This window comes from Vibrio sp. YQ_11, from assembly GCF_043103065.1.
Taxonomy (GTDB): Bacteria; Pseudomonadota; Gammaproteobacteria; order Enterobacterales; family Vibrionaceae; genus Vibrio; species Vibrio parahaemolyticus.
The window spans coordinates 1-57,671 of sequence record NZ_JBICJM010000013.1; the positions used below are offsets into that span (position 1 = coordinate 1).

Annotated in this window: 52 protein-coding genes, 1 tRNA gene and 1 riboswitch (1 of these 54 running past the window's edge); of the genes, 16 read left to right on the top strand and 37 right to left on the bottom strand. The window is 44.3% G+C overall.

Annotated elements, in window-relative coordinates; translation table 11 throughout:
* Positions 1-48: 48 nt before the first annotated feature.
* On the bottom strand, positions 49-1,686 hold the full coding sequence (locus ACF8EG_RS10045) for a methyl-accepting chemotaxis protein (protein WP_029803422.1): 1,638 nt from the start codon (positions 1,684-1,686) through the stop codon (positions 49-51).
* Positions 1,687-2,475: 789 nt separating this feature from the next.
* On the opposite strand from ACF8EG_RS10045, the gene ACF8EG_RS10050 reads away from it, so the two are divergent.
* Positions 2,476-3,012, top strand: coding sequence for a helix-turn-helix domain-containing protein (locus ACF8EG_RS10050; RefSeq protein WP_069505371.1), 537 nt, complete (start codon positions 2,476-2,478; stop codon positions 3,010-3,012).
* Positions 3,013-3,299: 287 nt separating this feature from the next.
* Here ACF8EG_RS10050 and ACF8EG_RS10055 read toward each other — a convergent pair whose 3' ends face one another.
* From ACF8EG_RS10055 to ACF8EG_RS10075, 5 genes are all read right to left on the bottom strand, one after another.
* On the bottom strand, positions 3,300-3,860 hold the full coding sequence (locus ACF8EG_RS10055) for a hypothetical protein (protein WP_069505369.1): 561 nt from the start codon (positions 3,858-3,860) through the stop codon (positions 3,300-3,302).
* 95 nt (positions 3,861-3,955) lie between these two features.
* Positions 3,956-5,089: a site-specific integrase gene (locus ACF8EG_RS10060; RefSeq protein WP_069505366.1), complete on the bottom strand. Its 1,134-nt coding sequence runs from the start codon at positions 5,087-5,089 to the stop codon at positions 3,956-3,958.
* 82 nt (positions 5,090-5,171) lie between these two features.
* A tRNA-Ser gene (locus ACF8EG_RS10065) sits at positions 5,172-5,259 on the bottom strand.
* Positions 5,260-5,403: 144 nt separating this feature from the next.
* Entirely contained in the window at positions 5,404-5,853 is a 450-nt protein-coding gene (locus ACF8EG_RS10070; protein ID WP_005459815.1) for an L-alanine exporter AlaE, read from the bottom strand.
* A 456-nt stretch (positions 5,854-6,309) separates the two neighbouring features.
* Positions 6,310-8,730, bottom strand: coding sequence for a hybrid sensor histidine kinase/response regulator (locus tag ACF8EG_RS10075; protein ID WP_069505364.1), 2,421 nt, complete (start codon positions 8,728-8,730; stop codon positions 6,310-6,312).
* 53 nt (positions 8,731-8,783) lie between these two features.
* On the opposite strand from ACF8EG_RS10075, the gene ACF8EG_RS10080 reads away from it, so the two are divergent.
* Positions 8,784-9,395 carry a YecA family protein gene (locus ACF8EG_RS10080; protein ID WP_005459839.1) on the top strand — a complete coding sequence of 204 codons (612 nt, stop codon included), beginning with the start codon at positions 8,784-8,786 and terminating at the stop codon, positions 9,393-9,395.
* A gap of 72 nt (positions 9,396-9,467) precedes the next feature.
* On the opposite strand, the gene ACF8EG_RS10085 is transcribed toward ACF8EG_RS10080, so the two are convergent.
* The 21 genes from ACF8EG_RS10085 to aspS all read right to left on the bottom strand — a co-directional run bounded on the left by ACF8EG_RS10085 (position 9,468) and on the right by aspS (position 28,891).
* Positions 9,468-10,634: a glutathionylspermidine synthase family protein gene (locus tag ACF8EG_RS10085; protein WP_017448283.1), complete on the bottom strand. Its 1,167-nt coding sequence runs from the start codon at positions 10,632-10,634 to the stop codon at positions 9,468-9,470.
* A 2-nt stretch (positions 10,635-10,636) separates the two neighbouring features.
* Positions 10,637-11,206, bottom strand: a complete 570-nt coding sequence (locus ACF8EG_RS10090; RefSeq protein ID WP_068865476.1) for a DUF1190 domain-containing protein — start codon at positions 11,204-11,206, stop codon at positions 10,637-10,639.
* Positions 11,207-11,214: 8 nt separating this feature from the next.
* Entirely contained in the window at positions 11,215-11,631 is a 417-nt protein-coding gene (locus ACF8EG_RS10095) for a DUF350 domain-containing protein (RefSeq protein WP_005459831.1), read from the bottom strand.
* Positions 11,631-12,674 carry a potassium channel protein gene (locus ACF8EG_RS10100; protein WP_005495816.1) on the bottom strand — a complete coding sequence of 348 codons (1,044 nt, stop codon included), beginning with the start codon at positions 12,672-12,674 and terminating at the stop codon, positions 11,631-11,633. The genes ACF8EG_RS10095 and ACF8EG_RS10100 overlap by 1 nt, the downstream gene beginning before the upstream one ends.
* Positions 12,675-12,792: 118 nt before the next feature.
* Entirely contained in the window at positions 12,793-13,854 is a 1,062-nt protein-coding gene (gene nadA / locus ACF8EG_RS10105) for a quinolinate synthase NadA (RefSeq protein ID WP_005459805.1), read from the bottom strand.
* A 211-nt stretch (positions 13,855-14,065) separates the two neighbouring features.
* Positions 14,066-14,821, bottom strand: coding sequence for a tol-pal system protein YbgF (gene ybgF, locus ACF8EG_RS10110; RefSeq protein ID WP_020904002.1), 756 nt, complete (start codon positions 14,819-14,821; stop codon positions 14,066-14,068).
* Positions 14,822-14,836: 15 nt separating this feature from the next.
* The gene (pal, locus tag ACF8EG_RS10115) at positions 14,837-15,361 is read right to left on the bottom strand and encodes a peptidoglycan-associated lipoprotein Pal (protein WP_005459802.1); all 525 of its coding nucleotides are present in this window, start codon (positions 15,359-15,361) and stop codon (positions 14,837-14,839) included.
* A 30-nt stretch (positions 15,362-15,391) separates the two neighbouring features.
* Complete coding sequence (gene tolB, locus ACF8EG_RS10120; protein WP_005459807.1) at positions 15,392-16,744, bottom strand: Tol-Pal system beta propeller repeat protein TolB; 1,353 nt, start codon at positions 16,742-16,744, stop codon at positions 15,392-15,394.
* Between the two features lie 10 nt (positions 16,745-16,754).
* Positions 16,755-17,816 carry a cell envelope integrity protein TolA gene (gene tolA, locus ACF8EG_RS10125; RefSeq protein WP_069505362.1) on the bottom strand — a complete coding sequence of 354 codons (1,062 nt, stop codon included), beginning with the start codon at positions 17,814-17,816 and terminating at the stop codon, positions 16,755-16,757.
* Between the two features lie 12 nt (positions 17,817-17,828).
* Complete coding sequence (locus ACF8EG_RS10130; protein ID WP_005485411.1) at positions 17,829-18,272, bottom strand: ExbD/TolR family protein; 444 nt, start codon at positions 18,270-18,272, stop codon at positions 17,829-17,831.
* Positions 18,273-18,275: 3 nt separating this feature from the next.
* A complete protein-coding gene (tolQ, locus tag ACF8EG_RS10135; protein ID WP_005485405.1) occupies positions 18,276-18,974 on the bottom strand; it encodes a protein TolQ in 699 nt (232 codons plus the stop codon).
* On the bottom strand, positions 18,964-19,383 hold the full coding sequence (gene ybgC / locus ACF8EG_RS10140) for a tol-pal system-associated acyl-CoA thioesterase (protein ID WP_005483618.1): 420 nt from the start codon (positions 19,381-19,383) through the stop codon (positions 18,964-18,966). Before ybgC ends, tolQ begins: the two co-directional genes overlap by 11 nt.
* Before the next feature lie 172 nt (positions 19,384-19,555).
* Entirely contained in the window at positions 19,556-19,858 is a 303-nt protein-coding gene (ybgE, locus tag ACF8EG_RS10145; protein ID WP_005495828.1) for a cyd operon protein YbgE, read from the bottom strand.
* Positions 19,851-19,958 (bottom strand): cytochrome bd-I oxidase subunit CydX, encoded by a 108-nt coding sequence (gene cydX / locus ACF8EG_RS10150; protein WP_000270284.1) that lies wholly within the window; start codon positions 19,956-19,958, stop codon positions 19,851-19,853. Before cydX ends, ybgE begins: the two co-directional genes overlap by 8 nt.
* A gap of 12 nt (positions 19,959-19,970) precedes the next feature.
* Positions 19,971-21,107 carry a cytochrome d ubiquinol oxidase subunit II gene (gene cydB / locus ACF8EG_RS10155; protein WP_005483614.1) on the bottom strand — a complete coding sequence of 379 codons (1,137 nt, stop codon included), beginning with the start codon at positions 21,105-21,107 and terminating at the stop codon, positions 19,971-19,973.
* A gap of 17 nt (positions 21,108-21,124) precedes the next feature.
* On the bottom strand, positions 21,125-22,711 hold the full coding sequence (gene cydA / locus ACF8EG_RS10160) for a cytochrome ubiquinol oxidase subunit I (RefSeq protein ID WP_005457265.1): 1,587 nt from the start codon (positions 22,709-22,711) through the stop codon (positions 21,125-21,127).
* A gap of 460 nt (positions 22,712-23,171) precedes the next feature.
* On the bottom strand, positions 23,172-24,176 hold the full coding sequence (gene ruvB / locus ACF8EG_RS10165; protein ID WP_005495833.1) for a Holliday junction branch migration DNA helicase RuvB: 1,005 nt from the start codon (positions 24,174-24,176) through the stop codon (positions 23,172-23,174).
* 21 nt (positions 24,177-24,197) lie between these two features.
* The gene (ruvA, locus tag ACF8EG_RS10170) at positions 24,198-24,812 is read right to left on the bottom strand and encodes a Holliday junction branch migration protein RuvA (protein WP_005495842.1); all 615 of its coding nucleotides are present in this window, start codon (positions 24,810-24,812) and stop codon (positions 24,198-24,200) included.
* 78 nt (positions 24,813-24,890) lie between these two features.
* Positions 24,891-26,342: a methyl-accepting chemotaxis protein gene (locus ACF8EG_RS10175; protein WP_025611103.1), complete on the bottom strand. Its 1,452-nt coding sequence runs from the start codon at positions 26,340-26,342 to the stop codon at positions 24,891-24,893.
* A gap of 120 nt (positions 26,343-26,462) precedes the next feature.
* The gene (ruvC, locus tag ACF8EG_RS10180) at positions 26,463-26,984 is read right to left on the bottom strand and encodes a crossover junction endodeoxyribonuclease RuvC (RefSeq protein WP_005457261.1); all 522 of its coding nucleotides are present in this window, start codon (positions 26,982-26,984) and stop codon (positions 26,463-26,465) included.
* A 128-nt stretch (positions 26,985-27,112) separates the two neighbouring features.
* Positions 27,113-28,891, bottom strand: coding sequence for an aspartate--tRNA ligase (aspS, locus tag ACF8EG_RS10185; RefSeq protein ID WP_005483110.1), 1,779 nt, complete (start codon positions 28,889-28,891; stop codon positions 27,113-27,115).
* A gap of 273 nt (positions 28,892-29,164) precedes the next feature.
* On the opposite strand from aspS, the gene ACF8EG_RS10190 reads away from it, so the two are divergent.
* The 7 genes from ACF8EG_RS10190 (at position 29,165) to ACF8EG_RS10220 (ending at position 35,822) form a co-directional block, all read left to right on the top strand.
* Entirely contained in the window at positions 29,165-30,046 is an 882-nt protein-coding gene (locus ACF8EG_RS10190) for a DUF72 domain-containing protein (protein WP_069505376.1), read from the top strand.
* Between the two features lie 143 nt (positions 30,047-30,189).
* Entirely contained in the window at positions 30,190-30,927 is a 738-nt protein-coding gene (gene cmoA, locus ACF8EG_RS10195; protein WP_020840344.1) for a carboxy-S-adenosyl-L-methionine synthase CmoA, read from the top strand.
* Between the two features lie 112 nt (positions 30,928-31,039).
* Positions 31,040-32,011, top strand: a complete 972-nt coding sequence (cmoB, locus tag ACF8EG_RS10200) for a tRNA 5-methoxyuridine(34)/uridine 5-oxyacetic acid(34) synthase CmoB (protein WP_005483112.1) — start codon at positions 31,040-31,042, stop codon at positions 32,009-32,011.
* Positions 32,012-32,232: 221 nt separating this feature from the next.
* Positions 32,233-32,979, top strand: coding sequence for an ATP-dependent zinc protease (locus ACF8EG_RS10205; protein ID WP_025630855.1), 747 nt, complete (start codon positions 32,233-32,235; stop codon positions 32,977-32,979).
* Positions 32,980-32,990: 11 nt separating this feature from the next.
* Positions 32,991-34,496, top strand: a complete 1,506-nt coding sequence (locus ACF8EG_RS10210) for an inactive transglutaminase family protein (RefSeq protein WP_005457220.1) — start codon at positions 32,991-32,993, stop codon at positions 34,494-34,496.
* A gap of 3 nt (positions 34,497-34,499) precedes the next feature.
* Entirely contained in the window at positions 34,500-35,468 is a 969-nt protein-coding gene (locus ACF8EG_RS10215; RefSeq protein ID WP_005457241.1) for an alpha-L-glutamate ligase-like protein, read from the top strand.
* A gap of 201 nt (positions 35,469-35,669) precedes the next feature.
* Entirely contained in the window at positions 35,670-35,822 is a 153-nt protein-coding gene (locus ACF8EG_RS10220) for a hypothetical protein (RefSeq protein ID WP_005457235.1), read from the top strand.
* Positions 35,823-35,989: 167 nt separating this feature from the next.
* Here ACF8EG_RS10220 and mukB read toward each other — a convergent pair whose 3' ends face one another.
* The 4 genes from mukB to cmoM are packed head-to-tail and all read right to left on the bottom strand — an operon-like array spanning position 35,990 to position 43,293.
* The gene (gene mukB, locus ACF8EG_RS10225) at positions 35,990-40,453 is read right to left on the bottom strand and encodes a chromosome partition protein MukB (RefSeq protein WP_069505373.1); all 4,464 of its coding nucleotides are present in this window, start codon (positions 40,451-40,453) and stop codon (positions 35,990-35,992) included.
* Between the two features lie 2 nt (positions 40,454-40,455).
* On the bottom strand, positions 40,456-41,181 hold the full coding sequence (mukE, locus tag ACF8EG_RS10230; RefSeq protein ID WP_005483111.1) for a chromosome partition protein MukE: 726 nt from the start codon (positions 41,179-41,181) through the stop codon (positions 40,456-40,458).
* Positions 41,162-42,499, bottom strand: a complete 1,338-nt coding sequence (gene mukF, locus ACF8EG_RS10235; RefSeq protein ID WP_005483103.1) for a chromosome partition protein MukF — start codon at positions 42,497-42,499, stop codon at positions 41,162-41,164. Before mukF ends, mukE begins: the two co-directional genes overlap by 20 nt.
* 2 nt (positions 42,500-42,501) lie before the next feature.
* Positions 42,502-43,293 (bottom strand): tRNA uridine 5-oxyacetic acid(34) methyltransferase CmoM, encoded by a 792-nt coding sequence (gene cmoM, locus ACF8EG_RS10240; RefSeq protein WP_005495865.1) that lies wholly within the window; start codon positions 43,291-43,293, stop codon positions 42,502-42,504.
* 114 nt (positions 43,294-43,407) lie between these two features.
* Here cmoM and elyC point away from each other — a divergent pair, with 114 nt between their 5' ends.
* A complete protein-coding gene (gene elyC / locus ACF8EG_RS10245; protein WP_005457224.1) occupies positions 43,408-44,193 on the top strand; it encodes an envelope biogenesis factor ElyC in 786 nt (261 codons plus the stop codon).
* Between the two features lie 69 nt (positions 44,194-44,262).
* Here elyC and torR read toward each other — a convergent pair whose 3' ends face one another.
* Positions 44,263-44,976: a two-component system response regulator TorR gene (torR, locus tag ACF8EG_RS10250; RefSeq protein WP_005457237.1), complete on the bottom strand. Its 714-nt coding sequence runs from the start codon at positions 44,974-44,976 to the stop codon at positions 44,263-44,265.
* 265 nt (positions 44,977-45,241) lie between these two features.
* On the opposite strand from torR, the gene torD reads away from it, so the two are divergent.
* The 5 genes from torD (at position 45,242) to ACF8EG_RS10275 (ending at position 49,616) form a co-directional block, all read left to right on the top strand.
* On the top strand, positions 45,242-45,889 hold the full coding sequence (gene torD / locus ACF8EG_RS10255; protein WP_005457256.1) for a molecular chaperone TorD: 648 nt from the start codon (positions 45,242-45,244) through the stop codon (positions 45,887-45,889).
* Positions 45,890-46,325: 436 nt separating this feature from the next.
* Complete coding sequence (gene purR / locus ACF8EG_RS10260; protein ID WP_005457245.1) at positions 46,326-47,330, top strand: HTH-type transcriptional repressor PurR; 1,005 nt, start codon at positions 46,326-46,328, stop codon at positions 47,328-47,330.
* A gap of 265 nt (positions 47,331-47,595) precedes the next feature.
* Positions 47,596-47,685: riboswitch (cyclic di-GMP riboswitch) on the top strand.
* A 116-nt stretch (positions 47,686-47,801) separates the two neighbouring features.
* Positions 47,802-48,392: a TfoX/Sxy family DNA transformation protein gene (locus ACF8EG_RS10265; protein WP_005457243.1), complete on the top strand. Its 591-nt coding sequence runs from the start codon at positions 47,802-47,804 to the stop codon at positions 48,390-48,392.
* Positions 48,393-48,603: 211 nt separating this feature from the next.
* Entirely contained in the window at positions 48,604-49,296 is a 693-nt protein-coding gene (locus ACF8EG_RS10270) for a TVP38/TMEM64 family protein (RefSeq protein ID WP_020840339.1), read from the top strand.
* A complete protein-coding gene (locus tag ACF8EG_RS10275) occupies positions 49,296-49,616 on the top strand; it encodes a putative signal transducing protein (RefSeq protein WP_021485379.1) in 321 nt (106 codons plus the stop codon). Before ACF8EG_RS10270 ends, ACF8EG_RS10275 begins: the two co-directional genes overlap by 1 nt.
* A gap of 41 nt (positions 49,617-49,657) precedes the next feature.
* On the opposite strand, the gene ACF8EG_RS10280 is transcribed toward ACF8EG_RS10275, so the two are convergent.
* The 4 genes from ACF8EG_RS10280 to topA form a co-directional block, all read right to left on the bottom strand.
* Positions 49,658-50,461, bottom strand: coding sequence for an alpha/beta fold hydrolase (locus ACF8EG_RS10280; RefSeq protein WP_005495870.1), 804 nt, complete (start codon positions 50,459-50,461; stop codon positions 49,658-49,660).
* 122 nt (positions 50,462-50,583) lie between these two features.
* Complete coding sequence (gene glgA / locus ACF8EG_RS10285; protein WP_079858861.1) at positions 50,584-52,041, bottom strand: glycogen synthase GlgA; 1,458 nt, start codon at positions 52,039-52,041, stop codon at positions 50,584-50,586.
* Positions 52,031-53,248: a glucose-1-phosphate adenylyltransferase gene (gene glgC / locus ACF8EG_RS10290; RefSeq protein ID WP_023585404.1), complete on the bottom strand. Its 1,218-nt coding sequence runs from the start codon at positions 53,246-53,248 to the stop codon at positions 52,031-52,033. The genes glgA and glgC overlap by 11 nt, the downstream gene beginning before the upstream one ends.
* A 596-nt stretch (positions 53,249-53,844) precedes the next feature.
* The gene (topA, locus tag ACF8EG_RS10295) at positions 53,845-56,475 is read right to left on the bottom strand and encodes a type I DNA topoisomerase (RefSeq protein WP_069505358.1); all 2,631 of its coding nucleotides are present in this window, start codon (positions 56,473-56,475) and stop codon (positions 53,845-53,847) included.
* Positions 56,476-56,939: 464 nt separating this feature from the next.
* Between topA and ACF8EG_RS10300 the strand changes: the two genes are divergently transcribed.
* Positions 56,940-57,188, top strand: a complete 249-nt coding sequence (locus ACF8EG_RS10300) for a YciN family protein (RefSeq protein ID WP_005478953.1) — start codon at positions 56,940-56,942, stop codon at positions 57,186-57,188.
* A 57-nt stretch (positions 57,189-57,245) separates the two neighbouring features.
* On the opposite strand, the gene aroA is transcribed toward ACF8EG_RS10300, so the two are convergent.
* Positions 57,246-57,671, bottom strand: the 3' portion of a protein-coding gene (gene aroA / locus ACF8EG_RS10305) for a 3-phosphoshikimate 1-carboxyvinyltransferase (RefSeq protein WP_025524897.1). The gene runs 855 nt beyond the window's last position; only the last 426 of its 1,281 coding nucleotides appear in the window; its start codon lies beyond the right edge, outside the window — the gene reads right to left on this strand; its stop codon occupies positions 57,246-57,248.

The following is a 57,671-nucleotide window of genomic DNA, read 5'->3' on the forward strand; positions in this document are numbered from 1 at the left end:
AGCCCGCACATCGGCGGGCTGTTTCGCATCAATTTCAAATGTCAGAGCTTAAACTCGGAACTGGCTGACTTGCTGATCCAATCTCTGAGTTTGTTGTGACAGCATCGCAAGTGATTGCTGAGCCTGCGTGACGATATCAACAATCGAAGTACTGCTGTCTGCAATACCCTGAACGTTGGTATTCACTTCATCGCTCACTGTACTTTGTTGACTCGCTGCAGTTGCAATGTGCGTGTTCATCTCATTCATGCGTGAAATTGCATTGAGAATTTCAGCCAGAGATTCGCTTGCTCGCCCAGCAGATTGAATGGTCTCTTCACTGCTGTTTTGGCTACCACGCATCACTTCTACAGCTTGCCCTGCTCCAGACTGAAGCTTTTCAATCATAGCTTGGATTTCACCCGTACTTTGCTGCGTACGACTTGCAAGAGAGCGTACCTCGTCAGCAACCACAGCAAAACCACGACCTTGCTCACCCGCTCGCGCCGCTTCAATCGCCGCATTCAGTGCAAGTAAGTTAGTTTGTTCTGCAATGCCGCGAATTACATCTAATACAGAGGCAATATCGCTCACATCATTATCTAGCGTATTGATCACATGGCTTGCGCTTTCGATCTCTCCAGCCAAGTCACGAATCGAGCCGACCGTTTGCTCCAAAATCACATTGGTATTAGAAAGCTCATCATTCGCGGTTTGGCTTGCAACTGCTGCTTCATTTGCACTCTCGCTCACATTGCGGCTAGTCACTTGCATTTCATGCACTGCTGCAGCAACTGCTTCGCTATCGCGCTGTTGAGATACTGTCGAATCTGCAATCGTCGCGGTGAGCGAGCTTAAGTTTGCCATCTCTTGACGAAGCGTGTTTGAGCTATCAATCACCTGTGACACGGTCGCTTGAATTTTAGAAACAAACTCGTTAAATGCCTTCGCCAGCTGACCGATTTCATCTTGCGTGTTAATTTGGATTCGTTGGCTAAGATCACCATCACCCGAAGCGATTTGCGCCATTGCGTCTTTGATGTCGTTTAATGGTTTAAGTACTGTGCGTAGCAGCAGGAACACCATGCCAAGCGCCGCTAAGATCACAACGATGATACCCATTTCTAAAATCGATTCTGCTCGTGCAGTCGCCGCTGAAATGTCTGACTTCAACTCACCTTGCTTATCTTCGATAGCACTTTTCACGACATTGAGCTGGGCTCGAACATCAACAAATTGCTCCTCAAACGTGTTCTTGTGCTCGTTGTAGTAGCTTAGCCATTGAGATTGAGGCTTGCTCAACATCACTTCGTAACTTTGTAGCCACTTTTGACCTAAAGTCACCAGTTTTTGTACATCAGCACCGTGTGATGCAGGCATCACTCCCGCACGCGATAGCTCAATCACTTTTTCCATACGCGGTAACGCTTTGTAAGCATTGTCTTTGTACTCGTTAATGTGATGATCAATATCTGCTTGTGTTTCTGCTAAGGCAATACCTTGAACAGCAGAAGTCGCTTGGTAGAGATCGCGGTACGCATCTTCAATCGTGAACAGGTTTGGTACGATCTGTTCATTTAAGGTGTCGCTTAATTCAGATTGCTTGCTCGTTGTCATAACATTTAATACTGAGCTCACGGTGAACAATCCAATTATCAAAGATAGAGGAATCACTATCTTTTGTTTGATTGTAAAGTTTTGGAACATGAATAGATTCCCTTAATATATATGTACAATTCGTTCACTATCATATCAAAAAAATGGACTATTCAACTGATTAACTAGATCAACTTTAGCTAATATTTTTTGTCTTTTTGATAACGGTTTTGTTTTCAACAATTAATTGATTTATAGGAAATTTTCTTTAACCGAGGCAAATCACAAGAATGATAAAAAATAAATGATTCACGACGTAAAAAGTGTAACAAAATAGTACTTAAGTTGATTTCAACGTAGCCTGATTTTATTCATATTTTCCTTAGAATCACACCAAACAGTGAATGACGTTAGGCAGATGATCTATTTATGTTTAAAGCTTACAGCAACAAATAAATTGAAATAGATGGATATAAATAGGCTTTTCGAGAAGAATAAGGAAAGGAAGAAGAAAATACGAATTGATAAAACGAAAAAGCCCCAGCTGATCTGCTAGGGCTTCGAATGTGGCGGTGAGTGAGAGATTCGAACTCTCGATACGTAAAGCTACGCTTTCACCATCACCTAACGGCGATGTGCCGTATATAGGTCAATGACTTATCTGCACTGAGAAAACAAAACTAGCACGCTAGTGTATGTAGTTGTGTGGGCTCATTTTATCGCAAAAACATACATTGTGCTGACTTTTTTAATCCCAACTTCACTTAGACTCTCTACTCCATCCTAGTAAACGTCTGGATGGTACTGTCTTTCACATATGGAATTGTGGATACACATAGATGCATGCTGAAAAGGTTTGGAGCAATCCATAGTTTCCTTAATCACGAGGAACTATAGTTTATGCCTAGAAATCAATTTTCTATCACTAAACAAATCATTGAAGCCAATCTAAAAAAGTCACACAAATCAACAACCACTGAAATTATGGTGTTAGTTGCTCTCTCTAGCTATTTGAGCGATAAAAGGGGGATTAATGTGTTCACTTGCTATCCAAGTCAAAAAACTCTCGCTGACAATGCAGGTTGCTCAACAGTTGCAGTTAACCGCGCGTTGAAAAAGTTCGAAGAACTAGGGTTTATAAAGAGCAAGTATAGAACCACGCCACAAGGTGGCTCTACTTCAAAACTTTATACATGGCTTGGGATTCCAAGACCTAAGGAAGAGGAGGCAGAAAATTCTAGCCCTACAAATGGAGCTAGTGACACTGTAAGTTTGGAATCACAAACGGATGATGGTTCAGAAACCAATGATTCAGAAACTCTAGCTGGTTTAAATGCTGATGTAGTTCAACCACCGAGAGAGCAAGATCAAACAACCAGTGATTGGTGGCATGATTTTGTACAAGAAGAATTAGAAGTTGAAGAATCACCGTTCTAAGATTGCCTCTTCGGAGGCTTTCTTTCTCTGTGTTATCCCCCTTATAAACACATGTTCCCCCCCCTATAAACTGGCTTTCCTATCCCCATATACTCAGTTTAGACAAACATACTAAGGAACATACTATCTATCCTACTATTTATCATACTAAATACTTAAGCTAGACACTGAAAGAAAGGTGATAGATGGAAAATAGGTACCCTCTTTCCCCCTTTCAGTGAATCCTTACCCTCTCAGTGGATAGGCATAATAAACGGACAAATTCTCTATTCATACATGCATCCAAATCACTTTGCCACAAAGTAAAAACGTTTCTCAGTGTAAGCCTGCAATTCATGCATCACTTTTTCTAAATAAACTTGTACAGTCTCACAGACATTTTCGTTTCTTATAATATAAGGAGACTCATATATCAAAGAATCGTTACCCCTTTCATCAGCTTCAATCCTACAAATGCTGGGAGACGCACTGAAGTTCATATGACAAAAGATTTTTATGTAGCTTTGGGGCATCGATTTAGGCTCATTGCTAAACAACGCCGATAGAAACCCTGCGTTTTTCTTCAGCTCATCATACTCTGTATAACCTTGGATCTGAATAGTAGCATAAGGCTCTTTAGAACGATTCATTTGACTACAATGTTCACAGCTCAAGTCTTCAGCTTCTATCGTTTTGTATATAGGGATATACGCACTCACTAGCTCACTTCCACCTATAAACATTACATTACTGCCGCATTCAAAGCTTATCTTATGCCCATAGGGCGTCCTAATGGGTAATTCCGGTGCGTAAGGCTCATGAAACATAAACCAATCCAGATTGCTATCAATTAACTTTTTGCCTTCCACATTAACTCCAATACCCAAAAAAAATTAGTACCCAAACAACACCGAGGCACTTAGGTATCAAAGCCAATTCAAAAGCGCAATCTGGAACTAAAATTTCAGAAAAAACCTACGGAAACCATATCTAAAGCCTTGAGTTTGTTGTTATAAGAAAAACCAGATAAATAAATTTTACCTGTAGTTAACTTACCTACACTATGCCCCATCAGTGAACCTATCAGCTCCTCTTTCACTCCTGCATTAAAAAGCTCTGTAACCACGTAGTGACGTAGAGAGTGAAATGATACACCTTTGATATGTAATGACTTTAGAAGCTCTGAGAAGTACTTACTAGGCTTTCCTGCATAACCATTCTGCTTACTGTACGGAAGATTGAACAAGTGCTCGTTCTTTCCTTTACCTACTATCAATTCATTTAGTAAATTCAGTAAAGGGATAGTAACGGGCAAGACTCGCTTACTCGATGAATTCTTAAGTTTTTTATCATCATGATCATCATTTATGCTCAATGTTGGTTCATCTCCCAATTGAACATCACATACCCTCAACTGGGCTATTTCATTGAGCCTACAGCCTGTTAGAGCCGCTATACGAGGAAGGTAATACTTCCACTCATCTTTGCTCTTTTTATAGCTCTGCGTGGCTCTCAAAAGCTCTCCTAGCTCTTGCTTGGTTATAGCTCTCTTAGGTCTTACTGGTGTCTTTTCGACTGCTACTTTAAACCAATCTTGTTCTACTTTATGACCAACTCTCCCGAAACAACTAGACAGCAATCTAAGCTTCTTCTTCATAGTAGTAAGGCTACAAGTTTGGGTTTTCTTCCATTGCTCAATGTGTGACTGTCTGACACTGTCTAGCGTCGTTGATGGGCTTATAGAGCTAACAAAGCTATTCCAACAGTTTCTGTATTCTGTTTGGCTTTTGATACTAAGGTCTGTTAAGTGATTTGAGATATCAATGCTATAAAGAAGAGTTTTCTTTGACTGCGAGCCTTTGAAATCACTGTAGATTGACTTGATGTCTTCTAAAGTTGGTTGGGTAATTTGCTGTATGCGAATTGCTATTTCTGACGCGAGCTTAACCGCTTGGAGGTAGTCTCTTGTTTTTAGACTCAATGTAGGCTGGTGGTGCTTACCATTAACTCTAAGATTCCAGCGGAACGCAAAAACACCCGTCCTACTGGTAATAAGGTAAAGTGATTTTCTAGAAGATAGCCTTTGGTTAGATAACATGTGTTAGCTCCAGTGTGGGCTAGCGTTATCTCAATAAGCCTTTAATAAGAAAAAAGGCCTGATAAATCAGACCTTTAGAATGTGGCGGTGAGTGAGAGATTCGAACTCTCGATACGTTGCCGTATACACACTTTCCAGGCGTGCTCCTTCAGCCACTCGGACAACTCACCGAATCAAATTGTGGTTAGCATTCTTCGCTAACGAGGCGCTAATTTAATGATTATGAGCCTCATGGTCAAGGCTAAACCGTAAAAAAAGCCTTCTTTTACACTCGTTTGCTCACTAAGTAACTAAATTGAACAAAACAGTGTCAATCAAACGCCTTGATGATAACCCGGAACGCGAAACCAACGACGGCACATATCCAAAAAGTAGCCGTATAATACGCCCATTCCACAAGAAACCACAGCATTGCTCGCAACTGCCGTAACAATTTGATCATACGATGCACCAACGGCTAAAAGAATGCCGGCGTACACAGGTGATTGGAAAAGCACATACGATACAAGATCAGACACATTTTTCATGAAAGAAGAAGGTGAAAGTTTGTTACCTTGGCGCAAAACCCAATCACGGAACATGCCATAAGGCCAAGCAATCGCGATATTTACTGGTATAGACAACGTGCGTGATGCCAGAGACTGCTCAAACGTCATTCCTGAAATCAAAATCTCGATAATCATCCCTGTAATAAAGCAAAAAACAACCATAGCAAAAGTATCCGCGGCGGCATGACGAATACAAAATGGTCCACGAGACTTCATTTACAACCCCTAAAATCAAACACTGCAATTAATAAAGAACTAAATATGATTAACTGCCACACAACTTAATTACCAGTTAATGACACTATTAAATCACAACATTTGTAGATTATGTCTCCATATTTAAAATGAAGTTGTAAATTAATAACCAACTTTAGAAACAAAAGTAGTTTTTTTCACCGTTTTAGAGAAAAAACAGGATTTTAAGGGTAAAAAAGGCACAAAAATATGGAAATGGCTTACTTTTAAGAGGGTTGAAAATGAGTAGCTGGTATAGAATTGGAACAAAATTTGGTTTTATTACACCAATTGCAAACGCTTATGCTACCTAGATGTAAAAAATCAGAGTATAAATGACGGCACAAAGCGCTACTGATATGGTAAAAATACGCTGAAGTTCAGGAAGTGCCAAAAGAGCGGCGAAGAAAACAAATGGACTGCTTTTTTACCTGTATATTACGGCGTAGCAAGTAACATAGTTAATGTGTCTATATCTTCCTGATCGGGTGGAGATTGACGCAGTAGATCGCGTTTAATCCTAGTGATAACCTCCGACAATACCTCATCTGTATTAGGTTGAAGGCTATCCATTATAGCAAGTAGCGCATCAAGAGCGTCTCCGAGATTGCCATTATCTAGAGCGACATAAAAGCTAATCAGCAAAGAATCGGTTCCCAACACTTCTAATGCTTGTTGATTTTGCTTGGTTTGATATTGATACAGCAAATCGGCATGTCGATACAAGGCATCATCCAGTTCGGACTCCACTATTGGTTTAGCAATGATATGGTCAGCGCCTACGCCTAACATGCGCTCTTGGGTCTCTTTGAACACATCTGCAGTACAACCAAATATCAGTACCGACTTCGCAGCGCTGCTCATGGAGCGAATTGCTGAGATTGCCCCAACTCCATCAAGGACAGGCATATGGTTGTCCATCAATATTAAATCGAACGGCTCTACAGCTATTTTATTTACCGCTAGCTGTCCATTTTCAACACTTGAGCATTCAAAGCCCTTTGCTCTTAAGAAGGTTTCCATAATGATGGCGTTGGTTCGATTGTCCTCTACTATCAAGGCCTTCAAACCATTGCAATTGAGCTTGTGCCTATGTCCTGATTCCACTTTCCCCGGTTCGCAAGGAGAGATCTCCATTTCAACTGTGAATGTGGTGCCGATATTTTCTTGGCTTTGCACAGTCACATGACCGCCCATGTGCTCGGCGATCTCTTTAACAATTGCAAGGCCAAGGCCAGTCCCGCCGAAGCGCCTTGTGGTTGATGATTCTGCTTGCTCAAATGGGCGAAATATTCGTTTGTGCGCCTCTTTAGATATCCCTATTCCCGTGTCTTTTATCGCGATAACCAACACAGTTTTGTCATAGTGAGTTTGCTCACTCAGCGTCACTTCAACAATGCCTCTGTCAGTAAACTTCACGGCGTTATTGAGTAAATTAAACAACACTTGACGAAGGCGCGCTTTGTCGTTGTCATACCAGCGCCCAACTGGGACTAACGACGTCACCTTAAACTGCAATCCTTTCTCTGCACACAAGGTATGATAAACGCTTTTTATACTGCCGATGATCGATTCTATGGGAAATGGCGAGTTCGAAAACTCTACATGTCCCTGCTCTATCTTGGAGTAATCAAGAATCTCGTTCAGGAGCGTCATCATGTGATCACCAGAATCGTATAATGTACTGAGATGTTTTCTTTGTTCGTCCGTTAACGGCGTTTTGAGCAGGATTTGAGCGGTGCCGAGTACCCCATTCATCGGCGTACGGATTTCATGCGACAAAGTGGCAAGAAAAGCAGTTTTGGCATTTGTCGATGCTTGAGCTTTTACTCTCTCTTGTTCGAGGTAAATGGTCTTCTCGTTGAATTTGGTAATGAGATGACCGATTTCGTCCTCACTTCCGTAATCGATATCAATGATCCCGCCCGTTTTGGAATCATCAATTTTTGTAGCGATTCGTACGATGGGTTCGACAATGTATCGGTTAAGTAAATAGTACCCAACGAGAACGCATAGCAATAAGAATGGGATGATGCCGCCTTCAACACTCATGACTTGCTCGAACACTTGATCCGCCACTTTCGCCTTAGCATTGACAACTTCTAGCTTCCAATGAAATTCACCAAAATCGAGTTTACTAATGTACATTTGTTTGGTGATTTGAAAGTTGTGTTCGATGATGACATTCGAGTTAGCATCTCGAATGACCACACCCAAAGAGTATTGGTTGGTGTGCTCACGAATGAACTGGAATAAGGCCTCCAAAGAAAGGTCGACCGTCGCAACGCCTGCAAACTCTCCATTTTTATAATACGGCGCAGAGGCGGTAATCATTTGAACTTGAGTGAAAGTATCAATATACACCGCAGACCAACTCACCGTGCCTGACGGTCGTTCAGCGGCTGCGCGATACCACGGCTCATTGTCATAACCGCCAGATTCTGGATTGTTGTATGAATGAATCTGATCGATGTTCCCCTCACTGTTCTTGTTAAAGAACAAACTGGTAAACCGCCATCGTTCTTCTTTGAGTTCTGGTTTGGGCCACAATCCACCGCTGACAATGATCTCATCGCTTAATCTTAAAATCTGAGGGATGGTCGATTTAAGGGAATCGCTTTGGTTTGAGCTTTGCGCAAGCCCAACTAAGCTATTCAACACGCCCGTGGATGTGATGAGCGGCTCTTTTATCTGGGAAGCAAGCAGTTGGGTACGTAAGTCGAGATTTCTTTCTAGTTTGTCACGGACAGGTGGCTCAACCACCAAGTACACCACCGACCCTATCGTAGCGATAAAAAAACACAGATACAGTGTGAGAGCGAGAATGCTTTTTTTTCTAAGTGACGAACGAATTTCCATATCTGTAGACGAATCATTCCCTAATATCGATTTATCACTGATTGATTGGTAAGATGAGCGCAACCAATCAGCCCATTAACAAATGGTATTCTATTTTGAAACTACAAGACATGCTTTCTCTTCCAGAACTTGATGGAAAACTACTAAACCTAGCGAAAACTCAAGGCTTTGTAACCGCGATGGCATCAGCGCCAAACGTGTTGAACCCTCAAGAGTGGCTGCCATTCTTATGGGGCGGCGAAGAGACAGCACCTTTCTCAGATGGTGAACAACTAGAACTGTACATTGATGAAATTGTACAAATGTGGAACCAAACTCGACCAGCTTTGCTAGAAGGTTCTTGGCAATGGCCTGAAGGTTGTACTCTCGATGAGCAAGACATTGTCTCAGCAAGTACTCGTGATTTCTGTGAAGGTGTACTTCAAGGTTGGCAACTGACACGTGATGATTGGGAAACGTTAATGCCAGAAGACAGCGAAGACAGTGCCCTATTGGGTGGAGTGCTGCTCTCTCTTACCATGTTGTACGATCCAGAAACCACCATTGCAACGCTTGCAGAGCAAGGCATGGAAGGCTTAGAGCAATTTGAAGAGATCTTCAATGCTATACCTGTGATGCTATGTGGTCTTACTCAACGCGGTGTTGCGTTGGCTGAAGAGCAATAAAATAACGTAATCGTTGATCATTGAAATTGAACATCTGATATGAAAAAGCTCTCCGAATGGAGAGCTTTTTCATTACGTCAAAATCACATGTGGAATGTAGCGCGCCATATCTTGTGTCACTAGGCTACTATCTTCACGAATCGAAATACCCGCCGCTCTATCATTGACGAGCCAACTACCGATTAACGTATGGTTCTGCCCAAACTTAGGCAACGGATGATATTTCTGAACGATATTGAACTTCGATTCATAAGGCCCCGGCGTTTTCACCAAGCGCTTTCCATCTTTGACGATCTCAATATTCGCCCCCTCCCGTGAGAATAACGGTTTGATGACATAATCGTTCAAACAACTCGCTTTTGGGTCATTAGCAAAATAGGCAGGCAAAAGATTGGGATGATTTGGAAAGCGTTCCCACAACAATGGCAAAAGTGCTTTATTGGATAAAATCGATTTCCACATGGGTTCTAGCCAGTTGACATTTGCAGTCGCTAAGTATTTCGCGTATTCCTCTTCAAACATGAATTCCCAAGGATAAAGTTTGAACATCCAACGAATGGCTCGTTCGTCCACATCCACAAATTTTCCGTCTTCCGTTACACCAATATCTTCGACGTGCACAAAAGCTGTCGCTAGCCCCGCCTCGCGCGCGCAGTCTTCTAAATACTGTACCGTCGCTTTATCTTCTTCTGTGTACTTGCAACAGCTAAAGTGGAGAGTCTGTCCCGGTTGATATTTGGCTATCTCCGCAAAACGCTCAATCAGAAAGTCTTGAAGAATATTGAATTGATCCGCAGCTTGATGAATTCGACCTTTGTTAACTACATCTTCCAGCCACACCCATTGCCAAAAACCCGTTTCAAACAAACTTGTCGGTGTATCGGCATTGTTTTCGAGTAGCTTTGCTGGTGATGTTCCGTTATACGCAAAATCCAAACGAGAATAGAGTGAAGGCTCTTTTCGTTGCCACGAAGACGCGACCTGTTCCCACATCAACTCAGGAATCGCACATTTCGTCAGTAGTTGCTCACAGCGAACCACCTCATCCACAATAGACAAGCACATCTGATGCAGTTCTTCAGTGGGAGATTCTAGGTCGTGCTCGATTTGCTCCAGCGTAAATTGGTAGTAAGCACTCTCATCCCAATACGGTTGCCCATACATAGAATGAAAACCAAAACCAAACTGGCGTGCTAATTCACGCCAGTTTTCTCGTTCTTGTATCTCTCGTCGAAACATAATCAACCGCCACGACTGACCGAAACCGCTTTCCCGAATCCACCTCGAGACATGGCTCTTCCAATGGTTCCGCCCCCAAGTTTGTTTAAGTTACTGGTCGCGACTTTGGTCGACTGGTTACGATAGGAGCCAAAAAACTGGCCTGCACCGTTATAAAATTTGGACTTATAGCGGTACATCGGTTCCGAATAATAACTCTTGTTGTAACCTTTCAAATCATTAACTGAACGACTATAGAAAAAGCCGCCAAAATGAGGGACATAAGCACGAGAGCTTGAGCTGTAGTAACAATCGTCTTCGTAAAAGTCGTTTTCACATTCGAATTCATTGTTATAACGAGGAGCATTTCGTTCAGCACGAGCCAATGCCTCTTGGTAAGCAATATCACACTGCTCACTAAACTCTGGCGAGTTGGATTTACATTCATCGGCGTCAGAAAAAATGTAGCCTTCAGTCTTTGATTCTTGGGTCGCAAGGAAGAAAATTCCGCCAAATGCCGCGAACGGTATGATTTTTCCAAGCTTTAAGCTTTTATCCATGGATGAACGTTTAACGTTGGAACTGCGCTTCATCGTTCCTCCTAGTACGTCATACAAGCAGCATTCAACATGCCGACCGATATAGAAACCGCCGCAAGTACAATACCTGCAGGCAGCTCATCTTTTTCGATGCGCTCAGTAACTCTTGGCAGCAAAATGAAACGCACGATGGCAAATGCGATGATTTGCGCAAGCATGGCAACAACGCCCCAAACCATAAAGTCGACAATGTTGACTGAGTTTTTTGCCGCACCCGAAATCGCAATACAATAACCCAGAAAAGCGCCACTCAACGCCACTGCGGCTGCGGTATTTTGCTTTTCCTTGATCAGATGCCATTCATCATAAGGCGTAAGCTTGACGTAGATGAACTTAAACGCCAAAACAAAAATAATGGATACTGAGAAGTAGAGTAAAAAGTTTGGAAAACCTGCTAACAGGCCGGCAATCATGTGCATTATTGTTCCTTGTTCATTTCTTTCCATGCAAAATCATCAATACGTTCATCTGCAATGTAAAACAGCTTGGTACCCGGTGGCACTTCCGCATCTAAATCTGGGTTGAGTTGGATACCGTTGCCGATATCAAACGCAATCAATGTCGCGTGGTGACGCTTTTTGATAAAGCCAAAGATGCTCTCAATGGTGGTGATAGGTTGATTCTCAGGATAAATGACTGAGTACTGTGTCATCCCACGGGTGGATGCCAGTAATTCTTGGTGCAAGGCACTAGAGCCAGGGTCTACTGCCGCTTTCGCCAACATTTCTGCTCCAACGGCAGGAATGCACTCTGCTTTAGGGCAATGCTGACTGAGCAATCGACCTAAGGCGTCGTCTTTAAAATAAGCCAGCAAGTGTGCGTCAGGATTCACAGAGGCACAATAAAGCGCAGCGGAGAGCGTAATGTCATCCGAAAGATTATCAACAATGATACAACTCGCATCAGTAATGTTGGCGTTCTTCATTTCCTGAGCGTCGGTATAACTGGTCACTTTGATAAAATGAATCTCACCCGGCAATGGGTTTTCAATATCAGAGCGACTACACAACACGATAGGGCGCTTGCCTTCTTCTTCGTGTTGCAACATACGAATCAAGTGCATTGTTCTCGCCCCGTTCCACCCAAGCAATACGATATGATTTTCCACTCTCACTCTCCGTTTACCCAAAATACCCGCTCGCCAATAATCGATTGCAGAACCAGCGACACGCCCCAGTAATGCAGCAAACAAACTCAAGCCACCGGGAATAACAAACAACACAACAACCCACTTCCCTAAGTCTGTGACCGGAGAGTGATCTCCATAGCCCACCGTACTAGCGGTGACCATGAGGTAATAAATGAAGTTGGAGAAGTTGTCCGTTAGCGCTTTTTCACCCGCAAGAGCCAAAAGCCCCCACGATAAACTGATGTACAAAATACTAATAACAAGAAGGTTTCGGTTGCTTAATTTAAATAGGTGCGAACTAAGCCACTTTTTAACTACTAGCCACACAGCCATAAATATCCGGTCCCTGCATTTACAAAATCAATCAATATTAAACCATTGATAATCAAAAACAAAAAAACCAGCCATATTCGGCTGGTTTTTTGGGATTTATCTTAATAAATAGAAGTGATTACGCGTTACCTTTCACTTGCATATTTAGCTGCTCGGCAAAGTCTAGCATGCGGTTCAGTGGAATAAGAGACTTCACTCGTAGCGCTTCATCTACGAAGATTTCGTGCTCTTCTCCACCTTCACTAAGCGCTTTTTCAATCGCTTTCAAACCGTTCATTGCCATCCAAGGACAGTGTGCACAGCTGCGACAAGTCGCGCCAGCACCAGCAGTAGGCGCTTCGATCAGTTCTTTTTCTGGCACCAGTTGTTGCATCTTAAAGAAGATGCCTTTATCCGTTGCCACGATCATTTGTTGGTGAGGGAGTTCTTTCGCCGCCTTGATAAGCTGACTTGTAGAGCCGACAGCATCAGCCAATTCCACCACACTTGCTGGTGACTCTGGATGAACAAGAATCGCAGCATCTGGGTAAACACTCTTCATCTTGCGAAGTGCATCAGCAGAAAATTCATCATGCACTACACACTCACCTTGCCAAAGCAGCATATCTGCGCCCGTTTTATTGGCAATGTATGAACCCAAATGACGGTCTGGTCCCCAAATAATTGGCTTATCTTCAGCGTCTAAATGTTCCACGATTTCAAGCGCGATGCTTGATGTGACCACCCAGTCAGCACGAGCTTTCACTGCCGCAGAAGTGTTTGCGTAGACAACAACCGTATGATCTGGGTGTGCATCACAGAATTCACTGAATTTATCCGCCGGACAACCTAGATCAAGTGAACATTCCGCTTCCAGCGTTGGCATTAGAATTCGTTTTTCTGGTGTCAGAATTTTAGCCGACTCACCCATAAAACGTACGCCTGCAATAATCAGTGTGCTTGCTGGGTGGCGGTTACCAAACTTAGCCATTTCTAGTGAATCACCAACAAAACCACCTGTTTCTTCCGCTAGTGCTTGAATTTCAGGATCGGTGTAGTAATGCGCGATCAGTACTGCATCTTTTTGTTTTAGCAGCTCTTTGATGCTCGCGATATAAGACGATTTTTCTTCTTCGCTTAACGGAATTGGTTTTGGTGGGAATGGGTAAACAGTGTCGATTTTATCTAATATGTGGCTCATTGCTCTTGCTCTACGCAACTTCCTTTAATCCGCGTATTGTAACCTCGATAATTTTCAAAAACCAACCTGTAACTAGAATTTCTAGCGGTCTAGACGTATATATTTGTTGCATGTGGCATTTTATTATACATGGCAATTTTGTAAGAAATTAAAAAAGCAGAAGGCATCTAAAAAGAAAAAGGAAGCCGAAGCTTCCTTTTTAGAATGGTGTTTATTTCAGCTTTGAGCCAGCCAGTTTAGCCGACGCACTACCTGGGTATTCATCGACAACTTGTTGGTAGTATTTTTTCGCTTGAGCGGCATTGTTATTACGCTCTGCGATTTCGCCTAACTTAAGCAAGGCGTCAGCTCGTTTGTTAGAGTCTTTATAAGACACTACCGCAGCAAAGCTTTTAACCGCGTCTTTATCCTGTTTCTTAGCGAAGTACAATTGGCCTAACCAATAGTGTGAATTCGCTGAGTATGTGGAATCAGGATAGTCTTTCTGGAACTGCTGGAACGCAGCAATTGCACCGGTGTAGTCACGCTTTTTAAGGATTAAGTCAACCGCATTTTGGTATGCCGTTTGCTCATCAACATTTGGCGTGTATTTACCACTAGTTTCTGTTGGTTTGGTTTCTTTTACCGGTGCCGACTTCATCTCACCGCGAATACGGTCAAGCTCAACAAACAACTCACGTTGACGCTGCAACATTTGCTGCATTTCGTAGCTATTGCGCTCTAATTGACCACGCAAATCACTGATCTCTTGTGACATTTGGTCAATCTGCTCTTGCATTTGGAGCTGAACACGGTTGCGATTTTGTAGTAGACGCTCTAATCGCTCGACTTCCGTTTCAGATGAACGGCTCTTAGAGACTGAGGATGTGCTGTTGAGATCGGATACTGGAGCTGGTGCAGCGAACGCGAAGTTCGCTGCACTTGCCAGTAACGTAAGCGCAACAGCGCGCTTAGTGTTACTGAACATGAGGATTTCCTCGAATTAGTATACTAGAACCGCGCGACGGTTTTTAGCGTACACTTCATCTGATTGACCTAGAAGAAGTGGCTTCTCTTCACCGTAGCTAACGATTGAGATTTGATCTGCTTGTACACCTAGCGCTTGTAGGTAGTTAGCAACTGCTTGAGCACGACGCTCGCCTAGAGCGATGTTGTACTCAGGAGTACCGCGCTCATCTGCGTGGCCTTCAATCGTTACTTTTAGAGCAGGGTTCTTGCTTAGGTAAGAAGCGTGAGCTGCTAGCATCTCTTCGTAATCACCTGCAATTGTAGAGTTGTCAAACGCGAAGTAAATTGTTTGAGTTTCGCGAAGTGCTTGCTCTTTTAGCTCTTGTTCAGTTAGCTGACCGCTTTGATCGATCGGCGTCGCTACTGTTGTTTCTGCTGCAGCATTGTTGTTAGTTGCTGCACCAGTGTTAGAAGCTGCGTCGTCGCTTGAACTACACGCAGTCATAGCCATTACAGGAAGCGCGATTAGTAGCCCTTTTAGAACCTTGTTCAGTTGCATCTTATTTTCCTTTATTAATCAAACTTATTACTACAAAAACGGTGACCACGCAGGCGCTCTCACACGCCCATTTGTTGCCGGTAATCTAGCTTTAAATCGACCATCAATTGACACCATCGATAGTACGTTTTTCTTGTTGTAAATCGAGCTATACACAACCATGCCACCGTTAGGGGCAATACTCGGAGACTCATCTAATAGAGTCTTAGTTAAGACTTGAAGAGCACCAGTTTCCAAATCTTGTTTCGCCAAATTAAAACCTGAATCACTGCGATTCACCATTACTAGGAATCGGCCATCAGGTGTGATTTGACCACCCAAGTTTTGGCTACCTTGCCAAGTCAAGCGATCGATAGAACCGCTGCCCAAATTTACTTGATAAATCTGTGGTTTACCACCCCTATCCGATGTGAAAATCAGCGATTTGCCATCAGGGTGCCAGAACGGTTCAGTATTATTTGATCTGCTACGCGTAATTTGGGTGAGTTTGCGAGTTTTCAGATCAAAAGTGTACACCTGTAGAGTGCCTGTCTTAGACAGTACAAGCGCTAACTTGTTACCATCAGGAGAGAATCTTGGCGCACCATTATGGCGAGGGTATGACGTAATTTTTTCACGTTCACCGGTATAGATGTTCATGATGAAAATTTCTGCTTGGCCATTTTGGAAGCTTACATACGCAAGTTTCTGCCCATCTGGAGACCATGCAGGAGACATCAGAGGCTGCTTAGAACGCAATACTAATCGCTCATTGTAACCATCGTAATCAGCGACACGAAGCTGGTACGGGAAACGGTCTTTGTCGTTTACAACCACGTAGGCAATACGAGTCATAAATGCGCCACGTTCACCTGTCAGTTGTTCATAGACAAGGTCAGAAATACGGTGAGCGTACTCACGCATACGAGGGCCTTTTACCGTAGCCACTTTGTTAAACAAAACATGGTCTTTAGATAAAACAAGCTCGCCGTCACTCCCTAGAGCTTTGCTCTGCCCACCAGTTAACTGACCGCGTACTACATCAACAAGCTGGTAATTTACAACGTAATCGCCTTGCTCATTTTGCTTGATAGAGCCAGTTAACAACGCATCTACACCAAGGCTTGTCCACGAATCAAAGTTAACTTCTGATTCATTGAATGGCGTTTGTGGCATTTTATTCGTTGGTACTGGGCTGAACTTACCACTGCGCTGTAGATCAGACGCAATGACAGCAGAAATGTCGGTAGGAAGTGGTTGACTGCCCTCCCATTTAAAAGGAACAACAGCAATTGGTCGTGCCGAATCAATACCATCAGTAATGACCAGCTCCAATGCAGCGTGTGCTACATTCGTTAGACTGCCTAGCAGTACAAACATTCCTAGTAAAAGACGTTTAATCACGGCTTATCCCTTATTGTTGTAGTGCGACCGTAAGGTTAATATCCTTCAGCCTTTGGTTAACTGTTGAATCGGTTGACATCGGGAAACTTGGTACTTGTGCAATTGCACTCTTTGCAGCAGCACATACTCTAGAGTCACCAGAAAGCACGTTAACTGACGAAACAATCATGTCAGTTCCCGTAGGAATCAGCTTAATGTTAACTCTACACTCCTTTCCCAATAGGTAGTCATCCTTTAGCAATCGGCTTTGAATGAGCTGAATATAGATTGAACTGTAGCGGGAAACCTCATCAGCCACAAATTTCCCCTGAGCCTGTTGGTTTGCACTCGCTTCACTTTCTAGGCCAGCAAAAATATCATCAAGTGCGGCTTCTTGCTCTTTACGCTCACGTTCAAGGCGCTCTTTTTCTTTACGTGCTTTTTCCGCAGCTTCTTTTGCCGCTTTTTCTTTCGCAATGCGTTCTTGCTCAGCTTTTTGAGCCGCCTCGCGTTCACGTTTTGCCTTTTCTTCCGCTTCTTTTGCCGCCTTCTCGTGAGCTACTCGCTCTTGTTCCGCTTTGGCAATCGCCGCTTCTTTGGCTAAACGTTCCTGCTCTGCTTTACGTACAGCTTCTTCTTTCGCTTTACGCTCTTTCTCAAGTTTAGCTGCACGCTCTTTTTCTTGGCGAACTCGTTCTTCTTCTGCTTTGCGTTCCTGCTCTTTTTGCATGCGAGCCGCTTCAGCTTCTCTGGCCGCTTTTGCATCTTTCGCTTGCTGTTCTTTCAACTTACGAATTTGCTCTTCTTCAGCCTTACGGTTTTTCTCAAGCTGCTCCGCCTCACGTCTTAATTTATCAAGACGATCTTGCTCTTTTTTGGCCGCTTTTTCACGCTGCTGACGAATTTCTTTCGCTTGTTGTTGCACCAGTTTAGGGTCTATCACGACAGCCTGAACCATCTGTCCAGTTGGCTCAGGTTTGGTCATCGCAAAATCAGTACCCCAGAGCAATGCTGCTACCAAGAGAGCATGCAGACCTACCGATATGACTATCGGTTTAGTGTACTCTTTCGATTGTTTCTTTTTGTCTTTCATGAATATTGACGTTTATTCCCTAATATCGGTCAGGAGCCCTACTTTAGGGATTCCAGCACGACTCAATTCATCAAGTAAAAGGACAACATCAGCGTATGGCGTCGCTGCATCGCCGCCTACTGCGACTGGTGAATCAGGTTTGATGGAACGCTCAGCTTTAACTCGAACAATGACATCTTGCAGTGAAAGACCACGTTGCACTTCTTCATCGTTCACGCTTAGGCCTAAATTGCCGTCACGATCGATTTCAATGATGATAAAACTGCTATCGGTATCCCCTGCAAGTTCTTGAGCAGGAGTTGCATTTGATGTCTTTGGTAGATCGACATCTACGCCTTGAGTTACAAACGGAGCGGTCGCCATAAAAATAATTAACAGCACAAGCATTACGTCAATATAAGGAACGACGTTAATCTCTGCCGTCATTTTTCGCTTTTTAGGTTGATAACCCGCCATGCTTTATTCCTTATCCGCGCTGTCTCGGCCAGCCATCGCTTGACGATGAAGGATGCTGTGGAATTCTTCTGAGAATGTCGCGTAAGTATGTTCCAGCTTACTTACTTTGTTGCTTAGTCGGTTATAAGCCATTACCGCAGGAATTGCTGCGAATAGACCCATAGCAGTCGCAATCAACGCTTCTGCGATACCTGGGGCAACCATAGAAAGCGTTGCTTGTTTCACTTCACCCAGTGCAATAAACGCATGCATGATGCCCCAAACAGTACCAAACAAACCAATGTATGGGCTGATTGAACCGACAGTTGCTAAGAAAGGTAGGCTTGTTTCAAGCTCATCAACTTCACGCGCAACAGCAACACGCATCGCGCGACCTGTGCCTTCCATAATGTAAGCTGGTGAGTTCGCATTGCTCTTACGTAAACGAGCAAATTCTGTGAAACCTGCGTAGAAGATTTCTTCTGTACCTGCGATCTCGTCTTTGCGCCCTTTCACTTTTTGGTAGAGTTGGGAAAGGTCTGTACCTGACCAGAATTTGTCTTCAAATTGCTCAGCATTTTTTGATGCTTGGGAAAGCACTTTGCTGCGCTTGATGATCATTGCCCATGACGCGATTGACATGCCTAGCAATGTCAGCATCACAAGTTTTACCAACAGACTGGCCTGAAGAAAGAGATCTAAAATGGAAATATCAGCAGTCACTATTTGTTAGCTCCGAATTGATAAATGTTGGAATAGCTATTGGTTTCATTTTCTTATTATCGATACATGCTACCTTAACAAAGGCCTTGCACAATATCTTGCCTTGATCATTGACCAACTCTTGACAGAATTGCAAAGACGCACGTTTTATTTCTGACACTCGGGTTAATACTGTCAACTGTTCGTCCAGTCTCGCCCCTTGTTTAAAATCGATATCCATGTGTCGGACAACAAAGCCAATATTTTGTTCCAGTAACACATGTTGAGAAATGCCTTTTGCACGCAACATCTCGGTACGCGCGCGCTCAAAGAATTTTAAATAGTTTGAATGATATACAACGCCGCCCGCATCGGTGTCTTCATAGTACACGGTGATCGGCCAGCGGAAGGGATTTGATGTGCCTTGCAAGGGAGTACCAATATATTCAATTCTTTAAAGTGGTTACTATAACTGAAGCAACAGCAATTGGTACTGAACGGAAGGAATATTTTTGATTTTTGTAGAAAAAATAAAAGCCAGACAAACTGCCCGGCTTTTACTCGATGATTTAATAACCAACTTTATTGCAATGTAATTCAATTTACATGAAATAAAGCGCAGTTAGATAAATTAAGATAGCTAACGAGAAGTAAGGGCTAAACAACAATTGCCAGTACCAATTTCTCGGTTTGAAGCCTACGCCGAACACCATACTTGAGCACAATGCCCAAATCAGTGCCGGGGCGATCACTGCGTTAAAGCCACCAATCGCTTGATGGTACGCTTCTGGATCCCACATCACCAATCCTACGTGCATAAAGCCAAGGATGAGGGATAAGACTCTTAACAGAGTCTTATCCATTGGTTCGTGAAACTTCGCTACCTTGTCAGCGAGATTACTCACTGTCTTTGTCCATCATTTCTGAGTGCTCTAACCAAAGAGCGTTGATGATACCGAATGCACAAGCAAGTAGTACACCTAGAATCCATGCGAAATACCACATAGTAATTGCTCCTTAGTATAGTGAGTTTTTGTTGTCTTCAATGTACTGATCATCAAGGCGACCAAACATCTTGTAGTAAGTCCAAGACGTGTAACCAAGGATGATTGGAACCATAACAAACGCTACGCCTGTCATCAGGTTCAGAGTCAACTCAGATGATGTTGCATCCCACATTGTTAGACTGTGGCTTGGCATTAGATCTGAAGGCATGATGAATGGGAACATCGCAAAACCTGCAGTAAAGATAACGCCAGCAACACCTAGGCTTGAAGTGATGAACGAAATCGCACACTTTTCAAGACGAGATGACAATACAGCAAGCAGCGGCATTGCAACACCTAGTACAGGAGCAGCCCATAGTAGTGGGTAGTTTTCAAAGTTCTTCATCCACGCACCAGCTTCACGGATTACCTCTTTGTTTAGAGGGTTAGAAGCTGCGTTGGTGTCGATGCCACCAACAATCACGTAACCGTCAATGTTTTGAACCCAGAAACCTGCAGCAACAAACGCAACCACTGTTAGTAGACCCGTGATTTGAGCAACGTTGCGAGCACGTGTGTGAACTTCACCCGTTGTTTTCATTTGTAGCCAAGTAGAACCTTGCATCAAAATCATGAACAAGCTAACCAGACCACAAAGCAGAGCAAATGGGTTTAGCAGACCAAAGAATGAGCCATGGTATGTTGGCATCAAAAACTCGCTCAATTGGAATGGAACACCTTGTAGAAGGTTACCAAACGCCACACCAAAGATGATTGGCGGAACAAAACCACTGATTGAGATACAGATATCCCAAGTATTACGCCATTTTGGCTCTTCGATCTTAGAGCGGTAATCTAGGCCCAGAGGACGAAGCCAAAGTGCAGCTAGCGTCAGGATCATTGCTAAGTAGAAGCCTGAGAATGACGTTGCGTAAACCAAAGGCCAAGCGGCGAACAATGCACCACCAGCAGTGATAAGCCAAACTTGGTTACCATCCCAGTGAGGGGCAATTGAGTTAATCATGACACGACGTTGTGTGTCGTTTTTACCGATAATAGGTACAAGCGCGCCTACACCCATATCGAAACCGTCTGTTACTGCAAAACCAACTAGTAGAACACCGATTAGTACCCACCAGATGAGTCGCAAGATTTCGTAATCAAACATCTTGTTATCTCCTTACCTTACGCTTCTACTTGGCGGCTAACTTTGTCTTCAACAGAGTCAGCGTTTTGCTCAAAGTGGTAGCGGCCCGTTTTCAGACTGCTTGGACCTTTACGAGCGAATTTCAACATTAGGTAAACTTCTGCAATCAGGAATACCGTGTATAGAGCCAAGATTGCGAATAGTGACGTCCAGATTTCACCTGCAGTTAATGCTGAAGCCGCAACGTGCACAGGAAGAATTTCACCAACAGCCCATGGTTGACGACCGTACTCAGCGACGAACCAACCCGCTTCAATCGCAATCCACGGAAGTGGAATACTCAATAGTGCAGCTTTAAGAATCCATTGTTTTTGTTCGATTTTTTGACGACATGTTTGGATAAATGCCGCACCGAATACGAACAACATGATGAAGCCACAAGCAACCATGATACGGAATGACCAGAATAGTGGCCATACTGTTGGGATTGAATCATCCGCAGCAGCTTGAATTTGCTCTTCTGTCGCATCCACAACATTGTCTGTGTAGCGTTTTAGAAGTAGACCGTAACCTAGGTCACCTTTCACTTCATCAAACGCAGTCATGTTTTCTTCTGACTTGTCACCAGCACGAAGCTTCTCAAGAAGTTCGTAAGCGTACATACCGCCACGAATACGCTCAACGTGCTCATCACGAAGGTCACGAAGACCTGTCACTTGCTCATCAAAAGAACGTGTCGCGATGATACCCATTACGTAAGGGATCTTGATTGCGTAATCGGTGTGCATGGTTTCTTGGTTAGGAACACCAAACAACGTAAACGCTGCTGGAGCTGGTTCTGTGTGCCATTCTGCTTCAATTGCAGCAAGCTTCACTTTTTGAACTTCACCAAGCTCGTAACCAGATTCGTCACCAAGAACGATGGTTGATAGGATCGCAGCAATACCGAAAGATGCAGCGATAGCAAATGAACGACGAGCAAACGCAATATCACGACCTTTTAATAGGTAGTATGAACTGATGCCTAGAATAAACATTGCGCCACAAGTGTAACCAGAAGCAACCGTATGCACGAACTTAACCTGAGCAACTGGGTTTAGTACAACTTCAGAGAAGCTTACCATTTCCATACGCATGGTTTCGAAGTTGAAGTCCGCGCCTACTGGGTTTTGCATCCAGCCGTTTGCGATAAGAATCCAAAGAGCAGAGAAGTTAGAGCCCAGCGCCACAAGCCAAGTAACAGCTAAGTGTTGGCGTTTAGATAGACGATCCCACCCGAAGAAGAATAGACCAACAAAAGTTGACTCCAGGAAGAAAGCGACAAGTGCTTCGATCGCCAGTGGCGCACCAAAGATGTCACCTACATAGTGGGAGTAGTACGACCAGTTAGTACCAAACTGGAATTCCATGGTAAGGCCGGTAGCCACACCAAGTGCAAAGTTAATACCGAACAGCTTACCCCAGAACTTGGTCATGTCCTTGTAGATTTGCTTGTTCGTCATTACGTACATCGATTCCATAATGGCCAAAAGGAAGGCCATACCAAGGGTCAATGGTACGAATAGGAAGTGATACATCGCTGTTAGTGCAAACTGCAACCGCGATAGATCAACTACGTCAATCATGGTAACTCCTATGTGTCGGCTGAATGACACTCTCTACATATTGCAATCCATATCCAGGTGTTATTCACACTTGAAAATTGTTGAATTATCACAACTCTTTGTTGCAAAAATGTGCTTCATTGGTTAGTTAATTGTTAAGCATCAGCTAATATAGCTGGGGCTAATATTACTTGTAAAAACAGATTGTTTCAAAAGGTTTATAGCCGGAATGCGCTTTGATATACATCAATGTTTATGCGCTGAATTTGCACAAAAATCCATCACATTGATCCAGATCAACCCGTATTAGAAGCGTATGTTAAGAGAGAGTAATCAGGAGAGAAATTAACCAGTTGCATGCAAACATCGAGTTAACAATCGGTGCTTTTTTCTTACCTAATTAGTGTTAGAAGAAATTCAATAAATGAGAGGTTGGTCACTTATGGTGAAAGGCTGAGCATTTTTGCTCAGCCTTAGAATCTTATTTTTCAATTCCGAAATGAAGATATGCACGATCTGTGGCGATTCTTCCTCGGGGAGTGCGTTGTAAATAGCCTTGCTGAATCAAATATGGTTCTAGCACATCTTCAATGGTGTCTTTTTCTTCACCAATAGCGGCAGCCATATTGTCGAGTCCAACTGGACCACCACCAAATTTCTCCATGATAGCGAGAAGAAGCTTGCGGTCCATGTAATCGAAGCCCTGAGCATCGACATCCAACATATTAAGCGCTTTGTCAGCAACATCGGCACAAATATGTCCGTTACCCTTCACTTCTGCATAGTCACGGACACGGCGCAATAGACGGTTCGCAATACGAGGCGTACCACGAGCTCGTCGAGCAACTTCTAACGCGCCTTCTGGCTCCATCGACAACCCTAGGCAATCTGCACTGCGTTGAACAATGTTCTGTAGATCGTGCACTTTGTAGTACTCAAGACGCTGAGTAATACCAAAACGGTCACGCAGCGGAGAAGTCAAAGACCCCGCACGCGTCGTTGCACCAATCAATGTGAATGGTGGCAAATCAATTTTGATAGAACGTGCGGCAGGGCCTTCACCAATCATGATGTCCAATTGGTAATCTTCCATTGCCGGATACAGCACCTCTTCGACCATAGGGCTAAGACGATGGATCTCATCAATGAAAAGCACGTCGTTTTCCTCAAGGTTGGTCAACAACGCGGCCAAATCGCCTGCTTTTTCGAGAACAGGTCCAGAAGTAGTACGGATGTTCACTTCCATCTCGTTAGCAACAATGTTTGCCAACGTCGTTTTACCCAAACCTGGAGGGCCAAAAATAAGTAGGTGGTCTAACGCCTCACTACGCAATTGTGCCGCTTTGATGAAAATCTCCATCTGATCACGGACATGATCCTGACCTTGGTAATCCGCCAACTTTTTAGGGCGAATAGCACGGTCAATAACATCTTCATCACGAAACGCTGGATTTTCAGGAGCGATTAAACGATCGGCTTCAATCATACTGTTACCTTGAACTTTCCGTTACACCATTGATTTTAGTGCTTCACGGATCAGCTGCTCGCTGCTCATGTCCGGTTTAGCAATTTGAGAAACGACTTTCGACGCTTGAGTTGGCTTGTAGCCTAGAGCAAGAAGTGCGCTGACCGCCTCTTCTTCTGCACTATTTGACGAAGCGGAAGCCGAGTCAGTAGGAGCGGCATCAGTAAACGGCGTGAATAAGTCACCAGCCCCCCAACCTTTTAAGCGGTCTTTCATTTCAACGACCAAACGCTCGGCGGTTTTCTTACCAACACCTGGTAACTTCACAAGCGTAGAAACATCTTCACGCTCTACACAAGACACGAACTGGCTCGCTGTCATGCCTGAAAGAATACCTAAGCCAAGTTTAGGGCCAACGCCGTTTGCTTTGATCACTTCACGGAATAGCGCACGCTCTTTTACTGTATTAAAACCGTAAAGCAATTGCGCGTCTTCACGCACAACAAAATGAGTATAAATAATCGCTTCTTCGCCAATATTTGGCAGTTCGTAGAAACAGCTCATTGGCATCTGAACTTCATAGCCAATGCCGTTAACTTCAATTAAAACTTCAGGTGGTTGCTTTTCAAGCAAAATGCCGCGAAGACGTCCAATCACTATAAATACTCTTTGGAAATGAATTTGCGACAGGATAATAAAGAACTGGATAGACATCCAGTCCTTTATGCTGTGGGGTTAGATTTTTGAGACAACTTGATCAAGTTGTTGTGTGAGCGTCCGGACAGCAACAACTTGACCGCTAAGCTCTTTGCCATATTGAGCCACAATCTCGGCAATGGATTTTGTATTCACTACACCATTCGCCACTTCGCTACTCGCTTCATCAAGTTCTTTTAGCGCTGTCATTTGCGTTGCCATAATGCTTGATAAACTTTGTACGTCATGAGATATCGTCGTCACTTGCTGAATAATAGTGTTCATCCTCTCGGTGCTTGACGTCACCACGTCTTGACCATGCTTCACTTCTTGCTCACTACGATCAAGTAAGTGTCGAATCTCAATAGCGGACTGGCTGCTCTTCGCAGATAGCTCTCGTACTTGCTCGGCAACCACAGCAAAACCTCTGCCCTGCTCTCCTGCTCGCGCCGCTTCGATTGCCGCATTTAAAGCCAGCAAGTTAGTTTGCTCTGCGACAGAGGTAATCAAGTCTGCCACTTTCATGATTTCTTCATGGCTAGTAATGATCTGGCTGATGGCTTGAGTAGAATCTTCTAGCAGTTCAGAGCTTTTCTCTGCTTGTTGATGAACGTCTTCACTCTTCTCGCGCAGCTCTTCCACAAACTTGCTCGACTCTTCAATCCCTGTGGCCATGTGATGTACTTGTTGGCTCATTTGCTCTGCCGCACTTGCTTGAGATTCACTATTCACGTTGAGTGCATTGACTTGCTCATCCAACTGCGACGATTGCTCATCAAGCGCTTGCGAAACAGATTTCAGCTCTATCGAATTTAAATTAGCTTGTTCCAATACTTCAGCCAGATGCAGTTCGCCTTCTGTTGCTTTTTTGGCGACTTGCTCACTCTCGACTTTTGCTGCTTCGGCATTTTCAATCGCATCATCACGTTGCTTAGCAGTAAATGCCTGAGCGATACAAATCACCACCAGCGGCAATACGGTACCAGACCAAATTTCTAATCTCTGAGAAGCTTCCGATAATACCAGTTGAGGAAACTCAAAACCCGAAACATGCTGATGTGTCATTAAGGCGGAAATGGCAATCACCACGCCACTCCAAGCAATAGCGATAAGACGAGTGCCAGATAAGAAGAAAGCGACAACCAACAAAGGCACCCAATAAGTTTGAGTTGAATCAACCACACCACCACTTTGATAAATGATATTGAGAGCATGCACCGACATCCCGACAAAACCAAGGTTCAGTGATAACGCAGGTTGCTTAAACCATTTGAGACTAGAAGCGGAAAGAAGCTCAAGAGTAATCAGAATGACAGAAGTTAAGATCAAGCTTTCGTGTCCATGCTTGAACCACTTAATTAAGCTATAAATTCCGACCAGAAAAGCGATGAAGGTAAATAAAGAGAGGATGTCAGCTTGACGTTGTTGCGTTCTCGTCCATTGAGGTTGGCGCGGCATAAATACACTGCGCCACAGCGTGGCTGGATTCATGTCAATCTTCCTTGATTGATTTCTTATTAGACATCCGACCACTATAGTTTTGCAACATTTTTACAACAAATTTATTCCTTAAATCTGTCTGAGGTGTCTCATTTTTAGTACGGTGAGAGTCTAGCGATAACGCCCTTTTCTCGCACTGCTTGCTTTACCTGCGAGCGCAACCAAGGTCTTGTTCGTATTGGCATGACAAATTGCCACACCGAGTGCATCCGCGGCATCGGCTTGAGGCTTCGCAGGTAATTTTAACATGTGCTGCACCATGTGCTGAACTTGCACTTTGTCTGCACCACCAGTCCCCACTACAGCTTGCTTAATTAGACGTGCAGCATACTCATACACAGGAAGATCCGCATTCACCGCCGCAACAATCGCACTACCGCGAGCCTGCCCTAGCTTTAGAGCAGAATCGGCATTTTTCGCCATGAACACTTGCTCAATTGCAAATACGTCTGGTTGAAACTGGGTGATGATTTCCGTAACGCCAGCATAGATTTGCTTAAGCCGACCTGGCAATTCTTTTTCTGAGGTACGAATACACCCACTGCCAAGATATTGCAGATGACGGCCTTGCTGGCGAATAACGCCGTAACCGGTGATACGAGAACCTGGGTCAATACCCAAAATAATTGACATGAAGCGTCCTAAATAACTCGCTATTTTTATTGGAATCTAAACCCAAGCATTCTTAAGTCGTTTGGATATATCCCATTAAAACAAAAACTCCCGCAGGTGCGGGAGTTTTTTCTTTAATTGTTGTGCGCTTATTCTGCGTCTTTTGCTTTCGCTGCAGTTACCGCAATCGCTAGTTCTTCTAGAGCCGCTGGGTTTGCAATGCTTGGAGCATCTGTTAGCAAACACGCCGCTGCTGTTGTTTTCGGGAACGCGATAACATCACGGATGTTCTCAGTACCACATAGCAGCATTACTAGACGGTCTAGACCGAATGCAAGACCAGCGTGTGGAGGCGTACCGAATTTTAGAGCGTCCAATAGGAAGCCGAATTTCAATTGTTGCTCTTCTGCATCGATACCTAGGATATCGAATACCGCAGCTTGCATTTCTGCGTTGTGGATACGTACAGAACCACCGCCCACTTCGTAGCCGTTAAGAACCATATCGTATGCGTTTGAGTTCGCTACTGCTGGGTTCGCTTTTAGCTCTTCCGCTGTCACACCTAGAGGTGATGTGAATGGGTGGTGCATCGCGTGTAGGTTGCCTTCGTCGTCTTCCTCGAACATTGGGAAGTCAACAACCCATAGAGGAGCCCAAGTGCCTTCTTTAGTCAGACCTAGGTCTTTACCTAGTTTAAGACGAAGTGCGCCTAGTGCTTCAGCAACGATGTTAGCTTTATCTGCACCAAATAGAATGATGTCGCCAGATTCCGCTTGAGTGCGATCTAGGATACCGTTGATCACGTCTTCGCTTAGGAATTTAGCTACAGGAGATTGGATACCTTCCACACCTGCCGCACGGTCGTTCACCTTCATCCATGCTAGACCTTTTGCACCGTAGATACCTACGAACTCTGCATAGCCGTCGATTTGCTTACGAGTTAACTCTGCACCGCCTGGTACACGGATAACTGCAACGCGGCCTTTTTCGTCGTTCGCTGGACCAGAGAATACTTTGAACTCAACGTCTTTTACTAGGTCTGCAACGTCTACTAGCTCTAGTGGGTTACGTAGGTCTGGCTTATCAGAACCGAAACGACGAATCGCTTCGCTAAATGGCATTACTGGGAATTCACCTAGGTCAACGTTCAGTAGCTCTTGCCACATTTCACGAACCATTTTTTCAGTTACTTCACGAACTTGATCAGCAGTCATGAATGACGTTTCGATATCGATCTGAGTGAATTCTGGTTGACGGTCGGCACGCAAGTCTTCATCACGGAAACACTTAACGATTTGGTAGTAACGGTCAAAACCAGACATCATTAGAAGCTGTTTGAATAGCTGTGGAGACTGAGGAAGCGCGTAGAAGCTGCCTTTGTGAACACGGCTAGGTACTAGGTAGTCACGCGCGCCTTCTGGTGTCGCTTTGGTTAGTACTGGTGTTTCGATGTCTAGGAAACCGTTGTCATCTAGGAAACGACGAACAAAGCTAGACGCTTTAGCACGTAGCTTGATACGGTCGCTCATTTCTGGACGACGTAGATCTAGGTAACGGTACTTCAGACGTTGCTCTTCTGAGTTCTTTTGGTTGAAGTCTAGAGGCAGAACGTCACTGCGGTTGATGATTTCAAGACCTTTCGCAAGGATCTCAACTTCACCTGTTGCCATGTCTTTGTTTACTTGGCTTTCTGGACGAACGCGAACTTCACCCGTCAATTTGATACAGAATTCATTACGAAGTGTGTTAGCCACTTCATACGCATCCGCCATATCTGGATCTACAACTACCTGAACGATGCCTTCACGATCTCGCATATCAATGAAAATAAGACCGCCTAAATCACGACGACGGTTAACCCAGCCGCAAAGTTCTACAGTTTGTCCTGCAAGGGACTTGTTCAGGTGACCACAGTAATGGGTACGCATAATGAAATTCCCAATCTCTCAAATATTGTTAACTACGCTCTGTCAGCCTCATTGCCGAGCAGAGTAAAGATTCCGTTATACGCTGAAAGTCTATGAAAATCGACTACTCAACATACAATTAAGTGTGTTTTATCATTCCCTGGTGGTTTTTAGTACAACAAATGTTCAAAAGCCCACCAAAGCGAAAAAATTGGTGGGGATTATAGCGCTAAATTACCTATTTCAGCAAAACTCTCGTAAAGTGCGTACAGGAGATACAAACAATAAAGAATGATGGATAATTTACCCCTTCGACTTGGTTTAACCATGTGGTCTCACAACCAATGGCAACAAAGCTTTTACGGTAGTGGAACTAAACCTGCTGAGCGTTTAGAAAAATACGCTCAGGTATTTCATACTGTGGAAGGAAATACCACCTTTTACGCCACGCCGACACACAACACGGTGCAAAATTGGAAAGCGGCAACGCACGACGATTTTAAGTTTACGTTTAAGCTCCCTAAGGCTATCACTCATGAACAAATGCTCAGAGGCAGTGACGAACAGTTACGAGACTTCATGAAAATCATGGAACCTCTTCATGAACGTGTTGGCCAGTGGACGATCCAATTGCCTGCGGCGTTTGGCCCCGAACATCTCGATAGATTGAAAAAGTTTTGCGCCAGCTTTCCACCCAACTTTCCACTTGGCGTAGAGGTACGTCATATGGCGTTTTTCTCGAAAGGTAACGATGAACGAGCGCTCAATCAATGGTTGGTAGAAAATGGTATCGACAGAATAATCATGGACAGCCGTCCCCTGTTCTCAGCTAAGACGAGCGCTGCCAAGCCAAATAACGAAGCCATAATCAATGCACAGATGAAAAAACCTAAAGTTCCGGTTCATGCCATTGCGACTGCATCACACCCCATGGTTCGCTTTATTGGTCATCCCGAAGAGCAACAGAATTATGACTTTTTCAATCCCTGGTTAAGTAAACTGCCACAATGGATTGAAGAAGGTAAGCAACCGTACGTGATGATCCACACCGCCGATAATATTATCGCTCCCGAACTGGCGGCTAATCTATATAGGAACTTACAAAAGCACATTACACTCCCTGATTTAGCCCCCTTCCCTGCCAATGATGGCAACTCGCAGTTACAGATGTTCTAACAATAATTTGCTCAACGCATGACAGAGGCGCGAATTTCTCATAAAATACGCGCCTTTTTTGATGCCTGACGTTTTTGAAGACTAGACTAACTGGTTTTTTGAAGACGAATCGCCCCGTCAGCTTGTTATGCAGAGATTTGGTTATGAACCCTAAGAGCAATCCAGATACTATTTTTTCGGCTCCAATCGATAAAATTGGGGATTTCACGTTCGATGAACGCGTAGCGGAAGTTTTTCCTGACATGATTCAGCGATCAGTGCCGGGTTACAGCAACATCATTTCTGCAATCGGTATGTTGGCAGAACGATTTGTGAAGCCTCACTCAAACATCTACGACTTAGGTTGTTCTTTGGGTGCCGCTACGCTGTCCATGCGTCGTCATATCAAACAAGAAGGCTGCAAAATTATTGCGGTAGACAACTCTCCAGCGATGGTTGAGCGTTGTAAGTTACACATCAACGCTTACCGTAGCGACACGCCAGTGACTGTGGTCGAAGCCGATATTCGTAATATCGAAATTGAAAACGCATCTGTCGTTGTATTGAACTTCACGCTCCAGTTTTTATCACCAGAAGACCGTTACGCGCTGCTTGAAAAAATCTACGCGGGCCTGCGTCCTGGTGGCATTTTGATTCTGTCAGAGAAATTCGTTTTCGAAGATGAAGTGTCGAACGAGCTACTCATTGACCTTCACCATGATTTCAAACGTGCCAACGGTTACAGCGAATTGGAAATCAGCCAGAAACGTAGCGCAATCGAAAACGTGATGCGCCCTGACTCTAAAAAAGACCACAAAGAACGTTTCGCAAAAATTGGCTTCTCTAGCTACGACGTTTGGTTCCAATGCTTTAACTTCGGTTCTATGTTCGCGATTAAGTAAGGTTCGCGGTCGAACCCAGTTCAGTTTGTACTCAAGCAGGCAAGTACTGATGCTGCCTTTGGCGGCGCTTTCACTCATTTAATTACATCATCAACTCAGCGATTAACTAACTATGTTTAACTTTGCAAATTTCTACCAATTGATTGCCCAAGACACACGTCTTCAACCTTGGCTGAATGTGTTACCACAACAGTTAACGGACTGGCAAAATGCAGAGCACGGTGACTTTGGTCGCTGGTTGAAAGCACTGAACAAGATTCCAGAAGGCTCCCCAGATCAAGTTGATATCAAGAACTCTGTAACCATCAGCAACGATACGCCTTTCCATGAAGGCGAACTGAAAAAGCTAGAAAACTTACTGCGTACTTTCCACCCTTGGCGCAAAGGTCCATATACGGTGCACGGCATTCATATCGATACCGAGTGGCGTAGCGACTGGAAATGGGATCGCGTACTTCCACACATTTCTCCACTGAAAAATCGCAGCGTGCTCGATGTGGGTTGTGGCAATGGTTACCACATGTGGCGCATGTTAGGCGAAGGTGCTCGTCTTTGCGTGGGTATCGATCCGTCTCACCTGTTCCTGATTCAGTTTGAAGCGATTCGCAAACTCATGGGCGGCGACCAACGAGCACACCTATTGCCGCTGGGTATTGAGCAACTGCCTAAACTGGAAGCGTTCGATACCGTGTTCAGCATGGGTGTTCTCTACCACCGTCGTTCTCCACTTGACCATTTGATTCAACTAAAAGATCAGTTGGTTTCTGGTGGTGAGTTAGTATTGGAAACCTTGGTAATCGAAGGCGATGAAAACGCAGTACTTGTGCCGACCTCACGCTACGCTCAAATGCGCAATGTGTACTTCTTCCCGTCTGCGAAAGCACTAAAAGTGTGGCTAGAACTGGTTGGTTTTGAAGATGTTCATATTGTGGATGAGAACGTGACTTCAGTTGATGAGCAACGCACAACAGATTGGATGACACACAACTCTCTACCAGATTACTTAGATCCAAACGATCCAAGCAAAACAGTGGAAGGCTACCCGGCACCACGCCGCGCTGTGCTGGTAGCACGTAAGCCATAATTAACTGAGATTTCTGACATTGTCTTAACTTTTTCCTGCCATTAAGACATTACCCTCTCTTCTATTCTCATCAAGGGTGCGCTTTGCATCCTTGATTATTAGCTTTTCATCACTATTCCTCACTCAATAAGAGATAGAGAAAGATTCTTACTTGTGAGCCTTTATCGATATAAGCTAAACTCTTAAAAAACAAACAACTTAATCCAATCCCAAGGTTTTCAATGTTAATACGATTGACTCCGGTTGTTGCCATCGCCTTATTATCTGGATGCACACTTACTAAAGGCGAACAGTACCACCAAGAAACGTTAGCCGCTATTCAAGCTTCAGAAGCGAATTTCAATAATCGCATAACTAACTTAGAGCTGCAGATCAGTAACCAATCAGATTACATCGACAGCCTTGAAGACCAAGTCGATAAGTTACAAGGTGATCTAAGCACCTTCCGCGAAGAGGCAATGGCAGAGGTTAAAAAACCGAAAGAGCCTATTATTGTCCAAGCGCCCGCCCCTGTTGAACCAACGCCGACTCATGACATCGTTTTAGGTTCGATCGAAAAAGTAACCATCGACTCCATCAAACAAACGTTTGATGCGCGCGTCGATACAGGTGCGGCTACATCATCTTTGAATGCAGTTGATATTGAAGAATTCGAAAGAAACGGCAAAAACTGGGTTCGTTTCCATCTTGCTGATGCAACAAAGTCAGAAGAAGAGAAAAATACATGGATCGAAGCGCCTGTTCTTCGTTATGTGAAAATTCGTCAAGTAACAAGTGAAGAACTGGAGCGTCGCGCTGTGGTCGAACTTTGGGTGCGAGTTGGAAAAATTCATGAAAAAGCGCAATTTACGTTGGCGGATCGCTCCCACATGAACCATCCTGTTTTACTAGGTAGAGAATTTATGCGCGACATCGCATTGGTTGATGTGAGCCGTACATACATTCAAACGGACGAAGATAAAAAATAATAAGGTAGATTATGACGTCAAAAATACCGTTTTACCTTTCAATCATCTTGTTGGTGGTTGCGGGCATTGCTTTGAGTGTTTTCAGACACCAAAATTACGGCGTGCCTTGGACGCCAGGCGAAACACGTCAAGTGTGGGATGTAGAGGCTCGTATCGAGTTCAATGCAAACGGGAATGAAGTGAAAGCTTCTCTTGCCGCTCCTCATACACAAAGTGGTTATACACTGATTGGCGAGTCTGCTTCTTCTTCTGGTTATGGCGTTTCCTACATTAACTCTGATTCAGGTCGCCGTGCCGAATGGTCGATTCGCCAAGCGAAAGGCCCTCAAACAATTTACTACAAAGCGCAGTTCTTAGTTGATCCACAAGCTAAAGTGGAACCACTGCCTCCTGCTGGCGATATCACGCCACCGACTTTATCCGCTCCGCAACAAGCGGCAGCAAGCGCCCTCATCGATCAAGCTATGAGCCGTTCTGCGGACAACGTGACGTTTGCACGCGAGTTAATCAAAACGCTTAACGATCCAGACAGCCAAAACTCCGCTCTATTATTGAACGATTTTGACCGCACCGATGCATTGCACAAGATTCTTCTGTCAGCAGGCGTTCAAAGTAAAATTGTTGGCGTTATCGAGCTTGAAGATGGCCGTCGTCGTCAAACCATCCAACCGATGGTGCAAGTTTGGTCTGGAAAAGATTGGGTACTGTTCTCGCCAAATTCAGAGCAGAAAGCCGTAAAACCTAACCTTCTTGTTTGGGATGAATCGAACGTTTCGTTACTTGACCTTGTGGGAGGCAAGAACAGCCAAGTTCATTTCTCCATGATCAAACAAGAAGTGACGCCTCAACAAGCGACAAACAACAAGGTTGAGGCCGATGGCCTGCTTAACTTATCAATCCACAGCTTGCCTCTAGAAGAGCAAGCGATGTTCAAGACCATCATGCTGATCCCAATAGGCGCATTGATCGTTGTGTTCCTGCGCGTGATTATTGGTCTTAAAACCTCTGGTACGTTCATGCCAGTCCTGATTGCGGTTGCGTTCGTTCAAACGCAGCTTGTGACTGGTATTGTTGGCTTCCTATTAATTGTTGGTACAGGCTTGATCATCCGAAGTTACTTATCGCGGCTCAACTTACTTCTGGTAGCAAGGATATCCGCGGTTATTATCACGGTTATTATGATCATCTCGGTGTTTACCGTCGTAGCATTCAAGATTGGTTTGACAGAAGGTCTAACAATCACCTTCTTCCCAATGATCATCTTGTCATGGACGATCGAACGTATGTCGATTCTGTGGGAGGAAGAAGGCGCGAAAGAAGTAGCAATGCAAGGTGGTGGTTCACTACTGACTGCGGTACTGGTTTACTTGGCGATGACCAACTCGTATATCCAGCACTTAACATTTAACTTTATCGGCCTACAGCTAATTGTTTTGGCGGGTATTCTATTACTAGGTACTTACACTGGTTACCGTCTAACAGAACTACGTCGTTTCAAACCGCTAGCGGAGGATTAAACGATGTTTGAACGTTACACTACGCCATCAAAACTTCGCCACAAAGGCATTATGGGCATGAACAAGCGTAACCATAGCTACATTGGTCGCTATAACGATCGCTCTAAATACCCATTGGTGGATGACAAGCTAAAAACCAAGATCATCGCTCAAGCTGCAGGGGCAACCGTCCCTGCCCTTATCGGCGTGATTCACAACCAAGCAGAAGTAAAAACCATCCACAACATGGTGAAAGATTGGCCGGGTTTTGTGATTAAGCCAGCTCAAGGCAGCGGTGGTAAAGGTATTTTGGTGGTGACATCGCATAAAGACGGTGTGTACACCAAACCTTCTGGTGCGACAATCAACAAAGAAGAAGTGGAACGCCACATCAGTAATGCACTGGCAGGGCTGTTCTCGCTCGGCGGTAAGAACGATGTTGCCGTGGTTGAGAACTTGATTAAGTTTGATGACTGCTTTGATGGTTTCAGCTACGAAGGTGTGCCAGACGTACGCATCATCGTATTTAAAGGCTACCCTGTCATGGCGATGATGCGCTGCTCAACATCAGCGTCTGATGGTAAAGCTAACCTTCACCAAGGTGCGGTCGGTGTCGGCATTGATATCGCAACAGGCAAAGCCATTCGCGCGGTGCAATTCGACCAACCAGTAACGCACCACCCAGATACGGGTAAAGATTTATCGACTCTGCAAGTGCCTCATTGGGAGCGTTTGCTAGAACTTGCGTCAAGTGCTTGGGAAATGACGGGGCTTGGTTACATGGGCACCGACATGGTTCTCGACAAAGAAGAAGGTCCGATGGTACTTGAGCTGAATGCTCGTCCTGGTTTGGCTATTCAAATCGCGAACGGAGCAGGATTGCTTCCTCGCTTGAAGCATATTGAAAGCCTCGGCACTCCAGCGGAGTACCCTAAGCCTATAGAGCGCGTAGCCTACGCGGTTGAGCAATTTGGTGTAAAACCAAAGTTCTAAACCTTACAAGCTAGCAATCAGCACATGGTTGCTAGCTTTTTCTTTCTGCCATCGTTTTCACTCTCCTTACTATCTCATTTCGCCGGTTTCATCATTTGAATCAATGATCGAGCTAACAGAATCAACATAGATCGTTTCTTTTCTACTGAGCCCATTGAGTATGATGTTTACTCCCCTTACTCAACTTAAAGAGGTTGGGCGATGCTAACAAAAGAAACAAATAATAATGAACCACAGCTTGTAGACCAGGAAACTTTTGACCAACACTTACAGCGTTTGTCTGAGCTTTCGGTTCAAGCACTTGAAGAGCTTGCTGAAATTATCGAAGCTGGAACCGATATTTCAGAGGAATAGCGCTTAGATTATTTCCAATACTCCCTGCTATTGGTCTAAGTGCTCACGAAAAGCCGAGACTGTCGTCCTACAGCCTCGGCTTATTTTATGCCCGTTACCTGCATCTCTCTGTTAATCAGATACAAAAACGCCCGCTTTAATTGCGGGCGTTTTTTATACTTCCAAGCCTATGATTCAAACTCTTCAATCATTTCTTGAACTTCACTCTTCGGTTTATCTGTTTGACCAAAGCCACGCAGACCAACAACGTGTACGTGTTCGTGATCTTTAAACACCTTACGTACCAGCTTGTAGGTTGTACCTTTCTCTGGGCTAATGTTCTCTGGCGCAGCAATCAACAGCTGCATATCCAGACGGTCACACAGTTCGAATAGCGTTGAAATCGACTTCGCATCCAGACGTGCCGCCTCGTCGAGGAACAACAAACGACATGGGATGATGTCTTTGCTGCGTAGACGACGGGATTCTTCTTCCCAGCTCTGAACAACCATCAATAGGATTGACTGACCAGTACCGATTGCCTCACCCGTTGATAGCGCCCCAGATTCCGCTTGCAGCCAACCATCAGAACCACGGTTAACTTCCACACTTAACTCTAGATAGTTACGATAATCCAGTAGCTCTTCACCCAGAACCTGAGGAGAGCGTTGACCCATATCGATGTGAGGGTTCACGCGTTGGAACAGTTTTGCCATCGCTTCTGAGAAAGTGAAACGTGGAGATTCAAACAAATCTTTATGCTGTTCTTGCTGCGAAGACAGACCATGCAATAGCACTTCATGGCTTTCACGGATCTTCACGTTTAGACGCACACCTTTCACCTGACCGAACGAGATGTTCGACAAGCCTTGGTTTAGCATGCGAATACGGTTTTGCTCACGCTGAATCGTCTTCTTGATGATGCTTGCCACAGACTCAGAGCTGATTGCCAGACGGTTTTCGCGTTGAGTTAGCTCTTCAGTCAGACGCGCTAGCTCTACTTCCATTTCTTCGATGGCTTCTACTGGGTCATCTGTGCGGATGATGTCCTGACGAATACGCTCACGAAGGTGCTGGTAAACCGCAATGTAGAACAGAACTTTACGCTCTGGACGTGCATTATCTTCAGACAAACGTAACGCATCACGTAGGTCATCATTGTTTGCAACAGCAAGACGCAGCGCACCCAACGATTTATCCGACATTGAACGCAGCTCATCGGCAGACATGTACGCCAACTCGCGCTTGTGAAGACGACGTTCAACATCGTTTTCACGTGCCAAGCGAAGTACTGAACACCAGCCCGCTTTCGCAGCAACCACGAAGGTACGCAGCTCTGCGTATTCCTTCTGAACTTTCTTCAGACGTTTCGCCAGACCTTTCATCTCTAGCTCAGTAGAGGTGATGGTACGCTCGTATTCACTCTTACGACTACGAGATGTGTGCAGACGCTCGTGCAGCTCATCACGGCGACGGATCGCACGCTCTTCTGCGCCTTCATCGGCGTTAACACCAAACTCTTGCAGTTCTTGTTTGAACTCTTGAACGGTTTCCAATTTCGCTTGGTGCGAGCTTTTCAATGATGCCAATACTTGGTTGTATTGGTTCATTTGACCTTGCGCTTGTTTCAACTCTTCACGAGAGCGTGTACGCATTTGCTCAGCCTGAACCAGCTTCGCTTTTAACTGCTCACTAAGTTCACTGCTTTGGTTAAGCAAATCAACGGAGTCTGAATAGGCAAAGTAGTGACGACGCTCAACGAGATCAGACAAGGCAAAGATCTGCTTCTTCAATTCTTGAAGTTTCTCGTCCGCGGCTTTGTATTCTGCTTCTAGCGCATCGAACTGTTCAGGGTCTGCATCAAGTGCAGAAGCAATTTTTTCAAGCTCAGCCACGGCTTTCGCGTGGTTGTTCAAGAACGCTTTCGCTTCCGACAGTTGCGCAATTTTCTCTTCCAGCTCGTCGAAACGCGCTTGCAGCGTATCGTCTTCAATCAGAGCCATGTTTGGTGCGAGCTTGTCTAACGAAGACAGAGCTTGCTTGCTAGTTTGAAGCTGAGAACGATGTTGTTGTTCTTTCGCTTCCAAATCAGCCAATACACGAGCGATTTGACCACGTTTTTCGCGAACATTTGCCAATGCTTGTTCTGGGTCAGCTTCAAACGCGACTTGAATGTGGTTAGCCACAAACTGGTTGAATGCTTGGTATAGACGCTGCATCTTTTGTGAATCGAAAGCCGCTTTTGCGTGCTTCTCAACCACTTCCTCACGTTCATTACGCAGTAGCTCTAAACGCTGTTCACGCGCCGCGCGTCCAAACAATGGAATTTCAGGGAAACGAGAGTAACGCATTTGGCGGTCGTTCATACGAACGCATACCGCACCTTCAAGTTCTTCTGCGTCAAACGAGCTGTCATCAAAGGCATCTATGTCACCTTCAATGATGTACAAATCTTCCGGACAGTCGTCTAGCTCTACCAGTTTCTCTTCGATACCCGACAAGTCAGAAACCACAATCGCGTGACGTGCCGGACCATACATCGCGCTGAAGTACGGTGCGTCGTCGATTGTAATGTCGTCGTAAATCTCAGATAGAAGCACACCGCCGAGTGTATCTGCCAAGCCTTTCAGACGAGGATCGTTTGAACCACCAGGTGATGCCAATCGTTCGATTTCGCTTTCTAGTTGCGAGCGACGCTCTGCCAGTTTGTCTTTCGCTAGAGACAACTCTTTCTCTTGTTCCAGAACAACCTGCATGTGGCTCATCACAGCATGGCGATCTTCTAACTCTACACCGCTTTGCTCACGCAATTTTTCCAACGCATCGTTCGCCGCAATCCATGTTGGTGCAATGGCTTCTAGCTTGTTGATTTCTGCCGCAGCATCTTGTTCTAGACGACGCTGTTCACTGCGTTGTTCACGCAGCTCTTCTTGCGTCATTTCTAGCGTTTCGATTTGCATCGCGTGACGTTCACGTTCTTGTTCAAACGTGATTTCGTCCGTCAGTTCAGCATGGAACTGTTTTTGATATTCCGTGACCAATTCACGAGCTTGACGCTGTTGGTTTAAGCTACGTTCGAGGTCGCGATGTTGAGCACGCCATTGTTGTTCGTTTTGTGCGATTTGCTGAGATTCACGCGCTTTCGTAATGACGATTTTCGCTTGTTCAGCCGCATCTTTACGTTCGACTTGCCCAACGATACTTTGTACGAGCTTCAGCGCAGTTTCAAATTGCTCTGCTGCTGCAGAAGACATATCCAGCTTGTGCTTAACCGATAACAGCGCGTTAGTGCTTTCTGATTCTTTGTTCTTAAGCTCAGAAACAAGTGCTTGCGCGGATTCTGCCGTCAGGCAGTCATCACCAAGTAGTTGTTTCGCTTTCTCAAGTGCCTGAACCGCTTGTTGGTATTGAAGAGCACGAGTTTGCTGAACGTCTAGTGCTTGTTGGTAGTCAGCAAGTTGCGTCTTGAGGCTGTCCACCTCTTCTTCTGCAACGGTTGCTTGCTCTTCCACCATCATCACGCGTTCTTGCGCTTCTTCAACGACCATCATCTGCTCTTCAAGACGCTCACTAAGCTCTTCAAGATCCTCTTGGTAACGTTCGATTTTCTCTTGCTGGCGCAGTGCGTTTTGCACCAATTGCAAGTGGTCAGAAGCCGCTTGATAGTCTTGCTCTAGTGCCGATTCCGATTCGATTAGAAGCTCAAGTTCTTCTTGAACGCGATTAAGCAGATTGTTTTGCTCAATCAACGTCTCGCGTGAGCCAAAGAGCTCAGAGCGCAAAGATAGAGTTTGTTCAAGCTTGTTGCGACGATCGTTAGCATGGCGCATGTAGTCAGCAGCCACGTAGTTTGTCGACTCGGTGATCAAGTGTTTGAACAAGTCACGGTCAGCCTGAGTGGTTTTGATCGCTTCTAGCGTCATGCGGTTTTCACGCAACGCCGATTCCATGTCTTGGAATGCTTTCTTCACACCACCGTTTTGTGGCAGAAGGTAATCGCGCAGTGAGCGTGTAATCGCACTTGAGATACCACCGTAAAGCGAGGCTTCGATCAAACGGTAGAATTTAGAGCGATCACTTGAGTTGCGCAGTTTCTTCGGAATCACACCGAATTCGAACATTTGCGCGTGGTAATCGACGATTGAAGAGAAGGCTTTGAATTGAACGCCTTCAAATTCCGCAATCGCATCTTTGACTTCATTGATTTGACGTACGCGCGCTTGAGTCGCCGATACGCTTTCAACCAGGATATCCGTTGGTTTCACATGGCTTGGAAGACCTTGGATAACAAACGGTTTGATATCTACTTTTTTGTCACGACCCGCGACTTGCTGCAGTTTTACTGCAAACAATAGACGTTGGTTACGTGAGTTCACTACGTCTAGCGCTGCGTAACACGCACCCGGCTGTAGCTTACCGTATAGACCTTTATCGCGAGACGATTGGCTGCTGCCCGCTTCGGTTGTGTTGCGGAAGTGCAGTAGCGTTTGGTCAGGAATCAACGCTGTGATGAACGCTGCCATCGTTGTTGATTTACCGGCACCGTTACCACCCGATAACGTCGTAACCAGACCATCGATATCAAACGTACGGGCAAAGAAGCCGTTCCAGTTGACCATGGTCAGCGATTGATATTTACCGCGTTCAATCATGCTCATGCTTCACCCTCTTCTGTCATTTCTTCTTGGGCTTGTTCTTCTTGATCTTCTTCAGACAGCAAGCTGCCTTGGCTCGGCTCTTTAGTGTGGACTACGGCTTCACCATCACGGATAAGACGCAGCTGCGCTTCACGGATGTCATCGCCCACACGAACATCAGCACCAAAACGGAATACCGCTTCGCTAATGCTGAATTTACCGGTTTCACCGATGTTGATGATCATCCCTAAACGACGTAGGCGACGAAGTGACGTACGTACTTTTTCAAACAGTTTTTCTTTGTCTAGATCCGAACCCGTTGCACGGTTCGTCACGAGTTTCATCAGCTTTTTCTCGTCTGCTAATGCAAGCAACTCGTCGTAAAGCTCTTGATTGGTGAAAATGCCTTCGTGCGCTAAGCGCTCTGGGCTTAGGTATAGGAAACACAGTACCTTACCCACCAGCATATCCAGCTCAGATAAAACACTGCGGCCAATCAATGACGTTGAACGTGGACGTAGGTAGAAAAAGCCTTCTGGCGCTTTTACCAACTCGGTGTTGTAGCGCTGGTAGAAAGAAGAAAGCTCAAGCTCGAAATCAGACAACAACGCGTGATTGTCGAGATCTTCAGTTGAAATATGACGCCCTGCTCGTAGCATGCTGTCTAGCGCTGGGAACAGAGGGTTAGAAATTGCTTTTGCCAGATTATCTGACATGTATTCATTAGTATCGGTCGATGACATTCGCTTGTACCTTTGCCCCAAATTCGTTGATTGCTTTCCAGTCAGGCTGAATCGCTTGATAATCCGATTCCGAATAACCAAGACGTACGGCTTGATCAACGATAATTCGAGCTAAATCAAAGTGATGAGTGTATGGGTGTTGTGCAAGGTAATCTCGCAGCACCACACTCAAATCGATTGGCGTGCCTTGCTCTTTATGCGCTTTTAGCATGTCACCAATGCGTTCTGATAGCTCATCATTGACTTGTTGAAATTCTTCGTATTCCACTTCCATCGGAACTTGGCCGGTTACCTCGTCATCACGCAGTACCAAAGCTTCATCACGAAGGTCGGAAAGCCTTTCTGCATCTGCAAAAGTCAGATACCAAGGCATATCAAAATAGTCTTTTATCGATTGACGCAGACGCGAGCTAAATGCACGGTTCTTATCCATATCGATAGCGGTACGGATGAACTTGTGCACGTGTCGGTCGTAGCCAATCCAGAGGTCAATCGCTTGCTGGCCCCAGCTTGTGATTCGGTCTAGCTTCATTTGCAGACCAAACAAGGCTTCTTCGATGAACTCAAGCTCAGGATCACCGTAAACAATTTCTTGAATATCTAGGATCTGAGTTTGCAGTTCATCACTCGCGGCTTGCAGCGTATCTTGAAGTTCACGCAACGTGCTTGATGTTTCTGACAGAAGTGCTTCACAGTTGTTGATCGCTTCACGCCAGTCTTTGTTTAGCAGGTCGGCAATTTGTTGTTTCACAGATTGCTGCTGCTCATCCATGACACGTTGGTTGAGGTCGATTTGATCAAAGATTTCGCCTACAGAATATTTTAAAACTCCGTACACGTTTTTCTTCCAGTGGCCCGGTGTGCCACCTTTTTGTGCCGCTTCAATCGCTTTCGCCATTTCATCCGCTACCATCGATAGCTGGATAGACAGACGCAGTCTTGAGAACTCGCGATGACGCACGTAGTAATCGGTAATTCCTATCGCTAAAGGCGACAAGCGGTAAATGCTCGCTCCGTCAGTAATTTCACTGACAAAACGGCTAATAAGACGCTGCTTGACCATCTCGTTGATGGCGTTGTTCGCACGAAAAGCGGAGGCTTCGCCAGTCTCATCAAATAGTCGAGTGACGATGGCAAATGCATCGTGCAGTTCACCTTCACCCAGTTCTTCGTCGAACCTTTCATTACTCAGTACGGCGATGGCAATCAAAAATGCCAATCGCTCTGTGGTCAGGTTCAACGAGAAATCGTGCTGCTTAACCCAGCCAACCAACTCATCGATTGGTTGCTCTGCAGCATTGAGAGTCATCTCACTCATTGTTATTCCTGTTTATCGTTCTTTTTGGCCCACACGTGAATATAGCGGCCTAATGAGAGGTATGGCTCTTGTCGACATAGTTGTTTTTCTAGCGCCAACACATCTTCAAACTCGTAATCGCCCATGTATTGCATATTACCTATGTAATCACTAAAGGAACGAATACCAGATTTGCCACAAATGCTAAAACCAGCCTCTTCTATCCAGTGATAGACATCTTCCGGTTTCAAGCCTTTTTGCGGCTGTAGTTTAAATCTTTTTCGGTGGGGCATGCCGTCTAAAATATGAGGAATGTTGCCACAAACCACGTTTTTGTAGACTAAACCATGGTGGTTATAGAACATCACTGATGCGATGCCCCCCGGCTTTACTTGTTCCAATACTGTCTCTAGCGCCGTTTTAGGATCAACGAGCCACTCCATGACAGCGTGGAACATAACGAGATCCACCTGTTCTTCCATGTGCTCCGCAATGGACTGAACAGGCGAATGAATCAGGCGATACTGCTCAAGCAAACCGTTTTTTTCAATATCCTGTTTGGCTAGTTGCAGCATTTCCGAAGATAGATCACATAACGCAACACGATGTCCGAGCTTAGCAAGCTTTTGCGACATTTGTGCTAAACCACCACCTGCATCAAGTACTTCTAGGGGTTGCTGGCTCGCATCCAATTCACTTAGAATCTGTAGAAAATCTTCCCACACAATGATTTGGCGGATCTCCCCTTTATCGGAGCCGTAAATATTTTTTGCAAATTTGTGGGCGATATCGTCGAAATTGCGGTCTTCTGTCACTTCTGCTGAGTTATCATATCGGATTGTGCCGCTATTCTGGCACAAGGAAAGCAGGAATAAAGAGGGTCACCCTCATTTTTATTATCAATTGATGTTTTTTCGGACTATTTATGTATGTTTGAGCTGAAAAAAGTAATGTCAGCCTTGCTTATGCCGCTTCCGGCATTGCTACTGATAGGCTTGTTAGGTCTTGCTCTCATTAGTTTTACCACAAAACGTAAAACTGGCTGCTTCGTTGTTCTGTTCTCTTTTGTTGGCCTTTTTCTAGTTGCCTTCCAACCTGTTTCAACCAAGCTTCTCATGCCACTTGAGCGCGAGCATAAGGCCTTTTTACCTGTGTCGGGTACCATTGACTACGTTATGGTGCTGGGTAATGGCCACGTGGTCGATGACGAAATTCCACCAACATCGCAATTAAGCCGCGCGGCGTTGATGCGATTAACGGAAGGCATTCGTATTTTGCGTATGTACCCAGGCGCAAAGCTAATTTTATCTGGTTATGATGGTGGCTCTGAGATCAGCCATGCTCGTATGATGGCAAACGTTGCTTTGGCATTAGGTGTTGCAAAATCCGACATTATTTTGTTAGAAGACGCAAAAGACACGTGGGAAGAAGCAAGACAAGCCGCCGCTTTTGTTCAACAAAAAGAGATTGTGCTGGTCACGTCAGCGAGCCACATGAGCCGTGCGCTGTACGAGTTTAACGCAGCTGGAATTAAACCCATCCCTGCTCCAACGAATTTCTTAGCGATAGACGAAGTTAGCCAACCGTGGGACAAGTATTCACCTAAAGCTCGCTACCTTGAGCAAACTGAACTGTTTTGGCATGAATACCTTGGTAGCGTTTGGCAAAGACTGCGTGACACCGTAGGACAAACGCCGATGGTGGAAGCGGAATAAACCCGATTTATAAACACAAAAAAGGAGAGCACTGGCTCTCCTTTTTCTTTACTGCTTGTCTAATGGTGATTAATCACCTGCGAACATGTAGCCTTCACCGTGAACGGTCACAAAAATTTGTGGGTTCTTAGGATCAAACTCCATCTTAGCGCGCATGCGTCGGATAAGAACATCAATCGTACGATCATTTGGAGCATCAACTCGATGACTGATCATATTCAAAATACGTTCACGACTCAGCACTTGATTCGGGTAAGACGATAACGCCACCAAAAGCTCATATTCTGCTTTGGTTAGTTTTACTGGCTCACCATTACGGCTAAGTGCTCGACGCTGAATATCGAATGTCCACTCACCAAAGCGAACAATGTGTTCATCGTTTGTTTCGCTTGCCGCTTTACTTGCTCCACTTCGCGCCGCAGAAATGCGCCACAGTAGATTTTTAACTCGAACTAGTAATTCCCTTAGTTCAAAAGGCTTTGTCACATAATCGTCTGCGCCCATCTCTAGGCCGACGATTTTGTCGATGCTATCCGTGCGTCCTGTTACCAATATGATGCCGATGTCTGATTGACTGCGTAGCTCACGCGTAAGCATTAGGCCGTCTTCGCCCGGCAAGTTAATATCCAACATAATAAGGTCGACATCACCGCCTTGCAGAACTTCGCGCATCTCCGCGCCACTTTCTGCTTCGCTAACTTTGTAACCTTCATTTTGGAAATATCCCGCAAGCTTACTACGAGTTACAACATCATCTTCTACGACTAATACGTGATAGCTCATTTACACCACTTTCTGTCTTCTTATTATCCAAGACGTATTCTATTCATAACTAGTAACATTTCTAGTCATAGATACATTAAAAAGCAAGATTTAGCGTTTTTATTGATTCAAAACAAGCTTGCCCATCACCGTTAATAAGTGCACACAATTCAACATAATCAACAATAATTATAGTTACTGCTATTCATCTTATTTGATTACACTTAGGGGATATCCCTAATTGACTTTATGATGCAATACTCGAAGCATCCTTCAGGAGCCAAAAATGCAAGAAGTGAAAGCTTTTAATGAAAAGCGTGCTGAAATTTACTGGTGGTTTTCGAGCTTATTCGCTAAAGAACTCAGCGAAAAAGAACTAGAAACCTACCACAGTGTTGAAATTCGCAGTTTTTTAGCGGGCTTAGGTGAGAACGAATCACTCAAGCCAGCCGTTGATAGCCTAGTTGATGCCCTAAACCGACTCCAAGACCGCAATGATGCTCAACTAGAACTTGCAGCAGATTTTTGCGAGCTGTTCTTAAAAACAGATAAGTATGGGGCACTGCCGTACGCTTCTATGTACATTGGTGAATCAGGCTTGCTTAATGACAAACCTGCAGAAGAAATGGAAAAACTGATGGCAGATTTTGGGGTTCAGGTAGACGAAAACCTCAAAGAACCAGCAGACCATCTTGCTGTCGAATTGGACTTTTTGGGCAACATGATCATTCGCTCAAATGAGTTAGAGCAAGAAAAACATATGGAAGAGGCTTTCGTTAAACAAAATGACTTCATCCAAAATCAACTCATGTCTTGGTTGCCAAAATTTGCTGAAAAATGTAAGCAATTTGATGAATTTGGCTTCTACTTAAGCGTTGCGCAACTATTAATTGCATTTTGTAAACTGGACAGCGCTTACCTTCTTGGTGAATAATCACCGCCTATTTTAGGGAGCCTGCCTGTCGGGCTCCCTATTTTATTCGCTTGCTTTTAATCTGGCTCAAAGACGTTCGTTCATTTAGCAGTCAAAATGTGACTTCAAATACACAAAACTCTTGCTGAAAATATTGCCAGTCAGCCCACATAGGGCTAAAATGTGAACGCAAACGATTAAATATGATTTATATGTAAACCGCTGAAATATAGCGGTTTTTGTTTTTTATTAATAGGTTGATAACCACTTCCTCATATTTAGTAGGAAGCCGAGTACCTTCAACCAAGTTGCTACAAATCTTTTTATACCGATTTCGGTACAACCGCTGCCTACTAGAATAGACACTACTGTTGTTGTGGTGTTTAGTTTGCGCAAAAAACTAAGCGTATGGTTGTATTCACTACGGTATTAAGTAGCTCGATACAGGACATCATTTATGGCCACTATAAAAGACGTTGCTCGCTTAGCCGGCGTTTCTACCACGACAGTTTCGCACGTTATTAATAAGACACGTTTTGTTGCAGAAGCAACCCAAGAAAAAGTAATGAAAGCGGTTGATGAGCTTAACTACGCACCAAGCGCAGTTGCTCGTAGTTTAAAATGCAACTCAACTCGTACTATTGGTATGTTGGTAACACAGTCAACTAACCTATTCTTCTCTGAAGTGATCGACGGTGTAGAAAGTTACTGCTACCGTCAAGGTTACACATTGATCTTGTGTAATACCGGCGGCATCTACGAGAAACAGCGCGACTACATCCGCATGCTTGCTGAGAAACGTGTAGATGGCATTTTGGTGATGTGTTCAGATCTAACCGAAGAACTAAAAGAGATGCTAGATCGTCACTCAGACATCCCGAAAGTTGTGATGGATTGGGGCCCAGAGAGTTCTCGTGCGGACAAGATCATCGATAACTCTGAAGAAGGTGGCTACCTAGCAACTAAATACCTTATCGATAACGGCCATACTGACATCGCCTGCCTGAGTGGTCACTTTGAGAAACTTGCTTGCCAAGAGCGTATCGCTGGTTTTCGTCGTGCCATGGCTGAAGCAAAACTGCCAATCAATGAAGATTGGATTCTTGAAGGTAACTTTGAATGTGATACTGCGGTACTGGTTGCAGACAAGATCACCGCGATGGAAAAACGCCCTACTGCAGTATTCTGTTTTAACGACACCATGGCACTTGGCTTAATGAGCCGTCTGCAACAAAACGGCATCAAGGTTCCAGATGACGTTTCTGTTATCGGTTACGACAACATTGAACTTGCAGAGTACTTCTCACCACCACTAACAACGATTCACCAACCTAAACGTCGTGTGGGTAAAAATGCGTTTGAGATCCTACTTGAACGCATTAAAGATAAAGAACACGAAAAGCGTGTGTTCGAGATGCAACCAGAGATTGTTATCCGCAACACCGTTAAGAAACTTAATTAAATGAACACAAGCGCCCTTAGGGGCGCTTTTTTTATTAAAAAAATAACACTTCCCGCACACTTTGCCTCATTCTTAAAAACAATAACTTCCATAAGTTACTGTTTTCTTTACATGTGAATTATTAATTCCCGCTTCTTTTCAAACATTAAATACAATTCTCAATTATGAGTACCCATGCACAAAATGGCATTATTTATTGAATCAAGATCACGTTTTAAAATCTAAAGTGTGATGTTAATTCAATATACGAAGTATCCTCATCTGGTCACGCACAGGGCAAACCATCCGAAAGGGTGGGACGCAAAGCCTCCGGCCTGAACCATAGTAGTATATGGAAGGTAGCGGGGTTACCGATGGCAAGTGTGCAACCAATGTCTTTACCCTTTAATGACATTGCCTTTGCGCACGTTTGCTACTCTCTCGGACCTGACTTTTGGTGGCGTAATATTAATTACACCGAGATAACAAAACATGGATAAACCGATACTCAAAGACTCTATGAAGCTATTTGAGGCACTTGGTACTATCAAGTCGCGCTCAATGTTTGGTGGCTTCGGACTTTTCGCTGATGAAACGATGTTTGCACTAGTGGTAAACAACCAGCTTCATATACGAGCAGACCAACAAACTTCATCTGACTTCGAGACACAGGGTCTAAAGCCTTACGTTTATAAAAAACGTGGCTTCCCAGTCGTTACTAAGTACTACGCTATTTCCAGCGAACTATGGGAATCTAGCGATCGCTTAATTGAAGTAGCGAAAAAATCCTTAGAAAACGCCAAACTTGAGAAAGAACAACAAGCGAGCACTAAGCCTAATCGCTTGAAAGATCTGCCGAATCTGAGATTGGCTACAGAAAGAATGCTTAAGAAAGCGGGTATTGATTCTGTTGCTCAACTTGAAGAAGAAGGCGCACTAAGTGCTTATAAAGCGATCAGAGACACGCACTCCACCACAGTTAGCCTTGAGCTACTTTGGGCCTTAGAAGGTGCTATTAACGGCACACACTGGAGTGTAGTTCCCCAGTCTCGTCGTGAAGAATTAATGAATGGCCTTTCGTAACAGAAGTCTGCTCTAATCTATCGACTAAAGCCGCAGTGTGAACTGCGGTTTTTTTATGAAATTTTTATAGCTCCCCTCGTGTCTACTCCTTTGTAAATCCCAAAACACCCGTATCTTCAGCGCCACGACTTAGTTTCGATAACGAGATTGTTAAAACAATATTCAGTATGAATACTTTAAGCGGTAGCCTAGATATAGAAACGGAGCACACATGAATAAAAAACTTATCTTTGGACTGATACTTGTTGCCACCATTCTTTTGTTAGGCGCTAATTTTGGTCAATACCTAACGCTTGAAAACGCAAAAGCGCAGCAAGAAGCGCTCAATTCATTCATCGAAACCAACATCGTCTATGCCGCCACGGTGTATTTTTTAGCGTATGTTGCGATTACCGCATTTTCTATTCCCGGAGCAGCAGTGGTTACTTTGCTAGGCGCAGCTTTGTTTGGGTTTTGGTTTAGCTTACTTTTGGTTTCTTTTGCCAGTACGATCGGTGCGACCTTAGCTTTCTTGAGTAGCCGATATTTGCTTAGGGATTGGGTTCAATCGAGATTTGGGGAAAAGCTTGTTGCGATTAACCAAGGAGTAAAAAAGGATGGCGCGTTTTATCTGTTTTCTTTGCGCTTAATTCCAGTGTTCCCATTTTTCCTCATCAACCTACTGATGGGATTAACACCTATGAGCATTGCGCGCTTTTATTTAACCAGTCAAATAGGCATGCTCCCTGGTACTGCCGTTTACCTTAACGCTGGTACTCAGTTAGCAACCATTGATAGCCTTTCTGGTATCGTATCCCCGACTGTATTAGCATCTTTTGCTTTGCTGGGGCTGTTTCCAATACTCGTAAAATGGGTTATGAATAAGGTCAGGCCAACCCCTACTCAGCCAAATGGCAGTATTTGATGAAAATCTTTATCGCGAAAAATCCAGCAGAAGCGCACATCGTATGTGAACTATTAAAAACTGAAGATATATGCTGTGAGGTGCGTGGCGAAGGACTTTTTGGTCTGAAAGGTGAGCTTCCTTTTGGCGATGATACTGATCCTTATGTTTGGCTATTAGATCCAGAACAACAATTGAAAGCTCACGCAATTATTGAAGCATTTAGGCAGCAGTCACAAAGCAACATATATGAAGACTGGCAATGTCCTCATTGTCTTGAACACAACGAAGGACAGTTTGGTGCGTGTTGGCAATGTGGATATCAAATTGGGGAGCCATAATCACTCCCCTATTCTCGCATTTTAGGTGTCTATCTTGATGGCTAGGCGACGATACTTTGTTGCTTTATAAATTCGATAGAGTGTTGGTTAAAATCTTCAGGACGCTCTACATTGCAAACATGACCGCAGTTTGGAATTTCACGCAAGATACTGAGCTTATGCGCTGCAACCATCTCTTTCACCGGTTGGATGAACATATAGTCTCTATCACCCATCAAATACAATGTCGGTATGGGTAACTCTCTGTCTTTGAAGTACTTCATCAATGGGTTTACATCCGCGGCAAGAATAAACCAGCGTTTAAATTCTTTTTGGCACAGCTTCTTTGCTTCTCGAATAAACAAATGCCTTGATTCACGCTGACTTCGTTGCGGCATCACAATGTAGGCAAACAGTTTATACAACCACATATAAGGCAAGATATGTTTACAGAAATTACCCAACTTAACCAAAATCTGCGAACGCGTATTCAAGCGTGTCACCGCACCGCCTAAAACCATCGAACGAACTCTTTCAGAAGACAACTCCGCTAAGTTTCGAACAATGATCGTACCCAACGACATGCCAACAAAGTGCGCCGACTGGATTTTTAGGTGATCCAGCACTTTTAATATATCTTGCGTCACTTCCGTGAAGGTGTAACGACTAGTTATCAACTCTTTCAAAAGCTGATTGGATTTTCCATGTCCTCGTAAGTCGATCAGCAACAAATTAAAGTGCTGCTTATATGCTTTAATTTGTTTAAACCATATCGAAGAACTGCCACCAGCACCATGCACGAAAACAACCCACTCATTACTAGTAGGATGCAAATAGGTTTTGTGAAAAAGCAGTGGCTGAGTCATGAGTCAGTATAAGTAAGATTCTTTGTGATAGAGAGTGACAGAATCCTATCACACTCCGTAAAACCAAGGTAATAAAGGCACCTCAATAGGTGCCTTTGGTTACACTTTTTATCAAACTTGCGTCAATTTAACGCTGAACGATAGAGTTGCAAATACGATTCTGCGGCCTTCCGCCAGCAGAAATCTTTTTGCATTGCATGCAGTTGTACTCTTTGCACTTCCGTCAGGTTTTGCGCATACAACAGCAACGCTCGCAGCATAGTAAGTAGCAGCGCTTGAGACGTCGGTTCATAAAATACAAATCCAGTAGCGTCGCAAGGGTCTACGTAGTAATCATTCACACTGTCTTTTAAGCCACCTACCCCTCTCACGATAGGTAAGGTGCCATAAGCCATGCTGTAGATCTGATTTAAGCCACATGGTTCGAATTCAGAAGGCATTAAGAAGAAATCCGAACCAGCTTCAACTAAATGCGCGAGTTCATTGTCATACGCCTCAACAAATACAAACTTGTCGGAGAATTGCGCCGCAACCTCTTCCAATTGTGCAGCCAAAACGGGATCACCCGTCCCAACAACAACGACTTGAACATCATGCTTCAAAAAATCCGCCAAAGCCGGCAGCAAGTAATGCACGCCTTTTTGCTGAGTCAAACGACAAACCATACCAAACATGGCTACGTCTTTTTCAGCAAGGTTTAGCCTCTGCTGTAATGCGCGTTTACAAGTGTTTTTACCTAGAACCATACTTTGTTTGTCGGCACTATAGTTCATTGGCAAATAAACATCAGTTTCTGGATTCCAAGCACTGTAATCGCAACCATTTAAAATTCCGACTAGATCCCCTGCCCGTTGCTGAAACTCCCATGCCATTCCATGACTGCCAAGTTCTGTCTTTAGCTCTTCAGCGTACGTGGGGCTGACTGCATTTATCTTATCGGCATTCATTACGCCAGCTTTGAGCATAGTAATATGCGTTGCACTCACCGCCGCATCGGGAACGTTTCGGCAGTGAAACTCAGGCAAACACTGTACGTCGTCGTAACTAAATACGCCTTTAAAGACCGCATTATGAATTGAAATGACGCTTTTTGTATGAGCAAAAAAGGGATCATTGCCATACCTGTGCTTAAGCAAAAACGGAACCAGCCCTGTGTGCCAATCATTTGCATGGATGATATCAGGTTGAAACGCCAGTTTCGGCAACATGTCGAGGCATGCAGCGCTGAAAAACGCAAAACGTTCACCATTATCGGTATACGCTTGGTTGTTCTCTGCATACATTGATGGTCGATTGAAGTACGGCTCACAATCAATCAGATAGACAGGATTGTTTCCTAACGTAAGCAATAGAACTCGATACTTTGTATGCGGCCATGACGTTAGATTTGTTTCTAGCACAACTTCTGCGTCCGCTAATCTTTCGATACTGGTGTACGCAGGAATCGTAATTCTTACATCTTGCTGTAGGTTTTGAAGAGCTTCCGGCAGTGCCTTGGCAACATCTGCCAAGCCACCACTTTTAATAAGACCTTCAACCTCAGAAGCTACAAACAGAATGGATAAGTTGTTAGTAGCCAACTCGTGCTCCTTTCGGAATAACAACAATGCCCTCTTCCGACACATGGAAATGCTTTTTATCTTCTTGAAGATTCACACCAATTTGAGTGCCAGGTGCAATATCGGCATCCTTGTCGACAATAACACGACGTAACACACAGCCTTCGCCAATTTTTACGTCACCTAATAGGATACATTCGCTAATATCACACGCGGATGCAATATTGCTGCGAAATCCAAGTACTGACTTCTCGATACGAGAACCACGAACATAACTGCCATTACATACCAAGCTATCGATGATCTGCACTCGACCGTTGTCTGAATCGGTAAACGTTGCAGGTGGCAATGGTGGGTAATAGGTATGAAGAGGCCACTTACGGTTGTACAAAGAGAATGGCGCGTCTTTTTCTAATAGATCCATGTGCGCTTGCCAATAAGCATCAATCGTACCTACATCACGCCAGTAAACCTCTTCTTTCTCACCACTGATTCTGTTGGTGCTGAAGTCATAGACAAAAACGTCACCACGAGGGAACATTTTCGGGATGATATCTTTACCAAAATCATGAGAAGAAGCTTCATTGTCTGCATCTTCCACGAGTTCAGAAAATAGAACTTGTGCTTCGAATACGTAGTTCCCCATCGAGACTAACGCGAAATCTGGTTCTCCAGGAATCGATTTTGGATTAACGGGTTTTTCCTCAAAGCCAATCATTCTGCCTTCAGCATCAACCTCTATTACACCAAACTGAGAAGCTTCTTTTAGTGGCATGCGCAGTGCAGACACCGTCAATGACGCCTTCTTCTCCGTATGGAAGTTCAGCATCTGCTTGATGTCCATCTTGTAAATGTGGTCAGAGCCAAAGATACAAACCTGATCCGGTTCTTCAAGCTCCATAAAACGTAGGTTCTGATAGATAGCATCTGCAGTGCCTTCATACCAACGCTTACCCGTACGCATTTGCGCAGGAATTGGGTCAATAAAGCGATCAGTAATACCATTAATGTTCCACCCTTTTTTCAAGTGATGGAAAAGAGACTGAGATTTAAATTGAGTAAGGACATAAATGCGCATCAGATCCGCATTTACAAAGTTGTTTAGAGCGAAATCAATCAGCCGATAACTTCCACCAAAAGGTACCGAAGGTTTACTACGGGATTCAGTTAAAGGTCTCAAACGAGAGCCTTCACCGCCAGCAAGAATCATTCCCAAAACACCAGCCATTCGTTGTTCTCCATATCGTTATAGCTTGGATTTAGTACTCACTTGAATGAGTAAAACTCGGGGAGTCAAGCGAATACATTGTTGCACCTACACCTGAGCCTCTATTGAGCCCTTGCAGTGTAGATAAAAAAGCTATTGCATTTTCCAGTATGCAAATATTCAAATTGTTCTTATTTTTTGACGCTAAATAAATGCATACAATTGCACTAATTTTGTAATAAATTATCCAACCAGAATCTAAATTACAATTTTTAATATGCCGTTCTGTGTTGCATACAAAGGTTACTTGCTCAAGACGATATCCAGATCACACAAGGCCAAGTAAGCGATTACATTGTGAAAACAATTTACGAACGCGTTAACTACAGTTCATATTTGAAATACCAAGATATAACAAATGTGTGAATATAAAATGAATAGTTCAACTGAATGTTGTTTACAGAAAAGACACTTGTAGATTCATACAAAACAAATCGCTAAAAGTGGGAAAACAGAGCTTAAAAACGGTAGGGAAAGGAGCAGATGGAAACCCGCTTAGACAGGAAGATATAAAAATAAAGGCAGCGTATTTGCTGCCTTTATTTTACAAGTTGAGCTTAAGCTTTCGCTTTTTTACGTTTATCAGTGACTTCCCACTTACCATCAACGTAAAGTGCAGTCCAACCACTTGGTTTACCGTCGTCTTCTGAACGAACATAGTTCTCTTTCGTCTTACGGCTAAAGCGAACCACGGCTGGGCGGCCATCTGGATCCTCTTGAGGAGCCGTTGTTAGGTACTTAAACTTCTCTGGTAGACGCTCTTCAAAACGCGCCAGTTCAGAGACTAGAGGAGCTCTTGTTTCACGCGATTTAGGGAAGTTGCTTGCCGCCATAAATAGGCCAGAAGCACCATCACGAAGCACGAAGTACGCATCTGAGTTTTCACATGGCAATTCAGGGAAGTGCACAGGATCTTCTTTAGGTGGCGCTACTTCACCGTTCTTCAGGATTTTACGGGTGTTCTTACAAGTTTCACTCGTACAATCCATGTATTTACCAAAGCGGCCGTTCTTAAGCACCATGTCTGAGCCACACTTGTCACACTCAACAACAGGGCCATCGTAGCCTTTCACTTTGAATTCGCCGTACTCAACAACATAGCCTTCACAGTTCGGGTTGTTACCACAAACGTGCATCTTGCGCTTGTCATCAATCAAGTACGCGTCCATCGCAGTTTCACAGATCGGACAACGTTTTTTCGCACGAAGAGCAGCCGTTTCAACGTCTTCTTCTAAAACGTTGATAATACCTTCTTCGTCACCCAAGTTAATGGTTGTCTTACAACGTTCTTTAGGTGGCAATGCGTAACCAGAACAGCCTAAGAATACGCCTGTAGAAGCGGTACGAATACCCATAGGGCGACCACATGTCGGACACTCGATATCCGTCATCACAATGTGGTTTAGCTTCATACCACCTTCAGATTCATCTAACTCGGCTTTTTCTAGGTCACCAGTGAAATCCGCAAAGAAGTTGTCTAGCACTGCTTTCCAGTTCACTTCACCTTCTGCGATTTGGTCCAGTTTCTGTTCCATACGCGCAGTAAAGTCGTAGTTCATTAAATCGTTGAAGCTGTCATCAAGACGGTCAGTAACAATTTCACCCATTTTTTCAGCGTAGAATCGGCGCTGATCTACTTTTACGTAGCCACGGTCTTGAATAGTAGAAATGATCGATGCGTAAGTCGAAGGACGACCAATGCCTCGTTTTTCTAGCTCTTTAACCAATGCAGCTTCCGTAAAGCGCGCAGGTGGCTTTGTAAAGTGCTGTTTAGGGTCAAGTGACTCTAAGCTCAGCTTATCGCCAAGTTGTACCGCAGGAAGGATTGTGTCCTCGTTTTTGCCCATTGGACGCTGTACGCGAGTCCAACCATCAAACTTAAGGATACGACCTTTCGCTTTTAGCGTGTATTCCGCCGCTTTTACGCTGATTGTGGTTGAATCATATTCTGCAGGTGTCATTTGACACGCAACGAACTGATTCCAGATCAATGAGTAAAGCTTGTGAGCATCCGCATCTACACCTTGCAAGTCTTCTGCTTTCACTGACACATCAGATGGACGAATCGCTTCGTGCGCTTCTTGAGCACCTTCTTTGCTGCCGTACGTTAGTGGCTTAGCTGGAAGATACTTGTCACCAAACTCTGAATCAATGAAGTCACGAACAGCATCAACTGCTTCCGCACTCAAGTTAGTCGAGTCGGTACGCATATAAGTGATGTAACCCGCTTCATACAGACGCTGAGCTAACATCATGGTTTTCTTAACGCCGTAACCTAAACGGGTACTTGCCGCTTGCTGCAATGTTGATGTGATGTATGGCGCAGAAGGCTTGCTCTTCGTCGGGCGGTCTTCGCGCTTACACACTTCGTAGCTTGCGTTTTCAAGAACAGAAATGGCTGCCTTAGTTTCTGTTTCGTTAACAGGTTTAAACGCAACGCCATCTTTCTGCGCAACCAGCAGTTTGAAATCTGACTTATCTTTAGTTTTGGTATTTGCGTGAATATCCCAGAATTCTTCTGGCACAAATGCGTTGATTTCACGCTCACGTTCTACCAATAGCTTCACCGCTACAGATTGAACACGACCAGCAGACAGGCCACGTGCCACTTTCTTCCATAACAATGGAGAAACCATGAAACCTACAACGCGGTCCATGAATCGACGAGCTTGCTGCGCATTAACGCCATCCATATTTAACTCGCCAGGAGTCTGGAAAGCTTGTTGGATAGCATTTTTAGTAATTTCGTTAAAGACTACTCGTTTGTATCGCTCTTCATCGCCACCGATGATCTCACGAAGGTGCCATGCGATTGCTTCCCCCTCGCGGTCCAAATCGGTTGCGAGATAAACGCAATCAGCATCTTTGGCTAATTTTTGTAGTTCGCTTACGACTTTTTCTTTACCCGGAAGAATCTGATAGTTCGCTTCCCAGTCATGATATGGGTTAATCCCCATTTTTTTGATCAGCGCTTTGCGATCTTTTTCTTTTTTAACGCGCGCTTTCTCTTCTGCGCTCATCCCTTTTGTTGAGATAGCTGCAGCTTTCTTCTCACCAGTGCTTTGACCGGCCGTAGGCAGATCACGCACATGACCAACACTAGACTTAACAATAAAGTCCTTACCAAGGTACTTATTTATCGTCTTTGCCTTGGCTGGAGACTCCACTATAACGAGTGATTTACCCATAACTGACTCTAACGTCCTTCATAATAATGCGGGTAGAAACCTCGTTTTAAGGTCACCCGCATAGTGTTCTATTTCATTGCTTCTTTTTTTACTATTGTGCGAGATGAAAAGAAGATCAACTGCTTTTTTGAAATTCAGATCCGATTGGTTGACAATTCATCGTCTTTATACTTCAAAGAGACAGGGGTCTGAAAGGTATTGAGCGGCATATCTAAGCAGGCAAACTTTGCTACTGCTAATCCAATGCAATAAATTTTGTTACTCATCACAAAATATTTTCTGTCAATATGGCGCAACCTTAGGTTGTTGCGCTGAAAGCCACTTTGTATCCGCGTAACCTCAGTACTGAGTTAACCCTCGCCTCAAATCAACCAACGTGGTGATGGAATTAATCATGCAAACCCTTAAAGAATATGGGTATACTTCGCCACACTTTTTAATTTGTAATGAATGATGAGAACGTTATGTCTGATAGAAAGTTTATTGAAGAATTCGACCTTCTTTTAATCGCAAACCAAATCATCCAAGAGCACGATGATTACATCAACGGAATGCGAGCGACAAGCGTAGAAGAAAAAGACGGGGTTTTGGTGTTTAAAGGTGAGTACTTTCTGGATGACAAAGGCTTACCAACCGCAAATACTACGGCAGTATTCAATATGTTCAAATACTTAGCCCATCACCTTTCTAAAGAATTTACGCTGATTAAATAACAGCAAATTAAGACAAAAAAGCCAGAGCATCATCGCTCTGGCTTTTCAGTTAGAGATCTAGCTGCTCAACGCTTTAAGCTTGTCGAAATAATCCGGGAATGTTTTGGACGTACATTTAGGGTCATTAATCGTCACTGGTGTATCGCTTAACGCCACCAGAGAAAAGCACATCGCCATACGATGATCATCGTAGGTATCAATCGCCGCATGTTTAAGGTGAGGTACTGGTTTAACGATGATGTAATCCTCACCTTCTTCCACTTCCGCACCAACTTTACGAAGCTCTGTTGCCATTGCAGACAAACGATCGGTTTCTTTTACACGCCAGTTATAAACATTGCGAATTGCCGTGGTACCTTCAGCAAACAAAGCCGTCGTCGCGATAGTCATTGCTGCATCTGGAATATGGTTGTAATCCATATCGATGCCCTTAAGCTTACCGACGCGGGAAATAACGTAATCATCGCCCCATTCAATCTCTGC

Bases quoted from the DNA above. Each gene is read 5' to 3' on its own strand.
- ACF8EG_RS10045 (WP_029803422.1), bottom strand. From the start codon at position 1,686: ATGTTCCAAAACTTTACAATCAAACAAAAGATAGTGATTCCTCTATCT.
- ACF8EG_RS10050 (WP_069505371.1), top strand. From the start codon at position 2,476: ATGCCTAGAAATCAATTTTCTATCACTAAACAAATCATTGAAGCCAAT.
- ACF8EG_RS10060 (WP_069505366.1), bottom strand. From the start codon at position 5,089: ATGTTATCTAACCAAAGGCTATCTTCTAGAAAATCACTTTACCTTATT.
- ACF8EG_RS10070 (WP_005459815.1), bottom strand. From the start codon at position 5,853: ATGAAGTCTCGTGGACCATTTTGTATTCGTCATGCCGCCGCGGATACT.
- ACF8EG_RS10075 (WP_069505364.1), bottom strand. From the start codon at position 8,730: ATGGAAATTCGTTCGTCACTTAGAAAAAAAAGCATTCTCGCTCTCACA.
- ACF8EG_RS10080 (WP_005459839.1), top strand. From the start codon at position 8,784: ATGAGCGCAACCAATCAGCCCATTAACAAATGGTATTCTATTTTGAAA.
- ACF8EG_RS10085 (WP_017448283.1), bottom strand. From the start codon at position 10,634: ATGTTTCGACGAGAGATACAAGAACGAGAAAACTGGCGTGAATTAGCA.
- ACF8EG_RS10090 (WP_068865476.1), bottom strand. From the start codon at position 11,206: ATGAAGCGCAGTTCCAACGTTAAACGTTCATCCATGGATAAAAGCTTA.
- ACF8EG_RS10095 (WP_005459831.1), bottom strand. From the start codon at position 11,631: ATGCACATGATTGCCGGCCTGTTAGCAGGTTTTCCAAACTTTTTACTC.
- ACF8EG_RS10100 (WP_005495816.1), bottom strand. From the start codon at position 12,674: ATGGCTGTGTGGCTAGTAGTTAAAAAGTGGCTTAGTTCGCACCTATTT.
- nadA (WP_005459805.1), bottom strand. From the start codon at position 13,854: ATGAGCCACATATTAGATAAAATCGACACTGTTTACCCATTCCCACCA.
- ybgF (WP_020904002.1), bottom strand. From the start codon at position 14,821: ATGTTCAGTAACACTAAGCGCGCTGTTGCGCTTACGTTACTGGCAAGT.
- pal (WP_005459802.1), bottom strand. From the start codon at position 15,361: ATGCAACTGAACAAGGTTCTAAAAGGGCTACTAATCGCGCTTCCTGTA.
- tolA (WP_069505362.1), bottom strand. From the start codon at position 17,816: ATGAAAGACAAAAAGAAACAATCGAAAGAGTACACTAAACCGATAGTC.
- ACF8EG_RS10130 (WP_005485411.1), bottom strand. From the start codon at position 18,272: ATGGCGGGTTATCAACCTAAAAAGCGAAAAATGACGGCAGAGATTAAC.
- cydX (WP_000270284.1), bottom strand. From the start codon at position 19,958: ATGTGGTATTTCGCATGGATTCTAGGTGTACTACTTGCTTGTGCATTC.
- cydB (WP_005483614.1), bottom strand. From the start codon at position 21,107: ATGTTTGATTACGAAATCTTGCGACTCATCTGGTGGGTACTAATCGGT.
- cydA (WP_005457265.1), bottom strand. From the start codon at position 22,711: ATGATTGACGTAGTTGATCTATCGCGGTTGCAGTTTGCACTAACAGCG.
- ruvB (WP_005495833.1), bottom strand. From the start codon at position 24,176: ATGATTGAAGCCGATCGTTTAATCGCTCCTGAAAATCCAGCGTTTCGT.
- ACF8EG_RS10175 (WP_025611103.1), bottom strand. From the start codon at position 26,342: ATGAATCCAGCCACGCTGTGGCGCAGTGTATTTATGCCGCGCCAACCT.
- ruvC (WP_005457261.1), bottom strand. From the start codon at position 26,984: ATGTCAATTATTTTGGGTATTGACCCAGGTTCTCGTATCACCGGTTAC.
- aspS (WP_005483110.1), bottom strand. From the start codon at position 28,891: ATGCGTACCCATTACTGTGGTCACCTGAACAAGTCCCTTGCAGGACAA.
- ACF8EG_RS10190 (WP_069505376.1), top strand. From the start codon at position 29,165: ATGGATAATTTACCCCTTCGACTTGGTTTAACCATGTGGTCTCACAAC.
- cmoA (WP_020840344.1), top strand. From the start codon at position 30,190: ATGAACCCTAAGAGCAATCCAGATACTATTTTTTCGGCTCCAATCGAT.
- cmoB (WP_005483112.1), top strand. From the start codon at position 31,040: ATGTTTAACTTTGCAAATTTCTACCAATTGATTGCCCAAGACACACGT.
- ACF8EG_RS10205 (WP_025630855.1), top strand. From the start codon at position 32,233: ATGTTAATACGATTGACTCCGGTTGTTGCCATCGCCTTATTATCTGGA.
- ACF8EG_RS10210 (WP_005457220.1), top strand. From the start codon at position 32,991: ATGACGTCAAAAATACCGTTTTACCTTTCAATCATCTTGTTGGTGGTT.
- ACF8EG_RS10215 (WP_005457241.1), top strand. From the start codon at position 34,500: ATGTTTGAACGTTACACTACGCCATCAAAACTTCGCCACAAAGGCATT.
- ACF8EG_RS10220 (WP_005457235.1), top strand. From the start codon at position 35,670: ATGCTAACAAAAGAAACAAATAATAATGAACCACAGCTTGTAGACCAG.
- mukB (WP_069505373.1), bottom strand. From the start codon at position 40,453: ATGATTGAACGCGGTAAATATCAATCGCTGACCATGGTCAACTGGAAC.
- mukE (WP_005483111.1), bottom strand. From the start codon at position 41,181: ATGTCATCGACCGATACTAATGAATACATGTCAGATAATCTGGCAAAA.
- mukF (WP_005483103.1), bottom strand. From the start codon at position 42,499: ATGAGTGAGATGACTCTCAATGCTGCAGAGCAACCAATCGATGAGTTG.
- elyC (WP_005457224.1), top strand. From the start codon at position 43,408: ATGTTTGAGCTGAAAAAAGTAATGTCAGCCTTGCTTATGCCGCTTCCG.
- torR (WP_005457237.1), bottom strand. From the start codon at position 44,976: ATGAGCTATCACGTATTAGTCGTAGAAGATGATGTTGTAACTCGTAGT.
- torD (WP_005457256.1), top strand. From the start codon at position 45,242: ATGCAAGAAGTGAAAGCTTTTAATGAAAAGCGTGCTGAAATTTACTGG.
- purR (WP_005457245.1), top strand. From the start codon at position 46,326: ATGGCCACTATAAAAGACGTTGCTCGCTTAGCCGGCGTTTCTACCACG.
- ACF8EG_RS10265 (WP_005457243.1), top strand. From the start codon at position 47,802: ATGGATAAACCGATACTCAAAGACTCTATGAAGCTATTTGAGGCACTT.
- ACF8EG_RS10270 (WP_020840339.1), top strand. From the start codon at position 48,604: ATGAATAAAAAACTTATCTTTGGACTGATACTTGTTGCCACCATTCTT.
- ACF8EG_RS10275 (WP_021485379.1), top strand. From the start codon at position 49,296: ATGAAAATCTTTATCGCGAAAAATCCAGCAGAAGCGCACATCGTATGT.
- ACF8EG_RS10280 (WP_005495870.1), bottom strand. From the start codon at position 50,461: ATGACTCAGCCACTGCTTTTTCACAAAACCTATTTGCATCCTACTAGT.
- glgC (WP_023585404.1), bottom strand. From the start codon at position 53,248: ATGGCTGGTGTTTTGGGAATGATTCTTGCTGGCGGTGAAGGCTCTCGT.
- topA (WP_069505358.1), bottom strand. From the start codon at position 56,475: ATGGGTAAATCACTCGTTATAGTGGAGTCTCCAGCCAAGGCAAAGACG.
- ACF8EG_RS10300 (WP_005478953.1), top strand. From the start codon at position 56,940: ATGTCTGATAGAAAGTTTATTGAAGAATTCGACCTTCTTTTAATCGCA.